The organism is Deltaproteobacteria bacterium, from assembly GCA_011375175.1.
GTDB lineage: Bacteria > Desulfobacterota > GWC2-55-46 > GWC2-55-46 > DRME01 > DRME01.
On sequence record DRME01000027.1, the window covers coordinates 1 to 48,270 of the forward strand.

Below are 48,270 nucleotides of genomic sequence, written 5' to 3' on the forward strand. Positions count from 1 at the left end.
CCCGGGCCGCAAGGGCGTAACAGACCCGTCCGGCGCGGGCCGGGCTCCGGGCCGCCGCCACGGACCCGCGACCCTTTGGAAGCTTCCCTCAGCGGACTTCGAGCCTGCCCTTGAGCATGTCCATGGGGCAGGCAAAGCCGATCTCGCCGCTTCTTTCCGGCTCGATGAGAAAGGATACGGGCCTGCTGAGGGGCAGTTCGCTGTCGATACCCATCTCCGGTATCTTCACCCTCGTGGCGCAGGTCTTGTCGGTCTTCCTTATGAATACGAGCCTCACCTGCTCCCCCTTGCTGAGAGTGACCACGGGGGGGTCGAAACCGCCTTCATCGATGGTTATAACCACCTCCCTCGCAGCGGCACACACCGCCGGTGGACTGATCGTCACCAGGGACGGGAGCAGGCACAGGAGAAAAAGGATCGGTCTTTTCACGGCCACCTCCTTCTACAGTTGTAGAATCAATTGACAAAAAAATTTCAAAAGCTCCGCTTTGCCGAGGCTCCGCCTTGCCGACCGAGAGAGCCCCGACTCGCTTCACCGCGGCGGAGGCGGCCTGCCGCGGCGCGCCAGGCGGAGTTGTTACGCCCTTGCGCCCCGGCAGCCCCCCTCCGCCATGGAAGCAACAACACCTTGGGGTCGGGCGCCCCCTTCCGGCGGGCTCTCCCTCACCCGCGCCCCATCGACTCCCTTTCCATCAGCTCGCAGGCCCTCCGGCAGTCCTTCATATCGCTGGGACAGACCCGCTCGCCGGAGAGACAGTAGTGGTGGTTGCATTTGTCCATCTCCCCTGTCTCCGCATAGATGGGGAGCGAGACGGCGAGGACGAGCACGGCCACGGCCGCCGCCGTAAGGGCGGCCGCGCCGGCCGGGACCTTCTCCGCCGCCCGGTTCGGCTCCACAAGCTCCCTGATCCTCTTTTCGACGAGTCCTTCCTTGCCGACGACCGGAACGCCGGCGGGCAGGGGGCGGCGCCTCATCGTAGCTATCTTCACAAGCGCCGTCGCCAGGTCGAGGGGCCTTCGGGTCACGGCCACGGCCCCTTCGTCGGCGGCCAGCTCCTTCTGTACACGGAACGAATCCACGAGATAGCGGCCGAGCGGCAGGAAGAAGAACGTATCCCTTATGAAGGAGACGACAAAGAGTCTCAGGGGGTCTCTGTTGACCGCATGGTGTATCTCGTGGAGGATGACCGCCCTCAGCTCTTCCGGCGTAAGCTCCTCGGCGAGTCCCGTGGAGACGTAGACCCTGGGCCTTGAGAGGCCGAGCGTGAAGGCCGTCTTCAGCACGTCGTCCTCGAAGGGGATCACCTCGCACCCGCCCTCTCCCTCCAGCGCCTCGAGCACCGGATGGCCGGGCCGCCGCAGTGGGCGGATCCTTCGCAGAAACCTCCGCGACAGGAGCAGGGCCCGTCCGGCCCTGAAGCAGGCGACGGCGAGCCCGGCCGTCACCACGCCGAGTCCCACCCACGGCGCGAGGGCCTTGAGCATCGACGGGCTCACCAGGCACCACGAAAAGACGGTCTTACAGCAAAGGAGCGCCTCCCTGGCCATGACGGCAAGGCCCAGCAGGCCGGCAAGGCCGTAGTGGATGCTCGCGGCGACGGCGACGAAGAGGCCGAAGGCCATCAGGAGAGCGCCGCCGAAGCTCAAAAGCGTCTTTTTCCAGTAATAACCCTCAGACATCGCGGTCGCGTTCTTTCTTCTTCTTTCTTATGAGCTCGGCGAGACGCTCCATGCCCTCGGGGTCGGTCTCGGAGAGGGCGTCCAGAAAAGATGCGATAAGAGAGGCGCTCGAGACCTCCATGTAGTCCCTGAGCATCCCGGCCGACGCCTTGCGCGTAAACTCCTCTCCCGTCAGGAGCGGCCTGTAGACGAAGGGTCCCCCGGTCCTGACCTTCTCGACAAGGCCCTTGTTCGAGAGCCTCTCGATCACCGTAAGCACCGTGGTGAGCGCCGCCTTCCTCGAGGCCTTCACCGCCGTCCAGACCTCCCTGCCCGTGGCCTCGCCCCTCTCCCACAGGACCTTCATTATCTCGAACTCGAGCTCACCGAGGGGACGCAGTCCCCGGACCTTCCCGTATCCGCTCCTTTTCATGTCATGTATTCTACAAGAGTAGAAGCGGCGTGTCAAGAGTGCGCTTCGGAAGGAAGAGATCGGCCCGCCAACCTTGACTCGCGGCGCTCATGGGTTATAGTCGTATATGACGTCTGAGGAAGCTCCGATTGATTGCTCTGGGAGAAACTCTCTGTAGAAGGGCCACAGGCCCGCGTTTCCCCCCTGCCCCATCTGTTATTCGGGTCTTCGGCTGTACCGGGGGTTCGGCCCGCGCCAGGCGGGGTTTTTTACGCCTTTGCGGCCCGAACCCCCGGCACAGCCCCCCAGAGGCAGCCGGCGCGGGGCGTTAAAAGTCTTTGGAGGGAGTCCGGGGGAAACGCGGGCCTGTGCCCCTTCTACAGAAAGTTTCCCCCAGGATAATTAATCAGAGTTTCCTTTATAACCACAGCCTTCCGAGACGCCGCCATGGAGAATACCGCCTTCCCGGAGAGCTTGAAGAAGTTTTCTTTCGTACACTACAGGGTGACCCTCGTCCCCGAGGACGTCATAGTCATGCCGGCCCGCAACAAGGGGAACGTCCTGAGGGGGGCCTTCGGCTCGTCGCTCCGAAGGCTCGTCTGCTCGTTCGACGACGACAGGTCCTGCGAGGCCTGTCCGTTGATCGAGCGGTGCGCCTACCCCGGCGTCTTCAGCCCCGTAGGGCTCATCGGGGCCAAGCGCACGCTGAACGCCCCGCGGGGGTACGTGCTCAAGCCTCCCCTCTCGACGGCCACCGAGTACACCGCCGCCTCGCCGCTGGTCTTCGACATGTTGCTCGTCGGAGACCGAAGGGAGTACCTGCCCCATGTCTTGGTCTCGCTGCGCGCCCTCGCCGCCACGGGGATAGGCGTAAACAGAGGGAGGTTCAGGCTCGGAGACGTGGTCTCGCTCCGGGGAGACGCGGTCGAGACGGTCTACGACGCCTCGAGGGGGACCGTCGTGGGCGTCGGGCACCCTACGTCGGCGGCGGACCTCATGGAGGGGCTCGACCGGCCGGGCAAGGAGCGGGTCACCCTCGTCTTCCTCACGCCGACGAGGCTCAAGTACAACCCCACGGGCGAGCGGGGGCGGAGCGCTATAGTGAGGAAGCCCGAGTTCCACCATGTGATACGGAGGCTCAGGGACAGGGTGAGCGCGCTCTCCAGGGCCTACTGCGCAGGGCCGCTCGATATGGACTTCAGGGGCCTGGCCGAGCGGGCGACGGGGGTGAGGACCGTGGGCTCCGAGCTCCGGTGGGTCGAGACCGCTCGCAGGAGCAGGACCCAGCGTACAAGGCACGACCAGAGCGGTTTCGTCGGGAGCGTCACCTTCGAGGGCGGACTCGACGAGTTCCTCCCCTTCCTCCTGCTCGGCGAGCGTCTTCACGTGGGCGAGGACGCCACCTTCGGCAACGGCTGGTACAGGGTGGAGGGCCTCGCGTAGCCGCGGACGGGGGACGGGCCGCTCGCTTGACGATACGTCAGGGGTGAAGTATCATCATGCAGGAAGGGGGTGAGAAAGAACCGTGAAACACCCACAAAGAGCCGGGCTGAGATGGACGTTCCATCCCCTGGTGGACATGGGGGTGGCCGCCCTGACGGCCTTTGCCGAGCGCTCTTCTCCGGAAGAGACGACCATCGAAGACCTGGAAAGGTTCGCCGGGTACGCCGAAGATGCGTATCTCTCTCCGGCGCTCAGCGGTTATCTGTCCGTACTCTTCACCAAGAATTTTTATCCTATAAATCCAAGCCTGAAGAGTCAGCCGGAGAAGGTCAGGAAGTGCCTGGGGGACCTGTTGATGAGTTTCCGCTTAAAGCCCGACCCAGGCCTTCCTCCATGTACATACTGCGGCCGTCCCTCGGTGAAGATACCCCTGCCGAAGATTACGGTCGCCTTCAGGGACCTTGTCCCCATGCTTACGGGGCGGGATGTGGTAAACTTCTTCCCCGGCGGAAGGGCGGGGCTGCCTCTCTGCGGTCTTTGCATACTGGCCGTCCAGGCCGTCGTCGTCGGAGCCCCCTTGATCAGCGGCAAGGCCCTCGTGATAAGCTCCGAGGACCCGGCGCTGACGCTCGCCCTCGTAAAGAAGTGGCTGCCGGAGACGAGGCAAAGGGTTCATCTTTCCTTGCTCGCCAACGATACGCCGCCCAAGCTCGGCAGGCCGAAGACCAGGTTGGTTGAGGCCCTCGTATCGCTGCAGACCGGCCACATCAGGGAGAAGGAGCTTGGGCTGGTGGCGTATCACCTATCCAACAGCGGACAGGGGCCGAGCGTGGATATCCATGAACTCCCATCGAGCGTGGTGAAGTTCGTAATGGCCGCGAAGGCGGCGAGGTACCGCCAGGCCTGGAACGATATCGTCCGTCGCGCCTGGGAGGTCCCAAGGACGACGGGAAAGGCGGCCGGGGAGGACGGCGGCCTGGCGCGGCGCAACTATCTCTATGAAGACCTCTTTGAGCTTCCGGAGCAGGCCGCCGCCTTCGTAAGGACTTATCTTCTCCAGCGGCCGCCCGATAAGGCCCGGCGTAACGACCCGAGGGCGTCGTATGGGGGATGGCGCGACGCGAGATACGTAAAGTGGGACCTGACCGGCTTGTTCTTGAAGGAGGTGGTGGGGATGGATAAAGACCGTTTAGAGGCGATAAAGAGACTCGGCGACAGAATCGCGGAAGAGATAATATCCACCAATGATAAAGGGCTGTGGCGAGACGTCTATTATAACTGCTGGAAACCCGACAAGATGAGGGCTACCCTCATCAAACACAGCAGTAAATGTATCAAGGCAGGGAAGGAGCCACTCGTCAGGCTCGAGCCCTACCTGGAGATATTCGAGGAGGGGGAGGAGGTGGTGAGGGCGGACTGGAGGTTCGCCTGGGACCTCGTACTGATCCGTGTCATAGAGCGCCTCTACGATGGAAGATGGTTCGACGGGAACGAGGAGGCGCTCGAACCCCCGGAAGATATTTCACCGGCAGAGGAGGCATGAGATGTTTTGCAACGGTGTCCCGGCCGTGGTCTCTTGGGTCGGCACTACATCGTAACAGAGAAGGAGGGATGAGATGGCTTTCGTGACGGCTTTGCTCTTGCTTGATTGTCCGGCGTCGGCCCTGAACATGTCGAACGAGCCCCCGCAGGAGGCGGGGAGGGGCGAGATGGCCACCTCCGTAAAGTTCATCAAGACAAAGGAGGGACGCTATCCCTACGTCTCTGCGCAGAGCTTCCGTTACTGGCTGAGGACTACGCTCGAAGAAACCCCCTCGGTGGAATGGAGGCGCGCCCCCATATTCCGCGAGTCGAAGGTGGCGTACACGGACGCTAATCCCATCGCATACTGGGACGACGACCTCTTCGGATATATGCGGGCCCCGTCCAAGAAAAAAGAGGCGGTGGAGAAGCGCAAGAAAGACAAGACCAGGGATAACGAAACTCCGACGGCCACCGAGATCACACGTATATCGCCGTTCAAGGCAAGCACCTTCGTCGCCGTCTCTCCGGTGTCGATAGCCTACGACTTCGGGACGATGAGCCGCCACGAGGGTGACCCCGTGCCTCATGGGCATCAATTCTACAGGACGGCGCTGAAGGGTCTTGTCTCTCTCGACCTCGGAGCGGCCGGCACCTTCAGTTACAAGGACAGGACGGGCTTCCGCAACCTGGACGACAACCGCAAGGAAGAGGCCAGGGAAAAGGGCCTCGAGGAGATGGCGGAGGAAAAATGCTTCAGGCTTCCCCTGGCGGAGCGCAGGAAGAGGGTCTCTTCGCTGCTCAACGGCCTGGGGATACTCTGCGGAGGCGCCAACCAGACGCTTCATTATACGGACGTCACCCCGAAGGTATTTGTCGGGATGGTGACGAGGGGGGGCAACAACCCCCTTCAGTACGTCATAAACGGCGGCCGCGACGGCCTTCCCTGCGTACACGAAGAGGCGCTGAAAGAGATGGCCGACGTATGGAAAGACCATATACTCTCGAAGCTGTACGTGGGATGGGTCCGTGGCTTCCACGACCATGAACGCGAGAAGCTGTCGAAGACGCTCGAAGCGACGGGGATAGAGACGGTGACGGGACATCCCCTTCCCGTACTCGCCCGCCTCGCAGATGATATCCGGGACGAATGGTTCGCCTGAGGTGGTGTGATGAAAGTCCTGAAGGTGGAGCTTGAAGGGCTGACGGCCTCTTTCAGGTATCCCCACTTCCTCGTGGGCAGGCAGCCCACCTACATCATGCCGCCGCCGGCCACGATCTACGGCCACATATGCAGCGCCTGTGGAGAATTCGTCGATCCCGGCCTCATCCGCTTCGGCTACTGTTTCCGCTTCGAAGGAAAGGGGGACGACTTCGAGCATATATATCAGGCAAAAGTGGCTGGAAGGTATGACAAGAAGTTGGGGTGCGTTAAAAATATCGAGGCGGAATTGGTTCCCGTCCTGCGTGAGCTGCTCCTCTTCCCGAGGATGACCCTGTACATCGACGCGCCTGCAATAATCGATATGCTGTCGGAGTCCTTCCGGCGCCCCCGCTACGCCGTCGTCCTGGGACGCTCTCAGGACCTCGCCGCATACAGGACGGCCGATGTCATCGAGTTGCGGGAGGATGAAAGCGGATATTTCGAGGACACCCTCCTGCCGTGGTCCTACCGGACACATACCGCGCTGGGGACGGCGGTCCTGATGCCCAGGTTCATCAACCCCGAGGACAGGAGGGAGGTCTCCTGGGAGAGATACATAACACTCAGGCACAGGGTCTTCTACGGGGCCGCGGACGAGGGAGAGGGGGCGAATCACATGATCAGGTACGAAGGAGACGGCCCGCTCTGGGTCGACCCGGAGACGCCCTCGGTGAAAGATATGCGCCGTGCGATAGCGTGGCATACCTTCGTCGACAGGGACCATGGCGCGGAAGGTGTTGAATAGGGTATGGGCCAAGAGCTCGGGAGAAACGCTCGTCGACCATACCCTCAAGGTCCTCTCGGTCTTGAGGCAGATCCGGGAACGGTCGCCTCGACTGGCCGTCGTCTCGGGCGAACCGCGCCTCTGGCACAGGGCGTTCTGGGCCTGCGTACTCCACGACTTCGGCAAGGCGGCCGCCGGGTTCCAGGCATACCTGAGGGGCGAGGCGCCGCCCTGGAAGCATCGACACGAGGTGCTCTCGCTCGCCTTCCTGCAGGCTCTGGATCTGCACGGCGACGACATCCCCTGGATTGCCGCCGGCATAGTCTCTCATCACAAGGATGCGAAGGAGATCGTAGAGGAGAGATACAACATCTCCATAGAGCCCGAGCACCTCGGCATAGAGTCCCTTTGCCGGGAACTTCCGGAGGATGTCCTCGCCTCCCTCATCGAATGGCTCGGGGAGGCCCCGCGCAGGTGGATAGCGGAGAACGGCTTCAGCGATGCGGTCGTCCCTCATTTCCACCCGCAGCCCCCGGCTCGCTTCAGGGCCGGCATGGCAGGTGCCGTCATGGCCGCCTTGAAAGGCTACGATTCGCTGCTTCAGGCCCTTGACGGACTGGAGGCCGCCGCCGCTGAGAACGTCTTCGCCATAATCATGAGAGGGATAATAAGGCAGGCCGATTGTCTCGCATCGGCCGACTCTCCCGAGCTGCAAAGCGCCGTCTTCCCGGACAGGAAGGCATTGAGCGACCGCATAGGCATCTCGGAAGACGAATTGATGGCTCACCAGGAAGGTGCCGCGTCGGCCTCGGGCTCCATAATCCTTTCGGCCCCGACCGGGAGCGGGAAGACCGAGGCGTCGCTGTTATGGGCACGAAGCAGGCAGACACGCCGACCGGCACAGGGACACTTGATATACGTCCTTCCCTATCAGGCGAGCTTGAACGCCTTGAGTAAACGGCTGAGGGGGACCTTCGGTCTCGACGTGGCGCTGATTCACAGCCGAAGCCTTGCCGCCCTCTACCGTGAAGTGTTGAGCGAGGGCCGATCGAGCGGCGATGCCGAGAGACTGGCGCGGAGGGCCGATTCCCTGGCCAGACTTCACCAGCCTCCGGTCTGGTGCACCACGCCGTACCATCTTCTACGGGCGGCCTACAGGCTGCCGGGCTACGAGTCCCTCTGGGCTTCGCTGGCCGGAGCGCTCGTCGTGGTGGATGAAGTTCATGCCTACGAGCCGGGCAGGATGGGGCTGTTCGTGGCCATGCTCGAAGAACTCAGGATGCGATGGGGGGCCGAGCTCTGCATAATGACGGCCACCATGCCTTCCTGGCTGAGGGGGCTTTTGCGCCCTCTCGTCGATGCAGAGGTGTCAGCCGCCCCCGATGTCTTTGGAAGGTTCAGGCGGCACAGGGTGGAACTCGTTGACGGTGATCTGTTCGGAGAGAAGGCTCAGGGGATCATCGGCTCGGAGCTCGCCTCCGGACATTCCGTGCTGGTGGGAGTCAATACAGTCAAGACGGCGCAGAGGCTGTGGGAGGAGCTCGCAGGCGTCATGGGCGACGAGTCGGTCCTGTTGATCCACGGCAGGTATACGTCGCGCGATAGGCTTGCCAGGGAAGGGTTCATCGCAGAACGCCTCGACGCGAGAAAGGGGAGCGGCTCTCCTGTGGTCGTCGTCGCCACGCAGGTAGTCGAGGTGAGCCTCGACCTTGACTTCGACACCATTGTAACCGAGCCGGCTCCGCTCGAGGCGCTGCTGCAAAGGTTCGGCCGCGTCAACAGAAAAGGAAAGAAAGGCGTCGTTCCCGTAAGGGTGCTCGTACGGTCCGTTGATGACGGCGGCGTATACGAGGCCGGTCTTGTCGAGAAGGCCCTCTCCATCTTGTCGGCCAATGACGACAAGGTGATAGACGAAGCGACGGTCGGTGACTGGATAGACGAAATGTACAGAGGGATCGAGGACAGGTTCACAAGCAAGGCACGGGCAAGCATAAAGGAGTTTCGGGAGTCGGCACTCAGGACCTTGAGGGCCTTTCAGAGCAGCGAGGAGATGAGAGACCTCTTCGACGAGCTGTTCGACGGCACGGAAGTTCTGCCCGCCTGCCTCGTCGACGAATTCCGTCACTTGAGGGAGGTTGCGCCGATTGAGGCGAGAAGTCTGCTTGTACCGGTGAGTGCCGCGCAGGCCCGCCGGCACGCAGACTCCATGGAGTGGAACGGCGAGTGGTTTGTCAGGATAATGGACAGGCCCTATGACGGCGACAGGGGGCTGATGCTGTAACCCATAGTTCCTTGCACTGCTGTCCCATTACCTTTTAAAAAGATTCCCTCAGCGCGATAAATCAAAGTCCCTGATAGACCGGGTACTCGGGCGGCGTCCTGGGCGCGGAGGGACGCCCCCCGCTTGCCGGTGAGAGATTTTTGTGCTATTGCTTACTGAGGGAACCTTTTTGTAAAAAGGTTCCCTCAGACTCCCTCCAAAAACTTTCAACGCGAGTTGGTTTCCCCCTGTTTTGCCTGGCAAAACAGGGGGAAACCAACTCGTATTGAAAGTCTTTGAAGGGGGTCTGGGGGAAACTTTCTACAGAAAGTTTCCCCCAGGGTAATTAATCCATGGCCAAGACGGAAGTCGAGAGGATCCATCCTGAGCGCGAGCCCGAGGCGGCGCCGCTGCCGCCGGCCCAGTACAATCTCTTCACCGGAGAGGCCGAGCTCGTAGCGCTTGTCGTGGACGAGGCGCCGGACGACGAGCTCGTCATAGACGATGGCATCAGGATGGTCAGGACGGACGACTCTTCGAGGCTCGTCCTGTCGGGCTACGGCATCTTCCTCTCGAAGAAGAGCGAGCGCATGGTCGTGAGGAAGGGGAAGGACGTGATCTACCAGTTCCCTTTCTTCAGGCTCTGTGACGTCGTCGTGGCCTCGCGTGGCGTGGGCCTGTCGTCGGACCTCATAGAGGAGCTCTGCCGCAGGGGGATCAACCTCTATTTCCTCTCGGGCGGCAGCAAGCCCTACGCCATGCTCACCTCCCCCATGCTCACCGCCACGGTCGAGGCCAGGAGGTGCCAGTTCGACGCCTTGAACGACGCAAGGGGCGTGGAGTTCTCCAAGGCCGTCGTCTACGGCAAGACGACCAATCAGGAGAGGCTTCTCCGCTACTTCGGCAAGTACATAAAGGACGTCGACCCGGAGAGGTACTCAAGGGTCGCCTCCATCGCCGCGGCGCTCAGGGAGCTCAGGGGCAAGGTCCGGCGGGTGAGGGGGGCGAAGATGGACGAGGTGAGGGATACGCTCATGGGCATGGAGGGCACGGCCGGCAGACTCTACTGGGACGGCGTGAAGGAGGTGCTCGCAAACCGCACGGAGTTCATGGGAAGACGCACGCGGGGGGCCGCGGACCCGGCCAACTCGCTCCTCAACTACGGCTACGGCATCCTCTACTCCGTGGTATGGGGGGCGCTTGTCAACGCCGGGCTCGAGCCCTTCGCCGGCTTCCTCCATGTGGACAGGCCCGGCAAGCCCTCGCTCGTGCTCGACCTCGTCGAGGAGTTCCGCCAGCCCGTCGTCGACAGAACGGTCATCGCCCACATCAACCTGGGCCGCGAGATAACGATGGTCGACGGTCTGCTCGACGGCGAGACGCGAAGCGCCGTGGCCGGGAAGATCCTTGCGCGGCTCGACTCGCAGGAGAAGTACGAGGGCAGGCGCTACCGCATAAGCTCCATAATCCAGATACAGGCCCGCAACCTCGCCTCGTTCCTCCGGGGACGCAGGCCCTACAGGCCTTTCACCTTCCGGTGGTGAGCCATGGAGGAATTTAATCATTTCGTCTTCTACGACATAGAGAAGGACGGCGTGCGTCTCAGGGTCTCGGAGACGTGCAAGGACTACGGCCTTGAGCGTATCCAGTTCAGCGGCTTCATGGGGCGGCTGACGAGAAACATGCGCGAGGAGCTCTTCCTGAAGCTGACCGATGCGGTGAAGGAGGGGGCGGGCAAGATACTGATCCTGCCGGTCTGCGACAAGGACTACCGCAACAGGCTCGAGTTCGCCGTGGAGCCCGAGGACGGTGACGATAGCGCCCGAGGATAGCGAGATTCGTCTTCGCCCTCCCTTTCGGGTGTTGCCGGGGGATGCCGGTGATAGCGCTGAGGGTGAGCGACATAAAGCAGTACGCCTATTGTCCGAGGGTCGTCTACTTCCACTACGTCAGGCCCGTGGGCGCGAAGAGCACCTTCAAGATGGAGTACGGCAAGCGCGAGGAGGCGAGGGTGGAGCGGCTCGAGACGCGGCGGGGGCTTGCCAGGTACGGCCTGGACGGAGGCAAGAGGTCTTTCCACGTGGCCCTCAGCTCATCGCGGCTGGGGCTTTCGGGGAGGGTGGACATGCTCGTGGAGACGGACGAGGCGTGCTTTCCCGTGGACTTCAAATTCACCCGCGGCCGTCCCGCCAGGAACCACGTATACCAGGTCGCAGGCTACGGCCTTCTCCTCGAAGACATCTATGGAAAGGAGGCGCCGCGTGGCTTCGTCTACCTCATCCCCTCCGATGAGGCGGTGGCATTTGAGTTGCATGGTTCCCTCAAGGATGATATAATGGCGATGCTCGCAGAGATGCGTCTCATGATCGCCGAAGAGTCGATGCCCCCTCCGGCGGACAACCGCAACAAGTGCGTGGACTGCGAGTACAGGAATTTTTGCCGCGACGTCTTTTAATCGTTTTCGCAAACCTGCGGGGTTTTATGACAGTCGGCGTGTTTGCGCGTAAAAACGGAGTCATGTCCTTGCAAGGTCTTGTTTTTCGGGTGTTTTCGGAGCTGTCACACACCCTTTCCCTATGAAGAGGGAACTGAAACCCCCCGCCAGGTCGAGCACCGCTATCGCCCCGGAGAGTCACACACCCTTTCCCTATGAAGAGGGAACTGAAACGAAGCTCTTATCGCCGTGATTGGGATCAGGTCGAACGTCACACACCCTTTCCCTATGAAGAGGGAACTGAAACCGGTGAAACCACTCCACGGCGGTGAAGCGTTCGTCCCGTCACACACCCTTTCCCTATGAAGAGGGAACTGAAACCTTTCAGTACTTCAGGAACAGACGGACCGTTACGAGTCACACACCCTTTCCCTATGAAGAGGGAACTGAAACGGAAAAGTACGAATTCAAGGTTCCTGAAGGGACGCCGTCACACACCCTTTCCCTATGAAGAGGGAACTGAAACTCAACACCAACCCGCGGTAGAAGTACGCCGGACGGAGGTCACACACCCTTTCCCTATGAAGAGGGAACTGAAACAGGAACGTCAGGCCGTTCTGGATACGCTCACCGTAGTCACACACCCTTTCCCTATGAAGAGGGAACTGAAACCCATGAGCTTGCGGGGCTCGACCGCTTCCGCCTCCAGGTCACACACCCTTTCCCTATGAAGAGGGAACTGAAACAACCTTCACGCGACACTAACCATCTCCGATCATGGGTCACACACCCTTTCCCTATGAAGAGGGAACTGAAACGAGCCGTTTTCCGTCCTCAAAATGCGTTTCGCAGTTGTCACACACCCTTTCCCTATGAAGAGGGAACTGAAACGCCTCCTTTTCTTAGTCCCCGCACCGCCTTTTCCCCGAGTCACACACCCTTTCCCTATGAAGAGGGAACTGAAACAGAGCTTGAAACTCTCGGCCTTGACGCCCGTGTAGGGTCACACACCCTTTCCCTATGAAGAGGGAACTGAAACCGATGCGGTCTTGGCCGCTTCGGACCTTTTCCCAAGTCACACACCCTTTCCCTATGAAGAGGGAACTGAAACTTAAAAAATCCCTTGACAAGCTTCCGCCTTCTTGCTGTCACACACCCTTTCCCTATGAAGAGGGAACTGAAACTCACACCGGGGGGCGTCCCGCGAGGTGATACCGGCAGCGTCACACACCCTTTCCCTATGAAGAGGGAACTGAAACTTTGTGCTTATGAGCTTCCCAAGCAGGAAGCTGCACAACTGTCACACACCCTTTCCCTATGAAGAGGGAACTGAAACGGCTGTCTGCGCCTCGCCGCCATGACCCTCATGGCCGCGTCACACACCCTTTCCCTATGAAGAGGGAACTGAAACCGCGCAGGCAAGCAGGGCCTGGCGGCGGGCCTGGCGTCACACACCCTTTCCCTATGAAGAGGGAACTGAAACTCCAGATTACCGAATGCGGTATCTGCTGATACGCGTCACACACCCTTTCCCTATGAAGAGGGAACTGAAACGGATGAACCACGTGGAGTACAACGGCCCCCAGTACGGTCACACACCCTTTCCCTATGAAGAGGGAACTGAAACTCGCCGGATCACCGAGGCCCCGGTAAAGGGCTTCCTCGTCACACACCCTTTCCCTATGAAGAGGGAACTGAAACAGACGCAGCGTGTAGTGCCTGTCGAGCGCCCCGGGTCACACACCCTTTCCCTATGAAGAGGGAACTGAAACAGGTCGTACCAGACGATCTCGATGGGTTTTCCCTCGTCACACACCCTTTCCCTATGAAGAGGGAACTGAAACAATCAATAATATTGTCTTTCCTGTGACCTTGCACGGTCACACACCCTTTCCCTATGAAGAGGGAACTGAAACGCTTGAATTCCGTGAGATTCGAAGGGTCCGGCCCGGTCACACACCCTTTCCCTATGAAGAGGGAACTGAAACCCACAAGTCGGCTGAGGGCGTCGGGGGGAAGAAGAGTCACACACCCTTTCCCTATGAAGAGGGAACTGAAACGACCCTGATTACGGCCGGTTCGCCGTTCTCGTCCCACGTCACACACCCTTTCCCTATGAAGAGGGAACTGAAACTCTGTGGGTGTCAGACGGGGTAGTGACGGGTAAGGGAGGTCACACACCCTTTCCCTATGAAGAGGGAACTGAAACGCAAGCACCCGTGCACGGGACGAGGGGGCGGATTTGTCACACACCCTTTCCCTATGAAGAGGGAACTGAAACGAAATAACAGGCGGTGGAGTAGTCCACGGCTCCGCCGTCACACACCCTTTCCCTATGAAGAGGGAACTGAAACCCGACCTCGTTCGCGTAGCCCTTGGGGCTGATGTCGTCACACACCCTTTCCCTATGAAGAGGGAACTGAAACTGATTGTGAGGTACCGAAGCAAGAAGTTCGTCGACGTCACACACCCTTTCCCTATGAAGAGGGAACTGAAACATAGTGTCGGGCTCAAGCCCAAGAAGCACACAGGTGTCACACACCCTTTCCCTATGAAGAGGGAACTGAAACTGTTTGAGAGCTACAGCTTTGGCTACACATATACTGTCACACACCCTTTCCCTATGAAGAGGGAACTGAAACGCACAAACAGCGGCGTAAACCTCCGACCCGACCCCCAGTCACACACCCTTTCCCTATGAAGAGGGAACTGAAACCATAAGAACCGTCCGGCATTTCCTCTAAATCAATAATGTCACACACCCTTTCCCTATGAAGAGGGAACTGAAACACTGTATTTTTCCTCTGCCGTGGAGCACTCGCCGAGCCGTCACACACCCTTTCCCTATGAAGAGGGAACTGAAACTGGGCAAGAAGACAGGGCGGATAACGAAGAAGGTCGAGTCACACACCCTTTCCCTATGAAGAGGGAACTGAAACCGAAGAAGGTGCGCGCCACCTGGGAGGAAGGGTGTCGTCACACACCCTTTCCCTATGAAGAGGGAACTGAAACGGTACATCACTGTCTCCCCCAGGGGGGAGTAATAGTCACACACCCTTTCCCTATGAAGAGGGAACTGAAACGAGACATCACTGAAGTCCTTAAATTTGCTGTAGAGTCACACACCCTTTCCCTATGAAGAGGGAACTGAAACGTCCAATAGTTGTCCTCTTCGGACGTCGCGCGAACGTCACACACCCCTTCCCTATGAAGAGGGAATTCTGGTCGGGACGGTAACGGGCTCGGCGGTGATCGCAGGGGCCTCGATGACCGCGCCGCAGTCACGGCCATGGTCGGCGACAGAAGGGAGGCGAGCTGACAGGCGGCAATGTATTTGCCGATGAGATTCGGCGCGGTCCCGGAACTCGAGCTCCGGGACCGCGCTACAGGCGGCAGCGCGACCGCGACGGACAGAACGGCAAGCCGCGCCATGGGGCGAAGGCTGGATCCCCGAGCAGGGCCGGCCTCAGGAGCCGGCGGCGGCACACCGAGGCGGGGAGGAACCGAGCGGCGCTATGCGGCGGGCGAGTCACGTCTCCGCGCGCACCCGAAGACCGGCCGTAAGCAGGTCTGCGGCCAGTCCGGTAAGCGCAAATGAAAAAGGGGTTGCGGCACTTGCCGCAACCCCTCGCTTTAACTGGCGCGCCTGGAGGGATTCGAACCCCCGACCTGCGGATTCGTAGTCCGACGCTCTATCCAGCTGAGCTACAGGCGCAAAGTCTTGGGAAGCCCTGATTTATTGCACTGAGGGAGCCGGGGGGCTGTGACCCTCTTACAGACAGGTGCCCTCAGTACAATAAATCAGAGTTCCCCTTAAGCAGAGTCTCCCTTGATTTCAATCTCTTCGCTACCCCCCCTCTCTCTTCGCTGCCCTCTCTCTTCGCTGCCCCCGGTGACCGTGTGGAGCGACATTGCAAGTTGACCTCTCCACCATATCGCCCGCAACCCATCCGGCACCGCCCCGAACTCTCCCGGTTTCAGCCGGTTCCCCGGACAGGCTCCATCCCACCGGCCCACCGGCCTGAACGGCGCCCTCCGCTGCCGCCCCGCCTGAAACCACCGGGCGCAGTGGCGGAGAGGGAGGGATTCGAACCCTCGGTAGAGTGTTACCCCTACAACTGCTTAGCAGGCAGCTGCCTTCAACCGCTCGGCCACCTCTCCGACGATTATTTACCCTGGGGGAAACTTTCTACAGAAAGTTTCCCCCAGACCCCCTTCAAAGACTTTCAATTCCCTGCGGTTCCTCCCAGTTTGGCTTGCAAAACCGGGAGGAGCCGCAGGGCGTTAAAAGTCTTTGGAGGGAGTCTGAGGGAACCGTGGGGCTGTGACCCGTGGGTCTATGACCCTTTACAAAAAGGCTCCCTCAGTGTAATTAATCAGAGCTTCCTTGTCTATTAACATGAATCAGGGGTCTTAATCAAGACCGGTTTTGGGTGGTGGAGAAAAAACTTGCAATTCCGGGGCCGAGGGACTATAAGGGACTATAAAGGGTTCATCGACGGCGGGGCCGTCTTGAGAAAGGGATGCTTACCCATGGGGGAACAGGTAAAGATATGTCCGGGCTGCGGCGGCGAGTTCTATCCCCACGTGGATATGTGCGACTCGTGCGAGGTGAGGCTCGTCTTTCCCGAAGAGCTCGGGGAACTGGAGCGGCAAGAGGCGGCCGTCCATGAGGCCGAAGGAAAACTCGTCTGCATAGAGGAAGGCGCCATCGGGCGCGTCTCGGAGCTTGCAAAGGTGCTCGACGAGGCGGGCATCGAGGCCCACGTCGTCAAGGGCGGCGGCAAGTGCGCCGGGGACGGCGGCTTCGGCCTGCTCGTCCACCAATCTCACATGGAGAAGGCGACGGAGGTGCTCGAGAAGTACTGGCTGACCATCCATCCCGAGCTCGCCGAGACGAAAAAGCGCATGGAGTCGGGTCTGTGCCCGGCCTGCGGCGCAAAGGTCGGGGGCTCGGCCGCGGAGTGTCCCGACTGCGGGCTCTTTCTCGGCGGCCCGGACGGCGACACGCCCGGAAGGCCATGACATTCTTCGCCGAGATGGAAGACGGCGAGCTCGTCGAGCTCCTTTTCACCGAAGAGGACAGGCTCCCGCGCGACGCCGTCGACGAGTTCGTAAGGCGCGCCCCCTCGATGGCGCCCGCCCTCGCCGCAATCGTCACCGAGCGCGACAACTGGCTCGCCGACAGGCCCGAGTGGTGGGCCGTCGTCCACGGAGTCTACATCCTCGGCGCGTTGCGCCGGCCCGAGGCGGCGCTGCCGCTGGCCAGGGCCCTGAGGCTCTCCGTGGCCTTCGACTGCGACTGGGTGTACGAGGAGCTTCCGAGCATCTTCGGCGCCCTCGGTCCCTGCGCTCTGCCCTACGTGCGCGCCATAGCCGAGGACGTGACATCCGACTGGCACACGCGCTCGGTGGCGCTCGAGGCTGCGGCGGCCTCGGCCATGGCCGACCCCGCACAGCTCGAAAAGGTCTTCGAGCTCTGCGCCTCCATCCTGAGCGACGGCGACGCCGACCTCTACCTGCGCCAGACGGCGGGCCACATACTGCTCGACTTCCGGTGCGTGGGCTACGAGAACGAGCTCATGGCCTTCGCCGAAGAGGAAGCCGGGCGGCTGAGGGAAGACGACGAGTACGCCTTCGCCTTCCTTCCCGCCGAGGTGGACGACGAGCTTGCGAGGCCGGAGCCGGACCTCTACATCTACACCCGTGACTGGCTCGAGTTCTACGACGCCGAGAAGCTGGCCGAGCGGAGGGCCCGCTGGCGCGTCGAGGAGCAGCGCCGCAACGCGCCGGCCGCCGCCGTGCCCGACTTCATGGCCGACGACCTCGATGAGCCGGTGCGCGAAGGCCCGGCGGGCCGCAACGCCCCCTGTCCCTGCGGCAGCGGACTGAGATACCGCGAGTGCTGCTCGGGGAAAAAGACCATCCATTGACCGTCGGTCCCGCTCCGTTCTTTTCGCTCTCCCGGCCGCGCCGCCCTTGCGCGGCCTTACCGCGGGCCTTCGAGGAACCGGCCTTGCCGGCCCGGTAAGAGTCCCGGAGGGAAGGCGCGCGCCCCTTCACCCGGAGAGCTTCTCCATCGACAATCCCAGCCTCCTTGAAAGCCCTTTTCAATTCTGGTAAGATTGATGTATGGCGGAAGAAAAAGGCATAGTCATAGAGACGGGCGAGGACTTCGCCATCATAAAGGCGCGCCGCGACAAGGCCTGCGAGGGGTGTTCGCAGAAGAGCAGCTGCCGTCCCGGCGAGGGCGACGACATGCTCATAGAGGCGGACAATCCGGTCAACGCCAGGGTCGGCGACGAGGTGGTCTTCGCCGTGAGCACGTCCGCGTCACTCAAGGCCGGCGCCCTCCTCTATCTCTTTCCCCTGGCAAGCTTCATCGTCGGCGTGCTCGTGGGGGACCGTCTCGGTTCGACCTTCGGCTTCGGCGCCGAGCGTGACGCCGCCTCGGCCGTCTTCGGTCTCGTCTTCCTCGCCGCTGCCTTCCTGGTCGTGAGGATTACGACCCGTTCGGCCTCGCGGGCCCGGTCCTACAGACCGACTATCATAAGGGTCGTACACCATTGCCCGTAAAGACAGTCTGCACCAACCGCAAGGCCTTTCACGACTACTTCATCGAGGAGCGCTTCGAGGCCGGTCTGAGCCTTGAGGGCTGCGAAGTGAAGTCGCTTCGCGCCGGCAGGGCGAACCTCAAGGACAGTTACGCCCGCATCAGGGACGGGGAGGTCTTTCTGGTGGGGGCGCACATAAGTCCCTACGAGCAGGCCGACTCATTTGCCAGACCCGATCCCACCCGCACGCGAAAGCTGCTGCTCCACAGAAGGGAGATAAAGCGACTCATCGGCAAGACCAGGGAGCGGGGCTACACGCTCATCCCCACCAGGATATACTTCAAGGACGGCAAGGCGAAGGTCGAGATCGCTCTTGCAAAGGGCAGGAAGCTCTACGACAAGCGCGAAGCCATAAGGCGCAAGACCATGGAGCGTGAGGCGGCAAGGGATATCAAGGACTCGCGCGCCAGGCGGCGCTGAGGCACGGGGGTCCCTCTATCGCGCCCGTCCCCTTCCTGTAAATCCTATGAGGAGCATGCCCGCGAGAAAGCCGCCGATGTGGGCGAACCAGGCTATGTTGCCGCCGGCCATGGAGTTCAATACCTGAAAGACGAACCATATGCCGAGGAATACCAGCGCCGGAACCCTCACCACCTGGACGAAGAAGAAGAAAAACAGCAGCGTGAGGATCCTCGCCCTCGGAAAGACGAGGAAGTAGGCGCCGAGCACGCCGGCGACGGCGCCGCTCGCGCCCACCATGGGCATGGACGACGACGGCTCGGCCATGATGTGGGCGAGGCTCGCCACGGCTCCGGTAAAGAGATAGAATAGCAGAAACCTGAGGTGTCCGAGCCTGTCCTCGATGTTGTCGCCGAAGATCCACAGATAGAGCATGTTGCCGGCCATGTGGAAGAAGCCTCCGTGTACGAACATGGCGGTGAGCAGCGTAAAGGGCGGCGGCAGGATCCCCCAGGGGTAGATGTCGGTGAAGTGCGTTATCTCGTAAGGTATGACGGCGGTCCTGTAGATGAAGACCTCCTGCGCGCCGGGCGTCAGCGTCGACTGAAAGAGGAAGACGGCGGCGTTGATGGCGATGATGAGCACCGTTACGATGGGAAAGCTTCCCGTGGGGTTTTCGTCCTTGAGAGGTATCATAGACCTCGATTTTCCTACCGAATCGCACCGCCGGTCAACCTTTTATTTCGCGGCCGTGAATATCCGCCCGCCGGGCGGCCGGGGGCCGTATGGCGCGCCGTGGACGAGTTGACGGGCGTTGAGGGGTGACGATGGCGGCCGTGCGCACCGGGACAGCCAGCCTGCCGCTTCACGGCGGCCGCGCTCCGCGCTGGCTCTTCGAGCGGATGACGCGCCTTGCGCGCCAGGTCGTAATCGCCGTCGTCGACGACGGGGGGCCGCGGGAGCTTGTGCGCCGTCTCTCCGATCCCTTCTGGTTCCAGGCCCTCGGATGCGCCGTTGGTTTCGACTGGCACTCGAGCGGCGTGACGACGACGCTTTGCGCCGCGCTCAAGGAGGCGCTGCGCGGCATGGAGCGCGACGTGGGGATCTTCGCGGCCGGCGGCAAGGGCAGGACCTCGCGCCGGACGCCGGCGGAGATATGCGACAAGGGCGAGGCCGTTTCGGCGCCGGTGGAAAGACTCGTCTACGCAAGCCGCATGTCGGCAAAGGTGGACAGCTCGGCCCTCCAGGACGGCTACTCCATATACCACCACAGCTTCTTCTTCACCGCCGACGGTTCATGGGTGGTGGTGCAGCAGGGGATGAACGAAGGGAGCGGCTTGGCGAGACGCTACCACTGGGTGGGCGGGACCGACGGCCCGGCGGGGGAGCGCGGCTTCGTCTGCGAGCCCCACAGCGGCGTCTGCTGCGACGTCAGGGGAACGGCTCTCAACATGGTGGCGGCGGCGAGCGGGGAGGCGAGAGCCTGCTGCGCCGAACTGTCCCGTCAACACCCCGATACCCTGGTGCGCGAGCTCGAAAAGGCGGTGCACCTTGAGATGCCCTCGCGCCACGCCGTGACAAGGGCCGACATCAACCCCCGCAGGCTCCACAAGATATTCCTCTCCACCTACGAGAGCGGCCCCGCCGATTTCGAGGCGCTGCTGGCCATGCCGGGCGTGGGGGCGAAGACCGTGAGAGCGCTCAGCCTTCTGGCCGAGCTCCTCTACGGCGCCAGAGCCTCGACCGATGATCCGGCGCGCTTCAGCTTCGCCCACGGCGGCAAGGACGGACATCCATACCCCGTGGACCGGCGGCTCTACGATTCGACCATAGAGTACCTCACCGATGCGCTCGAAAGGGCGCGGATAGGGCGCAGCGACAAGATCGACGCCCTCAAGCGGCTCGCCCGCATGGAAAGGGGAACGAGGCGCCGCTGAGCCCCATGCCGGCGCACAAGCGCTTTTCCTTTGCAAGGTGTAAATTTTGTAAGTAAAATATAAGGAAGCTCTGATTAATTGCCCTGAGGGAACCTTTTTGTAAAAGGGTCACAGACCCCCGGTTCCCTCAGACTCCCTCCAAAAACTTTTAACGCCCTGCGGATCACCCCGATTTTGCTTCAAGCAAAATCGGGGTGATCCGCAGGGAATTAAAAGTCTTTGAAGGGGGTCTGGGGGAAACTTTCTACAGAAAGTTTCCCCCAGTGCAATAAAGCAGAATTTCCATAAGGGGAGCTCTGAATATCGGGGAGGTTGTCTATGGATGACGTTTCCAGGAAGACAGAGGCGTTGCTCGACGAGCTCGACGCTCTCAAGGGCGGCATCTCCGAGCTCGAGCAGCGTTTTGAGAAGACGCGGGTCTTTGCCAGAAGCGCCGTCAACGACTTCAACAACATTGTCACGTCGTTGCTCGGCAACATCGCCCTTGTCCTCATGTCGGGCGAGCTTGACGACGAGGTGGTGAAGCGGCTGAAGGCAGCGGAGCGGGCGGCCCTGAAGGCGAAGAACCTGACCCGCCAGATGCTCGCCTTTTTCAACGGCGACAGGCCGGCCATGCACCCCGTTCAAGTCGCGGCCCTTGTGGAGGGGGCCGTCAGCTCGGCGCTCATTGATTCGCAGGCAAGCTGCAGGCGTTACGTGCCCGAGGACCTGCCTTGCGTATACGTCGACGAGTCGCTGATGACGAGCGTGCTCTACGAGCTGGTGACCAGCGCCGGTGAAGGGGGGGACGGCCGCCGGTCGATCATGGTATCGGCCGACGAGCTGATGCTCTCCGAGGGCAACTCGCTCGGACTGGAGCAGGGACGCTACGTGAGGATAGGCGTAAGGGACGACGGACCGGGCATCCCTCCCGAAATGCTCGACAGGGTCTTCGATCCCGATTATCTCTCACCGTCGGGCAGGCACGGGCTCGGTCTCTTTACGGCCCTTCACATAGTAAAGAGCCACGGCGGTACGATGAGGCTCGAGTCCAGGGTCGGCCAGGGCACGACGGCCTTCGTCTATCTCCCGGTTTCGGAGGAGAAGGAGGAGGGCCGGGCCGCTTCCGCGCCGCTTGTCACGGACGGCAAGATACTCGTCATGGAGGACGAGGAGGCGGTGTGCACGCTCCTCGACGAGATGCTCTCGCCCTTCGGACACGACGTGGTGTTTGCAAGAAACGGAGACGAGGCCCTGCGGCGTTACGACGAGGCGCTCAGGCGCAACGAGCCTTTCGACGCCGTGCTCATGGACCTTACCATTGTGGGAGGCATGGACGGAAGGGAGGCGATAAAGAGGCTGCGCGAGATGGACCCCAACGTGAAGGCCATCGTCTCGAGCGGCCAGATAGACGATCCGATCATGAGCGACTACAAGAAGCACGGCTTCTGCTATGCCCTGGCAAAGCCCTATACGGTCGCCGAACTGAGAAACGCCCTCCACAACGTGCTCGGAGGCGGCGCGGGCGCCTGACACAGAGCGCGCCGGTCCATACGCTCGGCCGGCGCCTTTTCACGCTTCCCCGGAAAAAGGCGGCGGGTGTGGGTCACACCCGCCGCCTTTCGCATCAGTCACCGTCAAGCAGAGACCGTCGAAGTAAAGCGGTCCTTCTACTTCTTGGCCTTTGCGGAGGTATCCTTCGCCGCCGTCTTCTTTTTCGTGGAGGCTGACTTGGCCCTGGGGCCGCACTTGGAAGCGGGTTTGGCGGCGCACTTCTCTTCGGCCGTCACCAGTTTCTTCAGCGCCCTGATGTGCTCGCGCTTGCCCTTTGCGATCTCCCTGAGCGCGGCCTTGGTCTCCTTCATGGCCGCAGCCTTGGTGGTCTCCACGAGCTTGGCCAGGAGCGCCTCTTCACGCCTGACTATGCCTTTTAGTGCCGTAGCCGTCTTTGCCATAGTCGCCTCCTTGAAAAAGGGTATTTATCTAAAAATAGCAGAAAAATTCCGGCTGATCAATCCGATCGGGCTTTGTCAAGTCTTTTTTTACGGCGGGGAGAGGCCCTTTGCGCGATGCCGGAGCGGCTCGCAAGGAGCCGTGAAGCCGCTCTAAAAGCGGTTTCGCGGCTGTAGAACCCGTTTCGGAGAGGGGAGGCGGCCGGAGGGATAAGGCCGGCAGCCGCTTTGCGCACCGACGACGTTTCGTCGTCCAACAAGACTTCCTGTTTTTTCTTTGCCTACTTTCTTTTTTTCAAAAAAGAAAGTAGGTCAGAAGGATTTCCAGCTCGGGAGGGCGTTCAAGGAGAGGGGGTCGCGCCTGCCGTTCTTTAGCATGTGGTAGGCGGCCGCCGCGACCATGGCGGCGTTGTCGCTGCACAGGCGCGGCGGCGGGATGAAGAGCCTAACCCGGCCGGAGGCGGCGCGCTCGGCGAGTCTTGCGCGGAGTCTGGAGTTGCAGGCCACGCCGCCGGCGACGATGAGCGTGTCCGAGCCTGTGGCGCCGAGGGCCCGGAAGGCCTTTTCCACGAGCACGTCAACGACGGCCTCCTGGAAGCTCGCCGCTATGTCGGCCGTCTCTGAGGGGGCGGGCGGGCGTCCCAGCCCACTTATGTGGTTTAGCACCGCCGTCTTTATGCCGCTGAAGCTGAAGTCGAGGTTTTTCTTGTCCTCCAGCATGGGACGTTTGAAGGGCACGGCGGAGGCGTCTCCCCCGCCGGCCGCCCTGTCTATGGCCGCTCCGCCGGGGAAGCCGAGTCCCAGGAGCTTTGCCGCCTTGTCGAAGGCCTCGCCCGCCGCGTCGTCGCGCGTCTGACCGAGCACCCGGTAGTCGCAGTGGGATGTGTACTCGAGAAGTGTCGTGTGTCCCCCGGAGACTATGAGGGCGACGAGCGGAAAGCAGGGGGCCTGGCCGCCTTCGCCGCCGTCGATGAAGGCCGCCATGGAGTGGGCCTCTATATGGTTCACGCCCACAAAGGGCTTGCCGGACACATAGGCTATGGCCTTGGCGAAGGACAGCCCCACCAATATGGAGCCCACGAGCCCGGGGCCGCGGGTGACGCCGATGGCGTCGATCTCTTCGAGCGAAAGCCCGGCCCTCGAGAGCGCCTCTTCGACTACGGGTATCACCGTTTCTATGTGGCGGCGCGAGGCGAGCTCTGGCACCACGCCGCCGTACCTGCCGTGTATGTCGTCCTGCGAGGAGACGACCGAGGAGAGCAGGCGCGCGCCGTCCTCGACCACCGCGGCGGCCGTGTCGTCGCACGATGATTCTATGCCGAGTACGAGCAACGAGTTTCCTCCTTGCGTCAAGCCGCACCTGCCGCTATTTCCTTCACTGCGGCTATGAGCGCGTCTATGTGGTCTTCGGTGGTGAAGCAGCCGGGGCTTGCGCGCACCGCCCCCCGGGGCATGGTGCCGGCCAGGCTGTGGGCGTCGGGTGCGCAGTGCAGGCCGCAGCGGACCATTATGGAGAAGTCGCCGTCGAGCCGCATACCCACCTGCTGGGGGTCGAGCCCCCCGATGTTGAACGATACGAGCGGGACCCTCTTTTCCGGCTCCCGTGGGCCGAGCACCGTCACTCCCTTGATGGAGGCGAGCCCTTCGAGAAGGCGCGCCGTGAGCTCGATCTCGCGCTCTCTCAGGGCGGCGACGGTCCTTTCGGCCAGGAAGTCGATGGCCGCGCCGAGCCCCGCTATGCCTGGGGTATTGAGCGTTCCCGCCTCCAGTCTCTCCGGCGTCTCGGCGTCCCGGTCCGCCGAGCCGGTGCCGCCGTGGAGAAGAGGCGCAGGCTCCACGCCTTCGCGCAGGTAGAGAAGGCCCGTGCCCTGGGGACCGAGAAGCGACTTGTGGCCCGTTGCGGCGAGGACGTCAATGGCCATGGACTCGGCGTCCACGGGCAGGGCGCCCGCCGTCTGGGCGCAGTCGGCCATGAAGAGCACGCCGCGGCTGCGGCACAGCCCGCCGACCTCGGCGATGGGCTGGATGGCGCCGAGGACGTTTGACGCATGGGTCATGACCACCATGCGTGTTGCCGGTCTCAGGGCCTTCCTTACATCGTCGGGGCCGACCGTATGGCCCTTCGCCGGGCGCAGTCTCGTCACCTCCGCCCCGGCCGCTTCGAGGGCCCGCAGGGTGGCGGCCACGCTGTCGTGCTCGAAGGCCGTGGTCACCACGTGGTCGCCGGCGCGGACAAGGCCCTTGAGCGCGAGGTTTATGGATTCGGTGGCGTTCTTGGTGAAGACGATGCGCGACGAGTCGTCCACGCCGAGCAGCGCGGCCGCCTTTTCGCGCACCGCGAAGACGAGGCGGGCGGCCTCCAGGGCCATGCGGTGGGAGCTTCTGCCGGGGCTTCCGCCCACCTCGGCAACCACGCGCCCCATGGCCCCGGCCACACCGGGCGGCTTGGGAAAGCTCGTTGCGGCGTTGTCGAGATAGATCATCCCGACATTTTAGCAGAATCTTACTTTCTTTTTGGGAAAAAAGAAAGTAAGCAAAGAAAAACCGTTGAATCTTGACGGGTGTCGTGTCGGCGTCGGGACTCCATGCGGCCCTCGTCCTTCTCTCCCGCCGGGTCCCGTTTTTTGGGGGTCAATTCTTTATCGCCGACGAGTCAGGCGTTTTTCTGGCATAAGTCTTTTGTGGCCCGATTAGTACGGCCCTCGGCTGTCGGGCCGCAAAGGCGTAAAAAGATCCCGCCTGGCGCGGCCCGACAGCCAAGGGCCGTTTCCCCAGTTAGGGCTTCCTCAAGGCTCCCTCAAGTGGCGTTCGATGCGCATGTGGATGAGCATGTCGTGGAAGGACGGTGAGTTCATGGGGTCTTTCTCGAAGAAGAAGAGGTGGGAGGCGCAAGGGCAGCGGCCCGGGCCGAAGCCCGGGACCGGCCTGTCGGAGAGGGCGCGGAGGCCGCGGGCGAGCATGCAGGCCATGGAGTCTTCGGGCGTGCGCACGGCAAGGGCGGCGCGAAGCGTCGAGACTGCGCGGAGGTGGTCGAAGGGGCTTCGCAGGCGTTTTCTCAGGGGCCGGAGCCCACGGACCGCCGCGTCGAGTCCCGCCGGGGCCGCCCCGGCGTATACGTAAAATCCCTTCGAGAGCCGTAGCGGGGCGAGGCCGCCGGGCTCGACCGTAGTTTCCCTTTCGACCCGCGCCACCGCGAGGTATGCGCCGCTGTCCACGTTTTCGCGCTCCACGACGGACCATGCGACGGGAAGGCGCCTGGTCTCGGCCTCGAGGGTCAGGTCCGCGCCGTAGCTCACGGCGCAGGCGACGACATCGACCTTTGTGCGCGCCCTGCAGAGGGCGGCTGCGAAGGCCGGGTCCGTGTGGTAGTCGGGGAGGAAGCACTCGAGGCCGGGGCTGCCGACGATGAAGAGCACGGCCGCGTCGAGGCCGTCGCGGGCAAGCGCCGCGAGCTCCTCGACGTGGCGCGCCCCACGCTCGGTGACGGCGTCGGGAAAGAGGGCGGCCCGGCGGCCGAAGAGCGTGCAGGACTTGACCTCCACCACCGTGCGCCGTCCCCGCCGCTCGACGAGGAGGTCGAAGCGGCTGCGGCCGAAGCGGACCTCGCGCTCCAGGATCCTTGCGCCCTCGAAGCCCGGCACGAGCCCTTCCGCGATGAGGTGGGCGGCGGCGTCGTTTGTCCTGTGGGTGTGGAGCATGACGGGCGTACCGTCCCTTTCGACGGCCACGGCCGTGAAGGGGTGGCGCTTGCCGGGGCTCTCCTCGAGCAAGAGGGCGGCGCCGGGGTGGAGGAGTTCGCTCAGGCGTCCGGGGTTGGGCAGATAGGCCGAACTTCGCCGTCCCCCGACCTCGCACACCACAACGAAGCGGTTGGGCCTTTCGATGAAGCGGCCCCGCCTGAGCGCCCCGAAGAGGCGCACTAAGGCAGGCTCCTTCGCCGTCCGGCGAGATGGGCGTAGGGCGGCGCGGTGGAGAGCCGCTCGTCGCCGACGGCCTTGCCCACGGCGAAGAGGTAGACGCACTGGAGCGAGTCGTCGTCGATGCCGAGCAGTTCGCGGACGAGGTCGTCGAAGAAACAGCCTATGCCCGTGCCCGAGAGGCCGCGGGCCGTGGCCTGGAGGTAGAGGACCTGGCCGGTGAGGCCCGCCTCCCAGTGGAGTCTCCTGTAGGCGTGGGCGTCGGCCTCGACGGCGCCGGACAGGTCCGTGACCATGGCGAGCGAGAAGGCGCCGTCGGCCGCTATGGCCTGGCCGCAGGCGCAGAGGGCGGCCAGGCGCGAAAGATCACCGCGGCGCAGAAGACGCAGCTCCAGGTCCTGCGGCGCGCCTTCCACGGCGCGCCAGAGAAAGCGCGGGTCCGTGGCGCCGCGCAGCCTCCCGCCCTCGCCGCTTCGCACCAGCACGTACAGCCCCTTTTCAAGCCCCTCCACACGGTGGACGAAGATGAAGAGATCCGAGGGCCGGACCGGTATGGAGAGCTCGTAGGGGAGGCGTCCGGCGGCGGGCATGAGGGATTCGAGGATGGCGAAGAAGTCGCCGCTCGTCATGGCCGTGCGGCCGTCGTAGTCTCTGCCGCTGCGGCGCCGCCGTATGACCGAGGCCGCCGGAAGGTCGGGTGAGGGCTGGGGCACCCCGCCGCGCCAGGGAAGCGGCGGCGGGGCCGGCCCGCTTCGCCTCTTTTCGGTTATCCGCGCCGCCTCGTAGACGACCGACCAGTCGTCGTGCTCGGCGCTGAGCCGGTTGGGCGCGCCCATGAGCTCGGAGCCCGCCGGCACGGCGGCGAGAGGGTCCCGGGGGAGAGAGCCGGCGGCTTCCCCGTGCGGGCCTTCCACGAGGAGGGCCATCACCGGGTCCTCGTCTTCGAAAGGAGCGAAGGCGGTCCTGTCGAGTCCCGTGAGCGCGCGGAGCTCGTTGTCCGTCGGTTCCGTCATGTACCGCACGCGCAGGCCGAAGAGGCCGGCGGCGACGGAGACGGCCGCAGCGGCGTGGCCTGCGTCGAGGAGGCAGTAGCGAAAGGCCCTCTCACCGTACTTCCAGCATTCGCGCCACCAGATCGACGTGAGGACCACCACGAAGGCGCCCGCCCCGTCCCCCGCCTCCGCGCCCGGTCCCAGGGCCCTCACCTCGAGGACGTGATCGAAGGGCTCGTAGTGGCAGAGCCGTCCAGGCTCGCCGTCCAGCGGCGGCAGCAGCAGGTACGCCTCCACGGGATGGAGGTTGCCGCTGGACGGGTTCATGCGAAGCGCCCAGCGCGTCCCTCCGTAACCCTTCCAGGCCGACAGTCCCAGCGAGAGCTCGACAACGGCGGCCGCGTGGTCGATTGTGAGAGACTCCGGCCCGCGCTCCTCTCTTTTGCAGAGCGCCCCGGAGCCGGCGGCGGGGTCGCGGGCGAGCAGGGGAAGCTCGATGCGCGGCGCCTCGGCGTAGACCCGCCGCGGATCGGGTTCGCTGCGCCAGTCCAGTCCGCCGGGACCGACGGCGTAACGGCCGGGACGGTGCTTCGTCCGCTCGTGGTAGTCGCTGATCCCCGATATCTCCACGCCATGCTCCGCATCCCTGCTGAGGGAACCTTTTTGTAAAGGGTCACAGACCCACGGTTCCCTCAGACTCCCTCCAAAAACTTTTAACGCCCTGCGGATCATCCCGATTTTGCAAGCAAAATCGGGATGATCCGCAGGGAATTAAAAGTCTTTGAAGGGGGTATTGACCGCGCCCGCCGCCTGGGGGCGGCAGCCGGGAGGTTCGGGCCGCAAAGGCGTAAAGATCCCGCCTGGCGCAGGCCGAACCTCCCGGCTGCCGCCGAGGACCCGAGTAACATACGAGAGGGCGGGGGGAAGACGCGGGCCTGCGGCCCTTCTACAGAAAGTTTCCCCCCGGGTAGTCAACCCCAGTCTTCGTCGCGCAGCAAGAGTCGTTTTACCGGCTCTCCGCCGATGAAGTGTTTGTCAACGATCTCCTCCACGTCGGCGGGGGTGATGTTGCAGTACCACACGTCGTCGGGGAAGAGGGCCGCCACGGGGCCCTCGAAGCAGGGGCCGAGGCATCCCGTGGGGACGAGCCCCACGGTGCCGGTGAGTCCGCGCTCTTCCATGACCTCGTAGAACCTGGCCGCCACCTCGCGCCCGCCCTTGAGTGTGCAGGAGCCGCGGGGGTGGCCCTGGGGCCGCTCGTTGTTGCATATGAAGAGGAATCGCTCGGGTTTGGCCATAGTGTTCAAGCCTCCTTGTCGGTTCGGTAGTGTTGCGGCGCAGTCCCTATGATACAACAGGACGGTCCGCTATTCAAGACAATTGAGACCCTCTTAGACTTCTTTTCTCCGCTCCCCCATCATGGCCGTGAGTTCGGCCGCGTCGAGGACGGCCGCTCCGCCGGCGTCGTTGTTGAAGTAGACGTAGACGTCCCTGCCCTCGGCGAGGAAGTCGCCTGCAAGGTCGGCCCAGGGCCTGAGGCCGCGGCGGCCGTAGCGGCCGCTGTAGGCGGGCCGGGGGCCGTGCAGGCGCATGTAGACGAATGGAGCGGTGGCTACGACGGGCGAAGCGAACTCGCCCATGTGGTAGATGCAGAGCGAGAGGCCCCGGCTGCGCAGCAGAGCGTAGACCTCCTCGTCGAACCAGCTTGCGTCCCTGAACTCGAAGGCGAAGTCCACGCCCGAGGGGAGGGCGTCGATGAAGAGGGCGAGCCTCTGGCGGTTGAGGCGCCAGCGTGGCGGCAACTGGAAGAGTACGGGGCCGAGGGCGCCTCCCAGACGAGCCGCCCGTTCCATGAAGGCTTCGAGCGGCGCGGCCGGGTCCTTGAGTTTCTTCATGTGCGTAATGTAGCGGCTCGCCTTGAGGGCGAAGACAAAGCCCGGCGGGGCCGTTTCGCGCCAGTGATCGAAGGCCCGGGGCGAGGGGAGGTGGTAGAAGGTGTTGTTGATCTCCACGGTCGGAAAACGGGCGGCGTAGAAACCGAGACGCCCGCGCTTTTCAAGGCCCGCCGGGTAGAAGACACTCTCCCAGTGGTCGTAGTCGTAGCCCGACGTGCCAACCAGCAGGCTCGCCCCCGCGCCGCCCCCGGCCTTTCCAGTCCTCTCCACAGCCTGCACGCTCCATTCCTCGCGGGGCCAAGGTAATCCCTAAGGAAGCTCTGATTTATTACGCTGAGGGAACCTTTTTGTAAAAAGGTTCCCTCAGACTCCCTCCAAAAACTTTTAATGCGAGTTGGTTTCCCCCTGTTTGCCAAGCAAAACAGGGGGAAACCAACTCGTATTGAAAGTCTTTGAAGGGGGTCTGGGGGAAACTTTCTACAGAAAGTTTCCCCCAGGGTAATAAACCAGAGTTTCCTTAAAGGATATTCCACCGTCTTGAGGCTGTCAAGCGGCGCGGCTTCGATTGACTCGGCGGCCGCGTCGTGGTAATAATTCGGTCATGTATTATGCGACCACCATAGGGTTTTCGACGTCTGGATTCTGCGACGTGGTGAACATCACCGACGAGGTAGAGGCCGCCGTGGAGGAGGCCGGTGTGGCCGACGGCGTGGTCACCGTCTTTGTGCCCGGCTCCACAGGCTCGGTGACGACCATCGAGTTCGAGGACGGCGTGATAAGCGACCTCAAGGAGGCCGTGGAGCGGCTTGTGCCCCGGAATATGCACTACGACCACGACCGCCGCTGGGGCGACGGCAACGGTTTTTCCCACGTGAGGGCGGCGCTCCTGAAGCCCGGCATAACCGTGCCGATCATAAACGGCGAGATCGCTCTGGGCACGTGGCAGCAGATAGTCTTCCTCGACTTCGACAACAGGCCCCGCACAAGAGAGGTCGTCGTCCACGTCATGGGTGACTGAGATGTTCGTCACCGGCCTCGGTCAGTGTTCCCTCGACTGCATCGTCGTGGTGGACGGTTTTCCCCGCGAGGACACGAAAAAGGAGGTCGAGGCCGTGACCGTCGAGGGCGGAGGGCCCGCCGCGACGGCCATGGTGGCCCTTTCCCGCCTCGGCGTGGCCACGGCGCTCATGGGCCGCGTAAGCGACGACGACGCCGGAAGGGCCATACGCAGGGGCCTGAGGGCCGAGGGCGTCGATACGCGGTGGCTGCGCACCGAGAAGGGGGGTCTTTCCCAGCGGGCCTTCATAGTGGCCGACAGGGCCAGGGGCACGAGGACCATATTCTGGCGCCGTCCGACGACGGCTCCGCTGCGTCCCGGCGAGGTGGCGGCGTCGGTCATAAGAAGAAGCGACTTCCTCCTTGTGGACGGGCTGATGATGGATGCCTCGCTTCATGCCGCGGCCCTGGCCCGCGCCTTCTCGGTGCCCGTCATGGTCGACGCCGGGAGGGTTCGGCCCGGCATGATGAGGCTGCTCGGCCTGTGCGACTACATCGTGGCTTCCGAGGAGTTCGCAGGGGAACTCGCCCCCACTTCCCGCGGGGCCATCGACGAGGTGCTGGCCCTGCGCGGCAAAGAGCCTCCCCGGGCCGTGACCGTAACGCTCGGCGGCCGCGGAAGCGAGACGTGGTGCGCGGGCCGCTTCTTTCACACCCCGGCCTACGAGGTGGAGGTCGTAGACACCACGGGCGCGGGGGACGTCTTTCACGGAGGCTACATCTACGGGCTGCTCCGCCGCTGGCCCATAAGGCGCACCGTGCGCTTCGCCTCGGCCCTGGCGGCCCTGAAGTGCAGGGCCGCGGGCGGGCGCGCCGCCATCGCCACCCTCGAAGAGACGCTCGCCTTCATGGAACGGGCCTCCACCGTCCGGCCTTCGTGACCGCACCACCCTTGCATTGCATTGAAACCGGGCTATACTGGAATAGGCCGCCTCCGCGCGCCCCAGGCCCGGAGGCGGCCAGGCACAAGACCGCGAGGGAGAGATGAAGCCCTACGACATAACGGTCATAGGCGCTGGCTCGGGGGGGCTCGTCGTCGCCGCGGCGGCGGCCCAACTCGGCGCCAGGGTGGCGCTGGTGGAAAAGGACCGCATGGGAGGCGAATGCCTCAACACGGGCTGCGTGCCGAGCAAGGCCCTTGTCCACGCGGCCCGAACCGTCCGCACCGCCGCCGGGGCCGCGAGGTTCTGCGCCGCACCGCCGGAGCTCAGGCTCGACTACGGCCGCGTGGCCGACTACATCCGCTCGGCCATCGCCGCCATCGAGCCCCACGACTCGGCGGAGCGCTTCCGCTCGCTGGGTTGCGACGTGGTCATGGGCGCGGCGCGTTTCGTCTCGGACCGGGAGATCGAGGTAGAGGGGCGTCGCATCGAGAGCCGGAGCTTCGTCGTCGCCACCGGATCGAGCCCCCTCGTCCCGGACATCGAGGGACTGCGCGGGCTCGATGTGCTGACCAACGAGAACGTCTTCGAGCTGCGGGAGCTGCCGCCTTCCCTGGTGGTGCTCGGCGCGGGACCCGTAGCCGTCGAGCTCGGCCAGGCCATGGCGCGGCTTGGCTCGAAGGTGACGATCCTCCAGCGCTCCGCTCACATCCTCTCGCGCGAGGACCGCGACGTGCGGCTCAAGATGGAGGAGATACTCAGGGCCGAGGGGCTGGACATAATCACCGGCGCTGCGCTGCGCCGCTTCGAGGCCGACGGCCCCGCGAAGGTCGTCTTCTACGAAAGGGACGGCGAAGAGAGGTCGCTGCGCGCCGACGCCCTGCTCTGCGCCCTCGGCAGGGTGCCCAACACCGGGGGCCTCGACCTCCACGCCGCGGGCGTGGACTTCGACGAAAAGGGCATAACCGTGGACGAGCGGCTTCGCACCTCGCGGCCCCACATCTACGCCTGCGGCGACGTGACCGGTCCCTACCGCTTCACCCACATGGCCGCCTACCAGGCGGGCGTAATCGTCCGAAACGCCGTCTTCAGGCTGCCGGCGAAGGTAGACTACAGGACGGTGCCGTGGGTTATATTCACGGACCCCGAGGCGGCCCGCGTGGGCATGACCGAAGAGCAGGCCCGCGCCGCGGACCCGAAGGTCAGGGTCTACTCCTTCCCCTTCAAGGACAACGACAGGGCCGTCACCGACGACTCGACCGGGGGCTTCGTAAAGCTGCTGTGCAACGGCCGGGGCCATATAATGGGGGCCCACATCGTCGGACCCCACGCCGGCGAACTGCTGGCGCAGATAACGCTTGCCATGCGCACCGGACTGACGGTGGACGACATAGCGGCGACGATCCACCCCTATCCCACACTCTCCGAGGCCGTCAAGCAGGCGGCCTCGCTCAGGATGAAGTCCTCGCTTACGCCGCTTCGCAAAAAGATACTGAAATTCCTCTTCCGCCTCCACGGCGAAGACTAAAGGATTTTGCTGAGGGAACCTTTTTGTAAAAGGGTCACAGACCCACGGTTCCCTCAGACTCCCTCCAAAAACTTTTGACGCGAGTTGGTTTCCCCCTGTTTTGCCTGGCAAAACAGGGGGAAACCAACTCGTATTAAAAGTCTTTGAAGGGGGTCTGGGGGAAACTTTCTTCAGAAAGTTTCCCCCAGGTTGCCCGCGCCGGCCGCCTCGGCGGGGCGGCGGTCCCTGGGAGGTTCGGGCCGCAAGGGCGTAAAAATCCCGTCCGGCGCGGGCCGAACCTCCCAGGGACCGCCGGACATACGTACAAGGACGGTCCGGGGGAAACGTGGGCCTATGGCCCTTCTACAGAAAGTTTCCCCCGGAAGAGGTTCGTGTCATGAAGAAGAGCACGGTCAGGTTTGCGGGGTTGGTGGCTTTCATCGTTGCGGCGGCCGTTGCCGTGCGTGTCGGGGGGGGTGATCGGTATCTCGATCAGGAGGTCTTGAGGCGGTGGATCGCCGGTTTCGGTCCCGCCGGTCCTCTTGCCTACATACTCCTTTACAGTCTCGCGCCGGTGCTGATGCTGCCCGGTCTGCCCATAACCGTTGTGGGAGGGGTGCTCTTCGGTCCCTTCTGGGGGGTCGTCTACGTGGCGGTGGGCGCTAACATGGGGGCCTGTCTCGCTTTTCTCGCGGCCAGGTATATGGGACGGCGGTGGGTGGAGTCGCTCATCGAGAAGAAGGGAGGGGGCGGAAGGCTCGCCGAGCTCGACCGCCGCGTCGAGACCGAGGGGTGGAAGATAGTGGCCTTCACGCGGCTCATACCGCTCTTTCCCTTCAATGTGCTCAACTACGCCTTCGGGCTCACGAGCATACGCTTCAGCCACTATGCGGCGGCCTCCTTCGTCTTCATGCTCCCGGGCATAACGGCCTACGTCGTCTTCTCGAGCTCGCTTCTCGATGTGCTCAAGGGAAGGTTGTCAAAGGAGTTCGTAGCCGGGCTCGTCCTCGTCGTCGCCGTCTCGCTCCTACCATTCGTGTACAGGCGCATGAAGGGTCGCTTCTGACCGGAGAGGTCCGCCCGCGCCAGGCGGGGGTATACGCCTTTGCGGGCGGACCTCTCCGGCCAGAAGCGACGAGGGACGCCGGACTTCTTCGGCACCGGTTGATCTCAGGGCCCTCTTGTATTATATTCAGTCCATGAACAGGATCGCATTAACGGCGCTTTTCACGGCGACGGTCCTCTTCTCGACCCTTGCCGGTGCCGGGGCCATGTCCCGCCGTCCCGGCGGCACGGCGGAGGAGACCCCGACCGAGCGGCTCGCCGGGGAGAGGAGGCTCGTCATCCCCGGCGGTCTCGCCGCAAGGAGGCTTCCCGAGCCGCAGAGCGAGGGGGCAAGGCTCTTTTCGCGCTACTGCGGGCAGTGCCACAACCTGCCCAACCCCAAGATGCACTCCGTCGTCGAGTGGCCCTCCATGTTCGAGGAGATGATGGCTCACGCCCGTTCTCTCGGCGCGGTCAGGCCCGGCATAGAGACGCCGGGCGAACGGGCCAGAAACGAGATAGTCTCCTACCTCCGGCGCCACGGCATGAAGTCCCTCTCCGACGACGACCCGGCGCTGAGCGGCGAGGGGGCCTTCACCTTCATCTGGTTCTGCTCCACCTGCCACGCCCTCGCCGACCCCGCCCAGCACGACCTCCGGGAGTGGCGGGACGTGATCGAAAGGATGAACGGCTACCGCAGGAGCATGGGAAGGCCCGTCATGACCCCCTCCGACATGGACGCCATCGTCGAGTTCTTCCGTACCTACCTGGAAAGAGAAGGCGTCCGGGCCGACCGGTGAGGGATAAGCCGCCCATGGACCTCGAAAGGTTGAGGGGGGCCTTTCCCGTCACCCACGAGCTCGTCTACCTCAACCACGCCGCCGTGGCGCCGGCCTCGACGAGTGTTGCCGCCGCCGTCGTGGACTTCATGCGCGAGAACGTCCGTTTCGGGGCGCTCCACTATGACCGCTGGCTCGCCCGCGCCGAAGAGGTCCGGGCCATGGCGGCCCGTCTCATCGACGCCTCGCCTTCGGAGGTGGCCTTCGTTAAGAACACCTCCACGGCCATCTCCATCGTGGCCAACGGCATCGACTGGAGAGAGGGCGACAACGTGGTGACCGCCGAGTGCGAGTTCCCGGCGAACGTCTACCCCTGGATGAACCTCGCCTCCCGGGGCGTTGAGACGCGCTTTGTGAAGGAAAGGGAGGGGCGCGTGAGGGTCGGGGATATAGCGGCCGCCATGGACGGGCGCACGCGCCTTGTGAGCATAAGCTGGGTCGAGTTCCTCTCGGGCTACCGAAACGACCTGGCCGCCGTGGGACGGCTCTGCCGCGAGCGGGGCGCCCTCTTCTGCGTCGACGCCATCCAGGGCCTGGGAGCGCTCAGGCTCTCGGTCAGGGATACGCCCGTGGACTTCCTGGCCGCCGACGGCCACAAGTGGCTTCTCGGCCCGGAAGGCATCGGCCTCTTCTACTGCTCGGAGAGGGTGATCGACCGGCTCCACCCGGCGGTCGTGGGGTGGAACAGCGTTGTCGATGCGGGAGAGTATCTGCCCCACCGCTTCAAGCTCAAGGAGGACGCCGGCAAGTTCGAGGAGGGAAGCCCCAACATGCTCGGCATCCACGCCCTCGGCGGCGCGCTCTCGCTCATCGAGGAGGCCGGTATCGACGGGATAGAGGCGCGGGTGCTCGCACTGACGGCGCGCATCATGGAGGGGCTCGACGGGGCCGGCGCAGAGGTCCTGAGCCCACGGGGCGAGGGCGAACGCTCTGGAATAGTGCTCTTCAACGCCCCCGCCGGGCGGAAGGGCAACGGCGAGCTCTTCGGACGGCTCATGAAAAACCGCGTCTTCTGCTCGCTTCGAAGCGGCTTTCTCAGGGTCTCTCCCCACTTCTACAACACCGAAGAGGAGATCGACCGCTTCATCGGCGTCGTGGAGGGGGGTCCGTAGCCTCTTGCCGGCCCGCAACGCAGGCCGTCGAGGGCCGCTGCGCGGGTCTAAAGCTCCTCTTCGGCTCCGCGCTCGCCCAAGGGGCGCTGGAAGGTCCAGATGAAAGGCTCGTAGACGAGTTTCTTGCCCGCCATCTTGACAGACCCCGAGGGGAGGGCGAAGGGCAGGGAGATGATGAAGACCGCCGTGCCGGCCACCACCGAGACCACGCCCACCGGCCTGAGCAGCAGCATGTCGAAGATTATGGCCTCGGCCGACGGTTCATCCTCGATTGTCGCCGGTCCGGCCGCCGCGGGCGCGGCCGCGCTCAGGGCGATGAGCAGGGCCAGTGTCAGGGCCAGTGACCTCTTCATTATTGGTCTACCTCCTTGCTTTGATTGACCGCTCGCGCTTGGGCGAGGCTGCGCAGCGAAGGGTGGTACGGCCCGGCGACGACTCTTTCGCCGAGCTCCGGCCCCTGGGGCAGCCCGATTCTCACGACGGGCACGCCCGCCTTGCGCGCAAGGCGTAGCGCCGCGGCGCAGGCCTCGACGGTCTCGTCCAGGCCCCAGGGCTCGAACCCGCCGTCGAGATACATCTCGTGCAGCGTCGTTCCGGCCATCACTACTGTAGGATATATCCTGAGGAAGTGCGGTGTCAAGTCCAGGGCGGCCCGGACGGTCGCCTCGAAGCGGGCCGGCGTGTCGCCCGGAAGCCCGGGCATGAGCTGCAGCCCCACCTCCATGCCTGCGGCCCCGAGCACCTCGACGGCCCTCACCGTGTGGGCCGCGGTGTGTCCCCTTCCCGACAGGCGCAGGACCTCGTCGTCCATCGACTGGACGCCGAGCTCCACGGTCCTTACGCCCTGCTCCTTGAGAAGGCCGGCCCTTTTCTCATCCACGGCGTCGGGCCTGGTGGAGACCCTGAGCGAGTCGAGCCTGCCCGCCCTCACAAACGCGGCAGCCGCGGCGAGGTAGCGGCGCTGCACCGGCTCGGGCAGGGCCGTGAAGGTGCCGCCGTAGAATGCCGCCTCCCTTGGACCGCCTCCCTTCCACGTAGAGAGATAGAGCTCCACCGTGGCCGCCACGTCGGCCTCGGAGGGCATGGACCGCGCGCCCGTGACCGCCCCCTGATCGCAGAAGACGCAGCGGTGGGGGCAGCCGCCGAAGGGTATGAAGATCGGTATGATCAGTCGTTTCTTGCGGGCCATCTACGGCGGCTCCTCTGCGGGCACGGCGGGTCCCGGCCCCCTCAAGCGGGCTTTTCCCGGCCTTTGTCGATGGCGGCCACGGCCTGGCGGGCCGCAAGCTGTTCGGCGTCCTTTTTGCGGCGCGAGGCGGCGCGTCCGAGCACGCGCTCTCCCACCTTCACCTCCACCTCGAATATCCGCTCGTGGGCCGGTCCCTCCTCGCTCACGACCCTGTAGCTGGGCTGGGTGCCGAAGAGCCGCTGCGAGAGCTCCTGGAGTCTCGGCTTCCAGTCGAAGTGGACGAGCTCGGATGCCGCTTCCTGGAATAGACCGTCGAAGTGCCGGACAATGAAGTCGAAGGCGCCGTCGAACCCCTTTTCGAGATAGACGGCCGCAACGACGGCCTCGAAGACGTTGGCCAGGAGTGTGGGGTTCTTCATGCCCTGCGAGAGCCGCTCGCCCCGGCCCAGGAGCAGGCAGCTCCCGAGCTCGAGGCGGCGGGCGAGCTCGGCGAGCATCCGCTTGTTCACGAGCCGCGCCCTCAGCCTCGTAAGCTCTCCTTCGTCCACGTCGGCGAACCTCTCGTAGAGGAGCCTGCTCACGACACAGGAGAGTACGGCGTCGCCGAGGAATTCGAGCCGTTCGTTGCACTCCAGTTCCTCGTCGTCGCTCTCGTTCAGGTACGAGCGGTGCGTGAAGGCCTGGTTCAGCAGGGCGCGGTCCTCGAACCTGACGCCCAGCCTCTGCTCAAGCCCTGCGAGCAGTTCTTCACGGCGCTGCGCCGTCGTCTTCTTGTCTTCCATAGCCTCCTCTGCGCTTCAGGCCCCCGCTCCCCCTTGCGAATCCGAAAGAGCGCTCATGGCTTCCCGTCCCCTCATCCCGCAAGCTCACCCCTCATGACGGAGCCGTCGAACCCCGAAAGCCGCACCGACGCCTCGCGGCCCATGAGATCGTCGGGGCCGGAGAGCGCAACGGGCAGGTAGTTGCGGGACCGGCCCCGCAGCACGGCGCCGTTCCCCTTTCCCTCGATGAGCACCGCCGCCTCGCGGCCCACAAAGCGCGAGCAGAAGGCGCGGCGCTTTTCCCCGTCGAGCTCGCGGAGCCGGGCCGCGCGCTCCTTTATTATAGCAGAATCGACCTGCTCCGCCATGGCGGCGGCCGCCGTCCCCTTGCGTCTTGAGAAGGGGAAGACGTGCAGGTAGGCAAGCGGCAGTTCCTCGATGAGCTCCACCGTGTTGGCGAACTCCCGCTCCCCCTCGCCGGGAAAGCCGGCCATGACGTCCGCGCCTATGGCCACGCCGTCCACGGCCCCGGCGAGCCGCTCCACGAGCCTTGCGAAGAGGCGCCTGTCGTATGGGCGGTTCATGCGCCTCAGTACGGAGTCGTCTCCGCTCTGGAGCGGCAGGTGGAGGTGGTTGCAGACCCGGGATGCGCCGCTCAGGAGCTCGATCATGCGTTCGTCCACCTCGTCGGGGTCTATCGAGCTGAGCCTTACGCGGATGCGCAGGTTCGACGCCTCGACCCGTTCGAGCAGTTCCGCGAGCGAGCGCCTGGGCGAGAGGTCCCGGCCGTAGGCGCCGAGGTGGATGCCCGTCAGCACCACCTCGGCGAAGCCTGCCTCGGCCAGGGCCTCCATCTCGGCGAGGGCTTCCTCGATGGCCATGCTCCGCGAAGGTCCCCTCGCCGCGGGGATTATGCAGTAGGAGCACCGCCTGTCGCAGCCGTCCTGTATCTTGAGGTTCGCCCTCGCGCGACCGCCGGCGCTCCTTGCCCGCATGGCGGGAAAGGTGGCGCGGCCGTTTCCGCTCACGGCGGTCTCGGCGCCGCTGCGGCGGCCGCGGCTTATGTACTCGACGATGCGGGCCTTTTCGGCGTTGCCGAGCACGTAGTCCACGCCCTCGATGGCCGCCGCCTCGCCCGGTGAGACCTGGGCGTAGCAGCCCGTGACGATGACGACGGCCTCTGGATTGAGGCGCCGCGCCCGGCGCACGAGGTTTCTCGACTGGGCGTCGGTGCGGGCCGTCACCGTACAGGTGTTTATCACGTAGGCGTCGGCAGGGGCCGGAAAGGCCACGGTCTCGAAGCCGCCCGCCGCGGCGAGCTCCTCCATGGCCGCCGAGTCGTACTGGTTCGAGCGGCATCCCAGCGTCGTCACCGAGACCCGCAGCCTCGGCTCCTTCGCCCCCTTCACCTCAGGGCCTCCTCTATCCATCCGCCTCCGACCACCTCGTCGCCGCTGTAGAAGACGACGGCCTGTCCCGGCGCGACCGCCCGCTGGGGCCTGGCGAAATCCACCGACACCCGGTCCGCTCCGAGTCTTTCCACCCGGCAGGCGACGCCCCCGTGGCGGTAGCGTATCTTCGCCGTAAGCTCTCCCTCGGCGGCCGCCCCGTTTATCCAGTTGACCCGTCCGGCCGTGAGCCCCCGCGCAAGGAGCTCTTCGCTCCGGCCCACGACGAGCCTGTCGGCCCCGCTGTCGATCTCGACCACGTAGTAAGGTCCGTCCGGGAGGTCGAGACCCCGGCGCTGGCCCACGGTGTAGCGGTACAGGCCCCTGTGGCGGCCGAGCACCCGGCCCGCGGTGTCCACGATTTCGCCCCCCCCGCCGCCTATCCTCCCGGCCAGGAAGTCGCCGCGGCCGCCGCGGGGTATGAAACATATCTCCTGGCTCTCGGCCTTCTCCGAGGTCCCGAGCCCGAGACGCCGGGCCTCGGCCCTCACCTCGTCCTTTGTCATCCCCCCTATGGGAAAGAGCACCGACGAAAGCTCATCGGCCGTCATGGTGAAGAGAAAATAGGACTGATCCTTGCGCCCGTCAACGCCACGCAGAAGCCTCGGCCCCCGGGGCCCCGGGGCGATCCTCGCGTAGTGGCCCGTGGCGAGCAACCCTATACCCATGGCCCTCGCCTTGCGCAGCAGCACGCGGAACTTCATCACCTCGTTGCACTTTATGCAGGGGTTGGGCGTTGCGCCGGCGGCGTAGGACTCGACGAAGTAGTCCACCACGGCCGAGCGGAACTCCCTCTCCAGGTTCATAACGTAGTAGGGTATGCCGAGGGCGTGGGCCACGCGCCTTGCGTCGTAGAGGTCGTCGAGCGAACAGCACGAACCGGCCCCCGCCCCGGCGGCGTCTTCCTCGACCGAGTGGTCCCAGAGCTGCATGGAGACGCCTATGACCTCCCAGCCACGCTCCTTCAGAAGCGCCGCGGCCACCGACGAGTCCACCCCGCCGCTCATCGCCACCATTACCTTCCCGTTTGACATATTATGTACCCTGGGGGAAACTTTCTGTAGAAAGTTTCCCCCAGACCCCCTTCAAAGACTTTCAATACGAGTTGGTTTCCCCCTGTTTTGCCAGGCAAAACAGGGGGAAACCAACTCGCATTAAAAATTTTTGGAGGGAGTCTGAGGGAACCCTTTTACAAAAAGGTTCCCTCAGTGCAGTGCAATAAATCAGAGTTTCCTTAAGGTTCCCTTGGAAGGATTATACATCAGGAGCTTGTTTTTTTAAAGGGTTGGGGAGTTCGTGCATGGTCCGGCGGGCCTTACGGCGCTGGCAGGCCGTGCAGGTCCGCCGGGTTTGCGGTGAAGGAAGAAAGGGTATCGAAAAGGCGCGGGCCGCTCAGCCGGCGGCGAGCCGTTTTTTGTAGTCCTCGATTGCGGCGTGCAGGGCGTCGGCCGCCAGGTTAGAGCAGTGCTGCTTCACCGGCGGCAGGCCGTCGAGGGCCTCGGCCACGGTCTTGTTCGAGATCTTCTCGGCCTCGTCGAGGTGCTTGCCCTTGACGAGCTCGGTGACCATGGAGCTTGTGGCGATGGCCGCGCCGCAGCCGAAGGTCTTGAACTTAACGTCCGTAATTACGTCGTCCTCGACCTTTATGGTGAGCTTCATTATGTCGCCGCAGGCCGGGTTGCCCACCGTGCCCGTGCCGCTGGGGTCCTCTATCTCCCCCACGTTGCGGGGGTTGGAGAAATGGTCCATGACTTTTTCGCTGTACATCTATTCCGTCCTCCCCTCTTGTGCTTTGTATTAGGGAAACTCCGATTTATTACCCTGAGCGAACCTTCCCCTACCGGCCGCCTCGGGGGGGCTGTGCCGGGGGTTCGGGCCGCAAAGGCGTAAAAACCCCGCCTGGCGCGGGCCGAACCCCCGGTACAGCCGAAGACCCGAACAACATAGGGGCAGGGGGGAAACGTGGGCCTGTGGCCCTTCTTCAGAAAGTTTCCCCAAGAGTTCCCCTACCGGCTGCCTCGGGGGGCTGTGCCGGGGGTTCGGGCCGCAAAGGCGTAAAAACCCCGCCTGGCGCGGGCCGAACCCCCGGTACAGCCGAAGACCCGAATAACATAGGGGCAGGAGGGAAACGTGGGCCTGTAGCCCTTCTTCAGAAAGTTTCCCCCATAGTAATCAACCGGGTCTTCATCCGTCCCTGCCGCCGCACTGTCCGGCGTCGAGATCGAGGCGCGCGGCTCCTCCCGAGGAGGCCGAGTACAGGGGCGACATGGAGCGCATCCTCTCGACTATGGGCGGCATGACCTCGAGAAGGAGGTCCACGTCCTCGTCGGTGTTGCTCTTGCCGAGGCTGAACCTCACCGAGCCGTGCGAGAGCTCGTGGCTTAAGCCCATGGCGATGAGCACGTGCGAGGGCTCGAGGCTGCCGGAGGTGCAGGCCGAGCCGCTCGAGGCCGCTATGCCGTGCATGTCGAGGTTGAGAAGAAGGGACTCGCCCTCGACGAACTCGAAGCTCAAGTTAGTCGTGTTGGGCACGCGCCTTTCGGGATGTCCGTTGAGCTTTACGTGGGGGATGCGCTCCATGAGCCCCTTTTCGAGTCTGTCTCTCAGGGCGCGAAGCCTCGAGATTTCGGTCTCCATCTCGCGCGAGGCCACCTCGCAGGCCTTGGCGAGCCCCACGATGCCGGCTACGTTCTCGGTGCCGCCGCGGCGGTTGCGCTCGTGGTGGCCGCCGTGCACAAGCGGCGTAAGGCGCACGCCCCGCCTTGCGTAGAGCGCCCCCACTCCCTTGGGGGCGTAGAGCTTGTGGCCCGATATGGTGAGCAGGTCCACGCCCAGCTCCCTTACGTCCACCGGTATCTTGCCCGCCCCCTGCACGGCGTCGCAGTGGACCGTCACGCCCCGCTTCTTCGCCTCGGCCGCTATCTCCTTTACGGGAAAGATCACGCCCGTTTCATTGTTGGCGAGCATGACGGAGACGAGCACGGTCTCGTCCCTTATATGTCCGGCCACGTCCTCGGCCGAGACGAGACCGTATTCGTCGACGTCGAGGTAGGTGACCTCGAAGCCCGTCTTCTCCAGATACCTGCAGGTGTTGAGCACCGCCGGGTGCTCGACCCTGGTCGTTATGATGTGGTTGCCCTTCTCCTTCTTCGCGAGCGCCGCCCCTTTTATGGCGTGGTTGTCGCCCTCGGTGCCGGAGCTCGTGAAAATGATCTCGTGGACCGTGCAGCCCAGGAAGGAGGCGACCTGCTCGCGGGCGTCCTCCACGGCCTTGCGTGGCCCCCGGCCGGCCCAGTGGATACTCGACGGGTTCCCCCACTCTTCGCGGAGGTAGGGGACCATGGCCTCGAAGACCTCTTCGTCTACAGGCGTGGTGGCGTTGTGATCGAAGTAGATCTTTTTCAACAGGACCTCCTTTCGGGCCCGCTCCGGCGGTCCTCGCCGCCTCTGCCGGCCCGGCCGCCGCCCCCGGCCTCGCCGTCGGAGGCCGCGGCCTTTGCTTGCTTTTTCAGGTCTTCAATGGTGACGGAACTGAGGAACTCGTATATCTTCTCGCCCAGACCCTTCCATACGCGCTGGGTGCTGCAACGTTTCGCCCGCTCGCAGCCGCTGGAGTCGTCGTCGAGACAGGCAACGGGATTGAGAGGCTCCTCGACGGTCGTTATGATCTCGGCGACGTTTATCTCGGTCGTGGGCCTTGCCAGCACGTAACCGCCGCCCGGACCGCGCACGCTTCTCACCACCCGCCCCTTTCGCAGCTTGCCGAAGAGCTGCTCCAGATAAGAGAGCGATATGCCCTCGTCAGCCGAGATGTCCCTGAGCGCGACCGGCTTCCCGTCGCCGTGACAGGCCAGATATACCATGGCCCTCACGGCGTATTGCCCCCTCGTCGATAACCTCATCCCTCGAAGCCTCCCGATGCCTTCCAGGCTCCACGCCTTGATCCAGACTATTATACCTTATCATTTTTGTCAAGTATTTCTTTCGCCGGCAGGGACGCCGCCCTGCGGGCCCCTTGCTCCAAACACAGGGGGCCGGAAGACCCAAAGCTGTTGACAGCCTTCCCCACGCCCTGATATCCTTAGAGAAACTCTAATTAATTACTCTGGGGGAAACTTTCTGAAGAAAGTTTCCCCCAGACCCCCTTCAAAGACTTTTGATACGAGTTGGTTTCCCCCTGTTTTGCCTGGCAAAACAGGGGGAAACCAACTCGTGTCAAAAGTTTTTGGAGGGAGTCTGAGGGAACCTTTTTTCAAAAAGGTTCCCTCAGGATAATTAATCAGAGCTTCCTTAAGGTTACCATGGTGCCTGTAGTTGCGATAGTAGGGGTTTCTGGGAGCGGCAAGACGACGCTTGTGGAGAAGGTGGTGGCCGAGCTCACCGAGCGGGGCTACCGCGTGGGGACGCTCAAGCACGACGTTCACGGCTTCGACATGGACTGCGAGGGCAAGGACTCGTGGCGCCACAAGCAGGCGGGGGCCGAGGCGGTGGTGTTGAGCGCGCCGGGCAAGGTGGCGCTCATCAAGGACGTGGACGGCGACCTTGCCCCCCGGCTGCTGGCCTCCACATACCACAGCGACATGGACATCGTCATCGCCGAGGGCTTCAAGCGCGCTCCCATACCGAAGATAGAGGTCATCCGCAAGGCCTGCTCCATGAAGCCCGTGTGCGCCAAGGACAGAAACCTCATCGCCTACGTGAGCGACATCAGGCTGCGCGGCAGGATACCGCGCTACGACCTCGACGACGGCGGCGGTGTTGCCGATCTCATAGAGGAGCGTTTTCTCAGCGGCCCCGAGGCGCCGGAGTCGCAGGGCATCTCGCTCATCGTCGACGGAAGGCGCGTAACCCTCAAGCCCTTCATCGCCGGACTCCTGCGTGACGCGGTCGCCGGCATGACCCGCAACCTCAAGGGATGCGAGGACCCGACGATCATCGAGCTTCGCATAAGGAGGACCGACAGGCGCCACTGAGCCGGCCGTTCCTGGGGAGGGGGGAGAGGGCGAGCGGCGTTGCGGCTCGCCTTCTTTCTTGAAAAGAAGAGGCGTGGGAGACACAATGACGGGATTTGACGAGTGCAGCGCCGCCGTGCTCGCCGGCGGGCGCAGCAGGCGCATGGGCTTCAACAAGGCCCTGATAGAGGTCGATGGGACGACGATCATCGCCCGCACCGTCGGCCTCCTGCGGGAGCGCTTCGACGACGTCTTCATAGTGGCGGGCGACCCCCTCGTCTACGAGTCCATAGGTTGCGCCGTGGTGGCGGACGTCGTAAAGGACGCGGGTTCGCTGGGCGGCATCCATACCGCCCTCTTCCACGCCCGATGCCCAAGGGTCTTCGTCACGGCCTGCGACATGCCCTTTCTCGCGGCCGACGTCATCGGAAGGGTGGTCGAGGCGGGGGCCGCGGCGGCGGCCGACGCCGTTGTCCCCTATATCGACGGCAGGCTCCATCCCATGCACGCCCTCTACTCCAAAAAGTGCCTGGAGGCGGTGGAGTCCATGATAAGGGCCGGCAACCTGCGGGTAATGGACCTCTTCGAGAGGGTGCGGACGAGGACGCTCGACGAGGCGGACTTCAAGGGCCTTGCGGCGAGGGAGTCGGTCGGCAACGTCAACACCCCCGAGGACCTGGAGCGGGCCGGACTCGCCGTCCCTTTCGCCTCGCCGCTTCAGCCGCCACACGGCCGTCCCGCCTCGCAGGGAACACCGTGAAGGAGCACAGGGGGCTCGAGGAACTCGTCGCCATAATGGAGCGGCTGCGCTCTCCCGGGGGATGTCCCTGGGACCGGGAGCAGACCGAAAGGAGCCTCATACCCTTCGTCATAGAGGAGGCCTACGAGGTGGCCGGAGCCATCGAGAGCGGCAGCGCCGACTCTCTCAAGGAAGAGCTCGGCGACCTCCTCTTCCAGATAGTCTTTCTCGCCCGCCTTTGCGCTGAAAAGGGTCTTTTCACCATCGATGACGTGATAGCCGCCGCGGCAGAGAAGATGATCCGCCGCCATCCCCATGTCTTCGGCGACGCCGAGGCCGAAACGTCGGAAGAGGTTCTCCGCCGGTGGGCCGAGATCAAGGAGCGGGAGCGGCGGGCAAGGCCAGGCGGCGGTTACCTTTCGGACATACCGGAGGCCATGCCCGCGCTCCTGCGGGCCGGGAAGGTCTCAGAGCGCGCCGCGAGGGCTGGGTTCGACTGGAGCCGCACAGACGAGGTGCTCGACAAGGTCGCCGAAGAGCTCGACGAGCTCAAGGCCGCCCTCGCCTCCGAAGACGCCGGGGCCGTGGAGGACGAGCTCGGCGACGTCTTCTTCGCGCTCGTCAACGTCTGCCGCTTCGTGGAGGTCGACCCGGAGACGGCGCTGCGAAAGACCATCGGACGCTTCATAAACCGCTTCCACCATATCGAGAGAGAGCTCGCCTCCCAAGGGCGCGAACTCTCGTCGGCCTCGCTCGCCGAGATGGAGTCGCTGTGGCGGGAGGCCAAGCTCGCCGAAGGGGACGGCAAGGGGCCGTCACGGAAAAAGCAAGAGAATCCGCAGTCTTAAAAGCCCTTTCCCCAAATGCTGTGGATAAGCTGTTGAAAAGACCGGGGATGGAATGGCGCACAGGGCGCGCACACAAGGGCTTCCGGCATTCTGCATAATTTTTAACCAGCAATTTATCCTTATAAATCGAGCTGTTGGGCGAACCGGGGTCTCTTTTCACCGGGACCGCCTCAACGGCGTCTCCCGGCGATCCTCTCTCTCACCATCTCCTTGAAAAACAAGAGTTCCTCCACTTTGAGCACCATGGAAGACGTAACAAAGACAACGACTCCGGCGGCCATGCAGCCTGTGAGTAGAAGGGCCTTCGACCATCCGGCAAGGGCCGTCCACTCCATTTCCCGGGCCGGGACGTAGAGGGCTGCTCCCATCACAAGGGAGGCGGCGAGGGACCTGGCGGCCGAGAGGGCCGTGCGCCGCGCTCCCATGGGGCCGAACCGGCGGCGGAGGACCGCGAGGAGAAGGACCGTGTTGAGGGCGGCCGAGAGGGTGGCGGCCAGGGCGAGCCCGCCGTGGGCGAGCGGCCCCCGCAGGACCATGCACATGGCGATATTGAAGAGGAAGGTCGCTGCGGCGACCATGACGGGTGTGGAGGTGTCCTTGAGGGAGTAGAAGACCGAGGCGAGTATGCGGCTCGATGCCACGGGTATGACGCCGAGGGCGTAGAAGGTGAGGGCGAAGGCCGTGGCCGAGACGTCGCCGGCGGTGAAGCTGCCGCGGCCGAAGAGGACGTCTATGATCAAGGGACCGAGGACGGCGAGGCCGACGGCGGCAGGTATGGAGACGAAGTTCACAAGGCGCAGGGCAAAGCCCAGCGAATCCCTGAAGCGGGTCCACTCCTCCCTGGCCGCCTGCTGCGCGAGGGTCGGCAGCACGGCGGTGCTCACCGATACGGCGAAGACGCCCAGCGGCAGCTCCATGAGGCGGCCGCTGTAGTAGAGGTAGGAGACGCTCCCCTCGCCGAGCTCCGAGGCGAAGCGCAGGGTGACGAATATGTTGAGCTGGTAGACGCCCACGCCGAGGGCGGCGGGCCCCATGAGCAGCAGTATCTTCCTTACGGCCTCGTCGCCGAAGGAGAAGTCGGGCCGCGGGAACATGCCGTAACGGCTCAGGAAGGGAAGCTGGAGGGCGAACTGGAGTAGCCCGCCCGCCACCACGCCGGCGGCCAGGGCGTAGACGGGTTCGGCGAGCAGGGGACCGAGCCCCAGGGCCGCGGTGATGACGGCGGCGTTGAGGAGCACAGGCGCAAGGGCCGGGGCGGTGAAGTGCCTGAACGAGTTCAGTATGCCCATGGCTATGGCCATGAGCCCGATGAAGAGGAGGTAGGGGAACATGAGTCTTGTAAGGCTCACGGTGAGCTCGAACTTGCCTGCCGCGAAGCCCGGGCTCATGAGCCGGACGAGCTGGGGGGCGAAGGCCGCGCCTGCCAGCGTCAGGACCAGCAGGATGAGGAAAAAGAGCGTGAAGACCCGGCAGGCGAGCCTGTAGGCATCTTGGCGGCTGCGGCGCTCGAGCTCCTCGGTGAAGATGGGCACAAAGGAGCTGGTGAGCGCGCCCTCGCCGACGAGCCTTCTGAGGAGGTTCGCTACGCGGAAGGCGACGAAGAAGGCGTCGGCCGCAAGCCCTGCGCCGAAGAGCCAGGCTATGACGGCGTCGCGCAGGTAGCCGAGCACCCGGCTTGCGAGGGTGAGCGCGCCCATCACGCCGGCGGCGCCCGTTATCCTCCTGCCCTCTTCCATTACCACCGGCTCCGGCCGGCGCCCGCCAGGGACTCATGGCCAAAGGGCTTGACAAGGCCCGAAAAAGACCCTAATATAATACGATTATCAAACCTGGAGGTAATGAAGTTGGCAAACCACCGCTCGGCCGCAAAGAGGCACAGGCAGAGCCTTAAGAGGAGGGCGAGAAACACGGCGATAAAGTCCTCCATCAAGACGGCCATAAAGAAGGTCAGGGAGAGCATAGCAAGGGGCGACAGGGAGACGGCCGAAAAACAGCTCCGGGCCGTCGCCTCCAAGCTCGACAGCGCCGTGAGCAAGGGCGTGCTCCACAGAAACAACGCCTCGCGCCGTATAGGCCGCCTGGCGAGGGCCGTCCACTCCGTTCAGGCTTCCTGAGAGGGGCGCCGCGCTCAGAGGCCCCGCCCTCTCCCCGGGAATGCTTGCCGCCGAAGCGCTGAGTAATCATCCCGGGGAACTCTCCGGAGAAGGGCCGTAAGCCCGCACGCCCCCCGCGCCCCCTCCCCTGTTATTCGGATGTTCGGCGGCACCGTGGAGGTTCGGGCCGCGCAAGGCGGGATTTTTACGCCTTTGCGGCCCGAACCTCCACGGTGCCGCCCCCACACGCAGCGGGGGCGGACAGGAAACTCTGATGGAAATTCTGATTTATTGCGCTGAGGGAACCTTTTTGAAAAAAGGTTCCCTCAGACTCCCTCCAAAAACTTTTAATGCGAGTTGGTTTCCCCCTGTTTTGCCAGGCAAAACAGGGGGAAACCAACTCGTATTGAAAGTCTTTGAAGGGGGTCTGGGGGAAACGTGGGCCTATGGCCCTTCTAC

General features: G+C 63.7%; 44 protein-coding genes, 2 tRNA genes and 1 CRISPR repeat array. Of the genes, 24 read left to right on the top strand and 22 right to left on the bottom strand.

The window, feature by feature from the left end:
- Positions 1-88: 88 nt before the first annotated feature.
- The 3 genes from ENJ37_01875 to ENJ37_01885 all read right to left on the bottom strand — a co-directional run bounded on the left by ENJ37_01875 (position 89) and on the right by ENJ37_01885 (position 2,092).
- The gene (locus ENJ37_01875; protein ID HHL39232.1) at positions 89-436 is read right to left on the bottom strand and encodes a cupredoxin domain-containing protein; all 348 of its coding nucleotides are present in this window, start codon (positions 434-436) and stop codon (positions 89-91) included.
- 227 nt (positions 437-663) lie between these two features.
- Positions 664-1,680, bottom strand: a complete 1,017-nt coding sequence (locus ENJ37_01880; protein ID HHL39233.1) for a M56 family peptidase — start codon at positions 1,678-1,680, stop codon at positions 664-666.
- Positions 1,673-2,092, bottom strand: a complete 420-nt coding sequence (locus tag ENJ37_01885; protein HHL39234.1) for a BlaI/MecI/CopY family transcriptional regulator — start codon at positions 2,090-2,092, stop codon at positions 1,673-1,675. The genes ENJ37_01880 and ENJ37_01885 overlap by 8 nt, the downstream gene beginning before the upstream one ends.
- A 426-nt stretch (positions 2,093-2,518) precedes the next feature.
- Here ENJ37_01885 and ENJ37_01890 point away from each other — a divergent pair, with 426 nt between their 5' ends.
- From ENJ37_01890 to cas4, 8 genes are all read left to right on the top strand, one after another.
- A complete protein-coding gene (locus tag ENJ37_01890) occupies positions 2,519-3,514 on the top strand; it encodes a CRISPR system precrRNA processing endoribonuclease RAMP protein Cas6 (protein ID HHL39235.1) in 996 nt (331 codons plus the stop codon).
- A 130-nt stretch (positions 3,515-3,644) separates the two neighbouring features.
- On the top strand, positions 3,645-5,057 hold the full coding sequence (gene cas8a1 / locus ENJ37_01895; GenBank protein HHL39236.1) for a type I-B CRISPR-associated protein Cas8b1/Cst1: 1,413 nt from the start codon (positions 3,645-3,647) through the stop codon (positions 5,055-5,057).
- 73 nt (positions 5,058-5,130) lie between these two features.
- Positions 5,131-6,198, top strand: coding sequence for a type I-B CRISPR-associated protein Cas7/Cst2/DevR (cas7i, locus tag ENJ37_01900; GenBank protein HHL39237.1), 1,068 nt, complete (start codon positions 5,131-5,133; stop codon positions 6,196-6,198).
- Between the two features lie 9 nt (positions 6,199-6,207).
- On the top strand, positions 6,208-6,984 hold the full coding sequence (gene cas5b / locus ENJ37_01905) for a type I-B CRISPR-associated protein Cas5 (GenBank protein HHL39238.1): 777 nt from the start codon (positions 6,208-6,210) through the stop codon (positions 6,982-6,984).
- Complete coding sequence (gene cas3 / locus ENJ37_01910; protein ID HHL39239.1) at positions 6,962-9,244, top strand: CRISPR-associated helicase Cas3'; 2,283 nt, start codon at positions 6,962-6,964, stop codon at positions 9,242-9,244. The genes cas5b and cas3 overlap by 23 nt, the downstream gene beginning before the upstream one ends.
- A 332-nt stretch (positions 9,245-9,576) precedes the next feature.
- Positions 9,577-10,767 carry a CRISPR-associated endonuclease Cas1 gene (cas1, locus tag ENJ37_01915; GenBank protein HHL39240.1) on the top strand — a complete coding sequence of 397 codons (1,191 nt, stop codon included), beginning with the start codon at positions 9,577-9,579 and terminating at the stop codon, positions 10,765-10,767.
- Positions 10,768-10,770: 3 nt separating this feature from the next.
- Positions 10,771-11,055: a CRISPR-associated endonuclease Cas2 gene (cas2, locus tag ENJ37_01920; protein ID HHL39241.1), complete on the top strand. Its 285-nt coding sequence runs from the start codon at positions 10,771-10,773 to the stop codon at positions 11,053-11,055.
- A gap of 41 nt (positions 11,056-11,096) precedes the next feature.
- Positions 11,097-11,678: a CRISPR-associated protein Cas4 gene (gene cas4 / locus ENJ37_01925; GenBank protein ID HHL39242.1), complete on the top strand. Its 582-nt coding sequence runs from the start codon at positions 11,097-11,099 to the stop codon at positions 11,676-11,678.
- A gap of 103 nt (positions 11,679-11,781) precedes the next feature.
- Positions 11,782-14,883: a CRISPR direct-repeat array (repeat unit 37 nt; unit sequence GTCACACACCCTTTCCCTATGAAGAGGGAACTGAAAC).
- A gap of 412 nt (positions 14,884-15,295) precedes the next feature.
- On the opposite strand, the gene ENJ37_01930 is transcribed toward cas4, so the two are convergent.
- Both ENJ37_01930 and ENJ37_01935 read right to left on the bottom strand, forming a co-directional pair.
- Positions 15,296-15,372, bottom strand: a tRNA-Arg gene (locus ENJ37_01930).
- 354 nt (positions 15,373-15,726) lie between these two features.
- Positions 15,727-15,818: transfer RNA gene (locus ENJ37_01935), tRNA-Ser, on the bottom strand.
- Positions 15,819-16,190: 372 nt separating this feature from the next.
- On the opposite strand from ENJ37_01935, the gene ENJ37_01940 reads away from it, so the two are divergent.
- From ENJ37_01940 to smpB, 4 genes are all read left to right on the top strand, one after another.
- On the top strand, positions 16,191-16,682 hold the full coding sequence (locus tag ENJ37_01940; GenBank protein HHL39243.1) for a hypothetical protein: 492 nt from the start codon (positions 16,191-16,193) through the stop codon (positions 16,680-16,682).
- A 788-nt stretch (positions 16,683-17,470) separates the two neighbouring features.
- Positions 17,471-17,590, top strand: coding sequence for a hypothetical protein (locus tag ENJ37_01945; GenBank protein ID HHL39244.1), 120 nt, complete (start codon positions 17,471-17,473; stop codon positions 17,588-17,590).
- A gap of 199 nt (positions 17,591-17,789) precedes the next feature.
- A complete protein-coding gene (locus ENJ37_01950; protein HHL39245.1) occupies positions 17,790-18,233 on the top strand; it encodes a hypothetical protein in 444 nt (147 codons plus the stop codon).
- Entirely contained in the window at positions 18,224-18,691 is a 468-nt protein-coding gene (gene smpB, locus ENJ37_01955) for an SsrA-binding protein SmpB (protein HHL39246.1), read from the top strand. The genes ENJ37_01950 and smpB overlap by 10 nt, the downstream gene beginning before the upstream one ends.
- Before the next feature lie 15 nt (positions 18,692-18,706).
- Here smpB and ENJ37_01960 read toward each other — a convergent pair whose 3' ends face one another.
- Positions 18,707-19,366: a rhomboid family intramembrane serine protease gene (locus ENJ37_01960; protein HHL39247.1), complete on the bottom strand. Its 660-nt coding sequence runs from the start codon at positions 19,364-19,366 to the stop codon at positions 18,707-18,709.
- A gap of 140 nt (positions 19,367-19,506) precedes the next feature.
- Between ENJ37_01960 and ENJ37_01965 the strand changes: the two genes are divergently transcribed.
- On the top strand, positions 19,507-20,607 hold the full coding sequence (locus ENJ37_01965) for a DUF763 domain-containing protein (protein ID HHL39248.1): 1,101 nt from the start codon (positions 19,507-19,509) through the stop codon (positions 20,605-20,607).
- Between the two features lie 318 nt (positions 20,608-20,925).
- Positions 20,926-22,119: a response regulator gene (locus ENJ37_01970; protein HHL39249.1), complete on the top strand. Its 1,194-nt coding sequence runs from the start codon at positions 20,926-20,928 to the stop codon at positions 22,117-22,119.
- A 137-nt stretch (positions 22,120-22,256) separates the two neighbouring features.
- Here the strand turns inward: ENJ37_01970 and ENJ37_01975 are convergent, their stop codons facing one another.
- The 7 genes from ENJ37_01975 to ENJ37_02005 form a co-directional block, all read right to left on the bottom strand.
- Positions 22,257-22,541 (bottom strand): hypothetical protein, encoded by a 285-nt coding sequence (locus tag ENJ37_01975; GenBank protein HHL39250.1) that lies wholly within the window; start codon positions 22,539-22,541, stop codon positions 22,257-22,259.
- Between the two features lie 309 nt (positions 22,542-22,850).
- Positions 22,851-23,870, bottom strand: coding sequence for a tRNA (adenosine(37)-N6)-threonylcarbamoyltransferase complex transferase subunit TsaD (gene tsaD, locus ENJ37_01980; GenBank protein ID HHL39251.1), 1,020 nt, complete (start codon positions 23,868-23,870; stop codon positions 22,851-22,853).
- A 17-nt stretch (positions 23,871-23,887) separates the two neighbouring features.
- Positions 23,888-25,021, bottom strand: a complete 1,134-nt coding sequence (locus ENJ37_01985) for an aminotransferase class V-fold PLP-dependent enzyme (GenBank protein ID HHL39252.1) — start codon at positions 25,019-25,021, stop codon at positions 23,888-23,890.
- A gap of 303 nt (positions 25,022-25,324) precedes the next feature.
- Positions 25,325-26,560 (bottom strand): DNA/RNA nuclease SfsA, encoded by a 1,236-nt coding sequence (gene sfsA, locus ENJ37_01990; protein HHL39253.1) that lies wholly within the window; start codon positions 26,558-26,560, stop codon positions 25,325-25,327.
- A complete protein-coding gene (locus ENJ37_01995; protein HHL39254.1) occupies positions 26,458-28,179 on the bottom strand; it encodes a SagB/ThcOx family dehydrogenase in 1,722 nt (573 codons plus the stop codon). Before ENJ37_01995 ends, sfsA begins: the two co-directional genes overlap by 103 nt.
- A gap of 239 nt (positions 28,180-28,418) precedes the next feature.
- The gene (locus tag ENJ37_02000) at positions 28,419-28,745 is read right to left on the bottom strand and encodes a (2Fe-2S) ferredoxin domain-containing protein (GenBank protein HHL39255.1); all 327 of its coding nucleotides are present in this window, start codon (positions 28,743-28,745) and stop codon (positions 28,419-28,421) included.
- A gap of 93 nt (positions 28,746-28,838) precedes the next feature.
- Positions 28,839-29,570: a DUF72 domain-containing protein gene (locus ENJ37_02005; protein ID HHL39256.1), complete on the bottom strand. Its 732-nt coding sequence runs from the start codon at positions 29,568-29,570 to the stop codon at positions 28,839-28,841.
- 373 nt (positions 29,571-29,943) lie between these two features.
- Here ENJ37_02005 and ENJ37_02010 point away from each other — a divergent pair, with 373 nt between their 5' ends.
- The 6 genes from ENJ37_02010 to ENJ37_02035 all read left to right on the top strand — a co-directional run bounded on the left by ENJ37_02010 (position 29,944) and on the right by ENJ37_02035 (position 35,781).
- Positions 29,944-30,360 carry a YjbQ family protein gene (locus tag ENJ37_02010; protein HHL39257.1) on the top strand — a complete coding sequence of 139 codons (417 nt, stop codon included), beginning with the start codon at positions 29,944-29,946 and terminating at the stop codon, positions 30,358-30,360.
- Positions 30,353-31,279: a sugar kinase gene (locus ENJ37_02015; GenBank protein ID HHL39258.1), complete on the top strand. Its 927-nt coding sequence runs from the start codon at positions 30,353-30,355 to the stop codon at positions 31,277-31,279. The genes ENJ37_02010 and ENJ37_02015 overlap by 8 nt, the downstream gene beginning before the upstream one ends.
- A 103-nt stretch (positions 31,280-31,382) precedes the next feature.
- Entirely contained in the window at positions 31,383-32,807 is a 1,425-nt protein-coding gene (locus tag ENJ37_02020; GenBank protein HHL39259.1) for a hypothetical protein, read from the top strand.
- A gap of 376 nt (positions 32,808-33,183) precedes the next feature.
- Positions 33,184-33,852 (top strand): TVP38/TMEM64 family protein, encoded by a 669-nt coding sequence (locus tag ENJ37_02025; protein ID HHL39260.1) that lies wholly within the window; start codon positions 33,184-33,186, stop codon positions 33,850-33,852.
- 133 nt (positions 33,853-33,985) lie between these two features.
- Positions 33,986-34,630 (top strand): hypothetical protein, encoded by a 645-nt coding sequence (locus tag ENJ37_02030; protein ID HHL39261.1) that lies wholly within the window; start codon positions 33,986-33,988, stop codon positions 34,628-34,630.
- The gene (locus ENJ37_02035) at positions 34,627-35,781 is read left to right on the top strand and encodes an aminotransferase class V-fold PLP-dependent enzyme (protein ID HHL39262.1); all 1,155 of its coding nucleotides are present in this window, start codon (positions 34,627-34,629) and stop codon (positions 35,779-35,781) included. Before ENJ37_02030 ends, ENJ37_02035 begins: the two co-directional genes overlap by 4 nt.
- 47 nt (positions 35,782-35,828) lie before the next feature.
- On the opposite strand, the gene ENJ37_02040 is transcribed toward ENJ37_02035, so the two are convergent.
- From ENJ37_02040 to ENJ37_02075, 8 genes are all read right to left on the bottom strand, one after another.
- A complete protein-coding gene (locus tag ENJ37_02040; GenBank protein HHL39263.1) occupies positions 35,829-36,134 on the bottom strand; it encodes a hypothetical protein in 306 nt (101 codons plus the stop codon).
- Positions 36,134-36,970: a radical SAM protein gene (locus tag ENJ37_02045; GenBank protein HHL39264.1), complete on the bottom strand. Its 837-nt coding sequence runs from the start codon at positions 36,968-36,970 to the stop codon at positions 36,134-36,136. Before ENJ37_02045 ends, ENJ37_02040 begins: the two co-directional genes overlap by 1 nt.
- A gap of 41 nt (positions 36,971-37,011) precedes the next feature.
- On the bottom strand, positions 37,012-37,752 hold the full coding sequence (gene rnc, locus ENJ37_02050) for a ribonuclease III (GenBank protein HHL39265.1): 741 nt from the start codon (positions 37,750-37,752) through the stop codon (positions 37,012-37,014).
- A gap of 71 nt (positions 37,753-37,823) precedes the next feature.
- The gene (gene mtaB / locus ENJ37_02055; protein HHL39266.1) at positions 37,824-39,161 is read right to left on the bottom strand and encodes a tRNA (N(6)-L-threonylcarbamoyladenosine(37)-C(2))-methylthiotransferase MtaB; all 1,338 of its coding nucleotides are present in this window, start codon (positions 39,159-39,161) and stop codon (positions 37,824-37,826) included.
- On the bottom strand, positions 39,137-40,213 hold the full coding sequence (mnmA, locus tag ENJ37_02060) for a tRNA 2-thiouridine(34) synthase MnmA (protein ID HHL39267.1): 1,077 nt from the start codon (positions 40,211-40,213) through the stop codon (positions 39,137-39,139). The genes mtaB and mnmA overlap by 25 nt, the downstream gene beginning before the upstream one ends.
- 358 nt (positions 40,214-40,571) lie before the next feature.
- Positions 40,572-40,946 (bottom strand): Fe-S cluster assembly scaffold protein NifU, encoded by a 375-nt coding sequence (gene nifU / locus ENJ37_02065; GenBank protein ID HHL39268.1) that lies wholly within the window; start codon positions 40,944-40,946, stop codon positions 40,572-40,574.
- Between the two features lie 417 nt (positions 40,947-41,363).
- On the bottom strand, positions 41,364-42,584 hold the full coding sequence (gene nifS, locus ENJ37_02070; protein HHL39269.1) for a cysteine desulfurase NifS: 1,221 nt from the start codon (positions 42,582-42,584) through the stop codon (positions 41,364-41,366).
- Positions 42,581-43,081, bottom strand: coding sequence for an Rrf2 family transcriptional regulator (locus ENJ37_02075; protein HHL39270.1), 501 nt, complete (start codon positions 43,079-43,081; stop codon positions 42,581-42,583). Before ENJ37_02075 ends, nifS begins: the two co-directional genes overlap by 4 nt.
- 399 nt (positions 43,082-43,480) lie before the next feature.
- Here ENJ37_02075 and mobB point away from each other — a divergent pair, with 399 nt between their 5' ends.
- From mobB to ENJ37_02090, 3 genes are all read left to right on the top strand, one after another.
- Positions 43,481-44,152 carry a molybdopterin-guanine dinucleotide biosynthesis protein B gene (gene mobB, locus ENJ37_02080; protein HHL39271.1) on the top strand — a complete coding sequence of 224 codons (672 nt, stop codon included), beginning with the start codon at positions 43,481-43,483 and terminating at the stop codon, positions 44,150-44,152.
- An 85-nt stretch (positions 44,153-44,237) separates the two neighbouring features.
- A complete protein-coding gene (locus ENJ37_02085) occupies positions 44,238-44,891 on the top strand; it encodes a molybdenum cofactor guanylyltransferase (protein HHL39272.1) in 654 nt (217 codons plus the stop codon).
- The gene (locus tag ENJ37_02090) at positions 44,888-45,718 is read left to right on the top strand and encodes a nucleoside triphosphate pyrophosphohydrolase (GenBank protein HHL39273.1); all 831 of its coding nucleotides are present in this window, start codon (positions 44,888-44,890) and stop codon (positions 45,716-45,718) included. The genes ENJ37_02085 and ENJ37_02090 overlap by 4 nt, the downstream gene beginning before the upstream one ends.
- A gap of 170 nt (positions 45,719-45,888) precedes the next feature.
- Here ENJ37_02090 and murJ read toward each other — a convergent pair whose 3' ends face one another.
- Complete coding sequence (gene murJ, locus ENJ37_02095) at positions 45,889-47,454, bottom strand: murein biosynthesis integral membrane protein MurJ (GenBank protein ID HHL39274.1); 1,566 nt, start codon at positions 47,452-47,454, stop codon at positions 45,889-45,891.
- Positions 47,455-47,562: 108 nt separating this feature from the next.
- Between murJ and ENJ37_02100 the strand changes: the two genes are divergently transcribed.
- Entirely contained in the window at positions 47,563-47,832 is a 270-nt protein-coding gene (locus tag ENJ37_02100) for a 30S ribosomal protein S20 (GenBank protein HHL39275.1), read from the top strand.
- Positions 47,833-48,270: the final 438 nt, after the last annotated feature.

Coding starts and splice junctions, on each gene's coding strand:
- mtaB (HHL39266.1), bottom strand. CDS start 39,161: ATGGATAGAGGAGGCCCTGAGGTGAAGGGGGCGAAGGAGCCGAGGCTG.
- ENJ37_01975 (HHL39250.1), bottom strand. CDS start 22,541: ATGGCAAAGACGGCTACGGCACTAAAAGGCATAGTCAGGCGTGAAGAG.
- ENJ37_02000 (HHL39255.1), bottom strand. CDS start 28,745: ATGGCCAAACCCGAGCGATTCCTCTTCATATGCAACAACGAGCGGCCC.
- cas2 (HHL39241.1), top strand. CDS start 10,771: ATGGAGGAATTTAATCATTTCGTCTTCTACGACATAGAGAAGGACGGC.
- ENJ37_02025 (HHL39260.1), top strand. CDS start 33,184: ATGAAGAAGAGCACGGTCAGGTTTGCGGGGTTGGTGGCTTTCATCGTT.
- cas7i (HHL39237.1), top strand. CDS start 5,131: ATGGCTTTCGTGACGGCTTTGCTCTTGCTTGATTGTCCGGCGTCGGCC.
- ENJ37_02010 (HHL39257.1), top strand. CDS start 29,944: ATGTATTATGCGACCACCATAGGGTTTTCGACGTCTGGATTCTGCGAC.
- cas4 (HHL39242.1), top strand. CDS start 11,097: ATGCCGGTGATAGCGCTGAGGGTGAGCGACATAAAGCAGTACGCCTAT.
- rnc (HHL39265.1), bottom strand. CDS start 37,752: ATGGAAGACAAGAAGACGACGGCGCAGCGCCGTGAAGAACTGCTCGCA.
- mobB (HHL39271.1), top strand. CDS start 43,481: ATGGTGCCTGTAGTTGCGATAGTAGGGGTTTCTGGGAGCGGCAAGACG.
- ENJ37_02075 (HHL39270.1), bottom strand. CDS start 43,081: ATGAGGTTATCGACGAGGGGGCAATACGCCGTGAGGGCCATGGTATAT.
- nifU (HHL39268.1), bottom strand. CDS start 40,946: ATGTACAGCGAAAAAGTCATGGACCATTTCTCCAACCCCCGCAACGTG.
- ENJ37_02040 (HHL39263.1), bottom strand. CDS start 36,134: ATGAAGAGGTCACTGGCCCTGACACTGGCCCTGCTCATCGCCCTGAGC.
- ENJ37_01995 (HHL39254.1), bottom strand. CDS start 28,179: ATGATCCGCAGGGCGTTAAAAGTTTTTGGAGGGAGTCTGAGGGAACCG.
- cas5b (HHL39238.1), top strand. CDS start 6,208: ATGAAAGTCCTGAAGGTGGAGCTTGAAGGGCTGACGGCCTCTTTCAGG.
- ENJ37_01960 (HHL39247.1), bottom strand. CDS start 19,366: ATGATACCTCTCAAGGACGAAAACCCCACGGGAAGCTTTCCCATCGTA.
- ENJ37_01950 (HHL39245.1), top strand. CDS start 17,790: ATGGCGGAAGAAAAAGGCATAGTCATAGAGACGGGCGAGGACTTCGCC.
- ENJ37_01945 (HHL39244.1), top strand. CDS start 17,471: ATGGCCGACGACCTCGATGAGCCGGTGCGCGAAGGCCCGGCGGGCCGC.
- cas3 (HHL39239.1), top strand. CDS start 6,962: ATGGCGCGGAAGGTGTTGAATAGGGTATGGGCCAAGAGCTCGGGAGAA.
- ENJ37_02020 (HHL39259.1), top strand. CDS start 31,383: ATGAAGCCCTACGACATAACGGTCATAGGCGCTGGCTCGGGGGGGCTC.
- ENJ37_01880 (HHL39233.1), bottom strand. CDS start 1,680: ATGTCTGAGGGTTATTACTGGAAAAAGACGCTTTTGAGCTTCGGCGGC.
- ENJ37_01890 (HHL39235.1), top strand. CDS start 2,519: ATGGAGAATACCGCCTTCCCGGAGAGCTTGAAGAAGTTTTCTTTCGTA.
- ENJ37_01985 (HHL39252.1), bottom strand. CDS start 25,021: ATGATCTATCTCGACAACGCCGCAACGAGCTTTCCCAAGCCGCCCGGT.
- ENJ37_02045 (HHL39264.1), bottom strand. CDS start 36,970: ATGGCCCGCAAGAAACGACTGATCATACCGATCTTCATACCCTTCGGC.
- mnmA (HHL39267.1), bottom strand. CDS start 40,213: ATGTCAAACGGGAAGGTAATGGTGGCGATGAGCGGCGGGGTGGACTCG.
- ENJ37_02085 (HHL39272.1), top strand. CDS start 44,238: ATGACGGGATTTGACGAGTGCAGCGCCGCCGTGCTCGCCGGCGGGCGC.
- ENJ37_02030 (HHL39261.1), top strand. CDS start 33,986: ATGAACAGGATCGCATTAACGGCGCTTTTCACGGCGACGGTCCTCTTC.
- ENJ37_01885 (HHL39234.1), bottom strand. CDS start 2,092: ATGAAAAGGAGCGGATACGGGAAGGTCCGGGGACTGCGTCCCCTCGGT.
- murJ (HHL39274.1), bottom strand. CDS start 47,454: ATGGAAGAGGGCAGGAGGATAACGGGCGCCGCCGGCGTGATGGGCGCG.
- ENJ37_01970 (HHL39249.1), top strand. CDS start 20,926: ATGGATGACGTTTCCAGGAAGACAGAGGCGTTGCTCGACGAGCTCGAC.
- cas1 (HHL39240.1), top strand. CDS start 9,577: ATGGCCAAGACGGAAGTCGAGAGGATCCATCCTGAGCGCGAGCCCGAG.
- ENJ37_01940 (HHL39243.1), top strand. CDS start 16,191: ATGGGGGAACAGGTAAAGATATGTCCGGGCTGCGGCGGCGAGTTCTAT.